This is a genomic window from Streptomyces angustmyceticus (genome assembly GCF_019933235.1).
GTDB lineage: Bacteria > Actinomycetota > Actinomycetes > Streptomycetales > Streptomycetaceae > Streptomyces > Streptomyces angustmyceticus.
In genome coordinates, this window is the sequence record NZ_CP082945.1 from 7,466,760 (window position 1) to 7,524,099 (window position 57,340).

Genomic DNA, 57,340 nt, shown 5'->3' on the forward strand with positions numbered 1-57,340 from the left:
GGTGTGTGGCCGGCCCTTCAGCTTGGAGACATGTGGGTAGGGATTGTGCGGCTCAGTCGACTGGGGAGACTCGGATGAGGTTGCCGTCGGGGTCTGTGATCACGAACGTGCGGCCGAAGACAGCAGCGTGCGGCTCCTGCACGACGTGGACTCCCTTCGAGGCCCAACTCGTGAAGATCTCGTCGATCGCCTCCGGTGGCCCCGGCACCATGAGTCCGATCTCGGTCGTACGAGGGGTGCTCGGGACCGCGTGCTCGCTGTAGCCCGTCCACAGCGCGAACAGGACACCGGGGGCAGCTTCGAAAGCTACGTAGTGGGGACTGGTGAAGGTCGGTTCGATCTCGAACAGGTCACTGTAGAAGGCGGTGGCGGCCTCGGTGTCGCGGACGCCGATCAGGAACAGGTTCGGTGTGGGCATGGAGCGCTCCTCAATTCGTTGATTACTCGGTACAGCACCCAGTGGATCGCCCCATCGCGACAGAACCTGTCATCTTTTCTGAGAACATGGGTCAGCATGAAGGCTTCAAGGCTCTTGCATCTCCTGTTGCTCCTGCAGACCCGCCAGCGGCTCACTACGACGGAGCTCGCCGCGCGTCTTGAGGTGTCCCGGCGTACTGTGCTGCGGGATGTCGAGGCGCTCTCGACAGCGGGTGTGCCCGTCTATGCCGAACGCGGGCGTAACGGCGGGATCGTCCTGCTCCCCAGCGCACGGCTCAACGCATCCCATCTGGAACCACCAGAGCTGGAGGCCCTCTCCGTAGCTGGCTTGGACAGCGCACAACGTGAGCGAATGGGCCTGTCTGCGGTGTGGGAGTCGGCGGAGCGCAAGATCGCCGCTCGCCAGGCTGCAGCACCTGAGTCGCCGAGCCCGCTGCGGCTGGCGGACCTGGTGCTTGTCGACAGCGCCGCGTGGTTTGCTGCCCCCGAGGCAGCGGTCGATGTATCGGATCTGGCCTCGGCCCTGCGACACTGTCGACGCCTTCGAATCCAGTACCGGCGCAGCGCCGAGAGCCATGCTTCGACACGGGTGGTTGACCCGTACGGGATCGTGGCGAAATCAGGTCGCTGGTATCTCGTCGCCGATGACCAGGGGGACAGCCGGCTGCTCGCTCTGGAACGACTTTCGGCCTTCGAACAACTCGACGCGCCAGCCGTACTCCAAGCAGACGAAAGCCTCCGCACCAGATGGGCCGCGTTGAAGAAACGCACCGAGGGGCAAGATCGTGTGAGCGTGACCATCCGCCTGCCGGAAAATGGCCTCGATCTGGCGCGACGCATCCTCGGCACCCGCATCCACCATGTCTCCGCCCCGGAAATCGGCTCGCGCGTCGTCATCGTGCGCTACCCCGAGATCGAGTCGGTGCGTCAGCTCCTCCAGTTCGGCGACCACATCGAGGTGCTCGCCCCAGAGGCGGCCCGCACACGCATCAGTCAGCTCGCCAGGGACCTGGCTGACAGACACTCAACCCCCGCAGCCTGATTGCCGATCAGAACTCCTGCTCTCAATCAACGTCTCCGGTCAGTACACCTAGGCGCGTGGGTGTACTTGGTCATCCGCAGCCGCGGGAGCGTAGCCGGAGGCGTCGCGCACTCCCGGGGAAATGGCGCGATCCGGCATGGGTGAAGCCCCACCGGCCGGCGCGGAGGGAAGATACGGCACACCACGTACGACTCCAGGACCATTTGCCCGGCGGTCCGTCCGCCCACGGTTGGACACACTGTGACCCATGGGAGGGATTCGTCCCAACTGCCTTGTGCGCAAGGGTGAGTGCGTCCCACACGTACTGACCCGAAGGGCATGACTTACGTGCGAAGCAGACGAATAGCCCCCGTTCTGGCGGTGAGTGCGCTCGCGGCACTGGTTCCGGCGGTCACGCCGGCGACCGCCTCCGCCGCGGCGCGCTCGTTACCGCGGTACGCCCAGCAGAAGCCCGCCTGGCACCGCTGCGGCAGCGCCACCCCGGCCGCCTTCCAATGCGCCACTCTCAAGGTTCCGCTGGACTACAGCCGCCCGGACGGCAAGAAGATCGACCTCGCGATATCGCGCATCAAGGCGAGCAGCACCGCCGAGCGCCGAGGCGTGCTGCTGCTCAACCCCGGCGGGCCGGGCGGGTCGGGACTCGACCTGCCGGTGTCGATGGGGGCCGAGATCCCCAAGTCCGTGACGAAGAAGTACGACCTCATCGGCTTTGACCCGCGGGGCGTCGGCGAGAGCTCGCCGGTCGGCTGCGGGCTGACCGCCGAGGAGGAGAACTGGCAGCGCCCCTACAAGGCCGCGACGTACGCCAAGGACGTCAAGTGGGCCCGGACCGTGGCCCGGAAGTGCGACGCCAAGCAGGGCGACACGCTGCGCCACATCACCACCCGCAACACCGCCCGCGACATGGACGCGATCCGCGCCGCGCTGGGCGAGAAGAAGATCTCCTACCTCGGGTACTCGTACGGCACCTACCTCGGCGCCGTCTACACCCAGATGTTTCCGCGGCGCACCGACCGCTTAGTCCTCGACAGCGCCATCGACCCCGCGCGTGTCTGGCGCGGCATGATGCAGGTCTGGTCGGAGGGCAGCGAGCCCGCGTTCACGAGGTGGAGCAAGTGGACCGCCCAGCGGAACGCCACCTACAAGCTGGGCAGCACCCCGGACAAGGTCCGCAAGACATTCTGGGATCTGGTCGCCCGGGCGAACCGGAAGCCGATCATTTTCCACGGCACCCCGTTGAGCGGCGACGACATCCGTGCGGGCCGCGCCATGTTCTTCAGCGTGCGCGAGGCGGCCGAGACGGTCGTCGACCTGAAGAAGGCCGCGGCGGCCAAGAACCAGACCGTCACCCCGGGCACCGGCAAGCGCGAGCGGCCCGCGCCGCCGGCGTTCGGCCGGGCCGTGCCCTCGGACAACACCACCGCCGCCTTCTGGTCGGTCGTCTGCGGCGACACCCGCGCCTGGCCGCGCGACCCCGAGCAGTACCGCCGCGACGCGATCCGGGACAAGGCCAAGTACCCCCTGTACGGCGACTTCGCGTCCACCATCAAGCCGTGCGCGTTCTGGAAGAAGAACGGCAGCGAACCCGCCACCACCATCGACAACAAGGTCGGCGTCCTCACCCTGCAGAACGAGTGGGACCCCCAGACGCCCCTGTCCAGCGGCCTCGGTATGCACCGGGCCCTGAAGGGTTCGAGGATGGTCATGGTCGCCGGGGGCGTCGGACACGGCATCTACGGTTCCAAGTCGTGCGCCGACAAGACGGCCACCGCGTACCTGACCACGGGCAGGCTCCCGGCGAAGGACGTGGTCTGCCAGGCACCGGCGCCCGCACGGGAGAGCAGCAGCGGCGTGGCACATCTGCCGCTTCCCGCGCCGCCGGGTCTGCCGGGGATGCCCGGCCGTTCTTGAGCCGGCGATGCGCCGATGCGCCGGTTCGCCGGTTCGGTGACTTGGTGAGCCGTCGCCCCACAGGAAGCATTGAGGCGAGTTGAGGTGACGTGGGGCTGCTGCCGAGCGGGGCGGGCCCCACGTCGCGTCGGCTCTGGTGGCCCGGCTATCCGGCACTGTCGTCGGTGCGGGCGTAGATGCCCTTGAGCATGCCGGTGGCCTGGCCGACCTCGATGAGGTGGCCGTCGGGGTCGCGCAGGTAGCAGCGGAGTTCGGCCCGCCGGTCGATGGGCGGCGTCAGGAACTCGGCGCCCTTTGCGCTCCATTGGGCGTAACAGGTCTCGATGTCGGCGACCCGCAGATTGATGAAGGCGGAGACGGTGCGCGGGTCGTCGGGCGGGACCAGTGTGATGTCCGGCTTGTCGGGGGTCGGGCCGCCGCCCGGGTTCATGATGATCCAGCTGTTGGCGAGCCGCACGATGCACGGATTCTCCGCCAGGACCACCTGCCCGCCGATCACCTCGCTGTAGAACCGGCGCGATCGCGCCACGTCGCGCACCGTCAGGAAGTGGGTCACCAGCAGCCCCTCGTCCGGGGCGGGCAGGCCGTCGTCGGGAAGACCGTCGTTGTCCATGCCATGCCTCTCTCGGCCGGTTGCGATCCCGCGGCTTTCCGCGGCATTTACGACGTCGGCGCCGCGATATCCACGGCATCGGCGCCGCGATATCCACGGGATCGGCGCCGCGATATCCAGGGCATCGGAGCCCCGACATCCCCGGCGTCGGCGTCGCGCGCCGCCATGAGCACCGTGATGTGCACAGCCCCGCGAGGAGAGAGGCCGAAGAAGACAACCGGCACCTCGGCGAGGGCGGTCGGCCCCATGGTGCCTCCGGCGCTCGGGGCCTCTGCTTTCCATGCAATCCCGTCACCGAGCGTGCTGCAACCCATCGGCGCACGGCCGGCGCGCGATGGGCCGTTCTGCCTGGTCGGGGCGCGGGTGGGCGGGTTGTGGCGATGGTGCGGGCCCGGGAGCGTCTGCCGGGCGGGACGGGGCCGGGCGGGTGACGATGGAACTGGAACGATCCACCGTGCTCTTCCGTGGAGGAGGCAGACGGCATGACACACCCCACCGATTCCTCAGGCACCGGTCCTCCGCGCGACACCGGGACGCGAGAGGTCTCTCCGGACGAGGGCCTGACCGCCCTGGCGAACATGGGCTGGCAATTCCTGCTCACCACGGGCCTGGCCGCGATCGCCCTGGGTGTCATCGCGCTGGCCTGGCCGAGTCAGACCCTGCGGGTCGTCGGCGTGCTCTTCGGCATCTATCTGTTGGCCATCGGTGTCTTTCAGCTGGCGGCCGCCTTCGGGACGCATGTCCCTCGGCATCTGCGGGTGCTGCATTTCGTCACGGGCGCGATCTCCGTCCTGCTGGGCCTGGTCTGCTTCCGGGGCACCCTGGAGTCGATCCTGCTGCTCGCGCTGTGGATCGGCTTCGGCTGGCTGATCCGCGGCATCATGATGACCGCCACGGCGGCCTCCGGCGAGGGCATCCCGGCGCGCGGCTGGCAGGTGTTCCTGGGCATCCTCACGACGCTGGCGGGCATCGTGCTGATCGTGTTGCCGTTCGGCTCGATCGCCGCGCTGACCTTCGTGGTCGGCATCATGGCCATCGTCCTGGGCGCGGTCGAGGTCTTCCACGCGCTCAAGTTGCGCGCCGAAATCGGCCGGCACCTCACCTCGGGTCCCGCTCCCAAGCGGCGGACCCTGTTCCACTCCGGCCCTCGTCCCCACCCTCAGCACTGATCCCAGGGGAGCCCCCACAACACCGTCGACGAGGCCCTCGTCAAGGAGCTCTACGCCCTGGACGCCGACATCCTCCGTGATCCCGGGGACTCCTCACCGGTCCTCGTCCCCCGTGCCCGCACTACGCCCTGAGGGGGCACGGTCCTGCGCGGGGACGGCCTGGCCTCCACCGGGACACGCTAGTAAGGTAAGGCTTGCCTAATTAGGAGGTCTCGATGGCGGCAAGTCGCCGCGCCCCCGCCCGGCCGCCCGCGGACGCCGCCGCCCCGCCCGGACACGTGGCCGCGATCATCGCCGCCGCTCCGGCCGCCGTGGCCCTCTACACGCCTCCGCCGCCTCCGTCGCCTGCCCCACCGCCACCGGCGTCTTCGTCACCGCCGCCACCTGCGTTCCTGCCGCCCCGTCCCGGCCCTCGCGGGGCGGCCGAGTGAATGCGCGGGGAACGGAGGACGATAAAAAGGGGGGATGGCCGAGCGTGAAGCCCCCGCGGGGGACGTGGATGATGTGGACGCGGTGACCCGTGCGGTGCTCACGGCGTCGAGATTGCTGGTGGCGGTGTCCGCCCGCTCGCTGGCGGAGGTCGAAGAGCGGGTGACGCTGCCGCAGTTCCGGATGCTGGTGGTCCTCTCCACGCGCGGCTCCGCCAAGCTGGTCGTCCTCGCCGAGCTGCTCCAGGTCGCCCCCTCGACCGCGATGCGGATGGTGGACCGGCTCATCGTGGCGGGCCTGGCGGACCGGCAGACCAACCCCGCCAACCGGCGCGAGACCGTCCTGCGGCTCACCGACGAGGGGCGCCGCGCCGTGGAGAACGTCACCCGCCGGCGCCGCGCCGAGATCAGCGCGATCGTCGAACGGCTCGCCCCCGACCAGCGCACGGCCCTCATCAAGGCCCTGGCCGCGCTCAACGAGGCGGGCGGTGAACCGCCCGCGGAGGAAGCGGAGTTGCACCCCCTGGGGTGGGTCGACGCCCCGGCGCGGCGCGGTGCGTGAGGCCGGTGCCGCCCGACTTCGGGGGAGGAGCGCCGCGCCATCGGCCGCCCGGCGCCGGCTGATTCCCGCGGTCGCCGCCACCCGCCGCTCACTTGGGAATCGTCGAGGCGACGTCGTCGAGCGTGGCGTCGGTGACCAGGCCGGTGTCCTCCAGCACGCTCATATGGTCCTGGACGGTGTTGTTGGTCTGGGTGGCCAGGCGCCGGATCAGCGAGTTCTTGGTCGCGGCGCGGACCTCGCCGATGGTGATGAAGATCTTGCCGTGGGAGGCGCGCAACAGGTCCACGAAGAGCTGGTCGAACTCCCGGCCCCGGGCGTTCTTCAACTGCTTCACCCAGCCCTGCTGTTCGGCGGTGGCCTGGTCGGGAATCGGCACGTTCAGCGCCTCGGAGTCCTCACGGGCCAGCTCGTCGAGCGTGCTGTGCCCTTCGAGCAGGTGCATCCCGGCGCGCTTGATGGATTCGCTGGACGCGTGCGTCTGGGCGAGTCGGCCCGCCGGCATCTCCCACAGCCCGGCCTGCCGGACCTTGGTGAGGAAGACCTTGTCCAGCGCGCTGACCGCACCCGCGTTGGCGGGCTGACCGGACGGGGGCCCGGCGTGGCCGGCGTGTGCCGCCGGGAGATTGGCCGAGACCGACTCACCGGCGGCACTGTCTCTCTGGTAGAGCCAGACGGAGGCGGTGGCGACGACCGCCAGTACGGCGGCCGTGATGGTGAGCAGCCGACCACGGCCGGCCGGCTGCTTGGCGTTCCGGGCGTGCGACTTCATCATGCCTCCTGAAGGGCGCGACAAGGCCCCTGGGGGCGCTGTGGCGCAGTGGGCTGCTGGGGCATGAGCCACGCTAATCTTTGCACCAGGCAAACGAATCGATTCAGCGATGATGCGCAAAAGCGGGTGGCGCTCGCACGCCGTCCGCTACGATCCTGCCTTCGTCTCCGGAGGCCCGCGACTCCCCGGCGGCTACGCCGGGTCGGCGGTCCCCGTGTGGTGGTCCAGCAGGCGGATGAGCAACTCCACCAACTGGTCGCGTTCGGCCGGACTCAGCGGTGCGAGCAGTTCGTCGTGGAGGCCGTCCAGGACCGTGTCGAGACGGCGCAGGTGGCGGCGGCCGCGGGCGGAGATCGTGATGATGTTGCGGCGCCGGTCGCCGGGGTCCGGCGCCCGCTCGACGAGGGCGCGTTCGGCCAGTTCGTTGAGTACGCCGACCATGTCGCTGCGGTAGATGCCGGTGCGCTCGCTCAGCTCCGCCTGGCTGCCGGGCCCGAGGTCCTGCAGTGAGGCGAGTACGGCGTAGTGCCACTTGCGGGCGTCGACCCGGGCCAGCCCCTCGTTGATCAGCCGGTCGGACCGCACGGTCAGCTGCGACAGCAGCCGGCTCGCCCGTCGGCGCAGTCTGTCGGGCGTCCTGGGCGCTCCGCCCTCGGGCAGGTCAGCGGCTTGGGCTCCGGTCATGGCGGCCATCCTACCCATTGCGTTAGTCCGACTAACGATGTACGTTCACCCGCACTCCGAAACGTTAGTGAAACCAACGTTGTTGGGGTGAACCTCATGGAAGGAAGAACGTGCCCATCACGACGCTGCAGATCCCCACCCCGGACGGCCGGGCCGACGCGTTCGCCGCCCACCCCGACGACGGCGAGCGGCACCCCGCGGTGCTGATGTACCCGGACGCCTTCGGCATCCGGCCCGTGCTGCGGGAGATGGCCCGCGAACTGGCCGATCACGGTTACTACGTGCTCGTCCCCCACATCTTCCACCGGCACGGCCCGGCACCGCTGGTCGAACTTCCCGAGCACATCGGAGAAGAGGCCCGGACCGCACTCGTCGCGCAGCTGATGCCCTTGATCGAGGCGCACACCACCGAACGCATCGTCAGTGACGCCGACGCCTACCTCAGGTTCCTCACCACCCGGCCCGAGGTCGCCGCCGGGCCGGTCGCGGTGACCGGCTACTGCATCGGCGGCCTCCTGGCGATGCGCACCGCCGCCGCCCACCCCGGCCGGGTGGCCGCCGTCGCCGGATTCCACGGCCCCGTGGTCGCCGGCGGACCCGACAGTCGGCGCAGCCTCCTCGCCACGCTCACCGCCCAGGTCCACCTCGGGCACGCCGAGAGCGACATGACGCCGGAGGCCCTCGGCGAGCTCAACCGGGCCCTGGACGCCGCGGGCGTGGCCCACACCTCCGAGATCTACCCCGGCACCCTCCACGGCTTCACCATGGCCGACACCGACGCCTTCCACCCCGAAGCCCTGCAGCGCCACTGGGACCGTCTGCTCCCCCTCCTCGCCCGCACCCTCGGCGACAGCTGAGGCCCCGGCCCGCATTCCGGGTCAGGGGTGAAGCGGACCGGCGGGCGGCCCGCCTTCGCGGGCCGCCCGCCGGTCAACGACTCCAGTCGACTCCAGTCGACTCCAGTCGCCTCCGGTCGACTTCAGTCGGCTTCAGCCGGCGACGAGGGCCCGGCCGGCCTCGACCAGGACCTGCCCTCCGTCCGGCCCGCTCATCACGACCCGTGGCAGCCACGGCCCTCCACGGTCGTACACATGGGTGACGGCCGGCTCGCTGGTCTCCTGCTGCGTACCGTCACCGAAGTACCAGTGGTAGCGGTACCCGGCCGGCGGCTTTCCGCCCACCGTCACCGACAGGGGCACCTCACCGCCGACGCGCGCGCTCCCGGGAACGTGCAACCGGGCCCGGGGCCCCTGCCGGGGAAGGCCGAACCATGCGCGCACACTCGGGTTGAGGAGAAAGGCGTCGGCGTACTGCCGGGCGCCCGCGATGTCGGGGTGCGCGACCGCCGCCGTCAGGCACTGCGCAGGAGTCGCGCTCAGCTCGGGGCAGGCGCGCGTGCGCAGCGGGAACGCCGGGTCGGTCACCGGCGTGTTCCAGACCTTGGAGTCCCGGGTGAGCAGGGCGTTGTCCACGGTGAACAGCCCGTCGGCGGCAACGGCGTACGCACCGTCGGTGGACGCCTCGTTGGCGGCATCCGCCGCCTGGTGGTAGGCGGCGTTGGCCAGTTGGGTGTACTGCTCGTAGCGCCCGGCCACGCCCCCGAGGGCGCCCCGGCAGGAGGCCAGCCGCGCCCCGGTGACGCCCGGGACCGAGCAGGTCTTCACCGGGACCGGAGAACTGCTGCGGCTCAGCGCGTAGTAGAAGTCGGCCACGAGCACCTTCGGGTGCCCCGGCAGGGAGTGCGCCTTCTCGATCGCCGCCCGCATCCCGCGCCCGCCGTATCCGACCTTCGCGCCGCTGAAGTACGGCACGTCCTTCGCGGGGTTCTCCGCCGCCGCGCCGACGCCGGAGCACTCGCGCCGCACCGCCTTGGGCAGGTCCTCCGAGCCCGGGGTGATACCGGCGCCGATGCCGAAGAAGGGATCGAGATCATTGATGCACCCGTTGATCACGACCAGATCGAGGCCGTAGCCGCCCGCCCGGGCCTGCGCCCCCGCCTTCTCCAATTGGCAGAACACATCGGGAGTCTGCTGGGTGACCTCACCGAACTCCATCTCCCCGTCGCCGTCCGGGTCCTGCTTCTCCGTCGTACGGAGACAGTCCGCGTCGTTGTTGCCCGCGGGCAGATCGGGCGCGTCGAGCACCGCGCCGGAGATCGCGTAATCCATGACCTGCCGGCCCCGGCCGGTCTCCCGGCCGAGCGACTGCCCCGTCAGATAGGGGAACTTCTGGTCGTGGTCCAGCCCTTGCCCCCAGACCACGGAGTCGCCGACGGACGCCACCCGCACCGGGTCGCACCCCCGGCGGATCGTGTCCCGCCAGACCTTGCCGTAGCGGCCGGACGCGTGACCGCCGCCGGACGAGGCGGCGATGCGAGCATCGATCTGCAGGGCGGTCTCGGCCGCGGGCACCCGGTCGTACGGAATGCTGAACTCCGCCGTGCCGACCGTGGCGCCCATGTCGAGCCTCCCGCCGGCCAGTTGCTCCTCACCGGCACGCACCCGCCACTCCACGGTGGCACCGGACTTCGCCGCGGCGGGGTCGTAGATCTCCACCCGGCCGCGTACGGGCCCGCTGCACACCGGATTCGGCGTCATGTCCACGTCCAGGACGAGGGGGAACGCCGCCCCCGGCAGGACGCCGCCCCGCGCCACGGCGGGACCCGCGCCGAGGAGCTGCCCCAGGAGCACGGCAACCGCGCCGATCACCGCGAACCGCCGCCCCGCCCCCGGGCGACCGGCTACGCCGACCCTCCCCGATAAGGCGCCCCCGCCGGCGCTCGCCCCCCTGCGCGTACCCCACCGCAACCAAGCTGATCTCACGCCAACACCCCTGTTCTCCCTGCCGTTTCGGCCCATGCGGAGACGGCTTTCTTCCGCACCGGTAGGGATCATGACAGTCAGGAGACCGGTACATGCCGCAGCGGGCATCCGCACCGAGTGAAACTGATCACTTACCTTCAGTTACGGACTGCCGCGACGTCGCAACCCAGGTTTGCGAGGCGGGATCTGCACGCGTAGCGGCACGGCCAAGACGACGGGCCGCGCGGACGCGACGGGTCCCGGGGGACCGGACAGCCGTATCCCACAACGGAGTTGACGCCCACCGCACCGGAAGCTTTAGTGATCGCGACCATCTACAACGATCACCGTGCAGTGATCCGTGATCTCTTGGGGGAATCGATGCGCGCTCTCACCTCGGCCGGGGCCGCCCTGGCCGCCGTCGGCCTCAGCCTCGGCCTGGCGTCCGCACCGGCATCCGCGACGCCCACCGCTCCCGCCGTCTCCGGCACCTCCCAGCCGTCCCTCTCGGCCGCACCGGCGGCAAAGGCCCCGCCGAAGTCGGGGAAGGACAGCATCAAGTGCAACGACACGAACGCGCGGGTCAACTTCTCGTGGAAGACCGGCTGGGAGAGCACCACGGTCTACTACAACAACCACTGCCTGGGCGGCACGCGCACCACCGCCGCCTTCGAGTTCTACAACGGCGGCTCGACGCCGTTCTACAAGTGCGTCACCTTCCAGGGCGACGCCCAGGGCAAGTACAAGTTCGCGCACATCAACGAGATCATGGACGTCAGCAAGGACACCAAGAAGTGCAAGAAGAACTGAACATGCCTCGCTGACGAGCGCCCCGGCTGACCGGACGGACCCCGTCCGGTCAGCGTCATCCCCCTCCCTGAGCGAGCGGTCGAGCGGCCGTCCCCCCGTCGGTCCGGGACCATACGGGGGACGCGCTAGGACGGGTCGTAGACGAAGGGCAGCGCGTTGCTGTTCCCGGCCGGGGTGTGGGCCACGACGTTCACCGTTCCGGGTGCGCCGCCCGGGGAGGTCGCGACGACCTGGGCGTCGGAGATCGCCGCGAACGAGGCCGGGACCCCGCCGAAGGTCACCGAGTCGGTGTAGGTGAGGTTGCTGCCGCTCAGCACAATCGCGTCGCCCCCGAGGTCAACGCCGTGGGAGGGTACAAGGCTGGTCAGGACGGGCGCCCCGAGATAGGTGTAGTAGGGGTTCCCGGTGGCCGCCGTGCTGGTCCCGCCCGGCGTGGTCACGGTGACGACGGCCGTGCCGGACCCGGCCGGAGCGGTCACGGTCAGCTGGTTGTCGGAGACCACGGTGATGGCTGTCGCCGGATTCGCCCCGAAGTTCACGGCGCTGGTGAGCGTGAGGTTGGCGCCGAAGACCGTGACGGTGTTGCCTCCGGTGGCCGGCCCCAGGTGCGGGGACAGATCACTGAGGGTGGGCGCGGCGAGATAGAAGTACGGCAGGGGGTTGCTGGTGCCGCCCGCCGTCGTGACCGTGACATTGACCGAGGACGGCGGCCCCGCGGGCGCGATGACCGTGATCTGGCCGGCGGTATTGGTGAGCACGGTAGCCGCGTTGCTCCCGAACTTCACCGAGGTCGCGCCCGTGAGGTTGCCGCCGTTGAGGGTGACCACATTGCCGCCCGAGGTGGGACCCGAAGCGGGGCTGAGGCTGCTGAGGGTGGGGACGGGGGCGGCGGCATAGGAATAGGGAAGTGCGTTGCTGGTGCCGCCTGCCGTTGTGACGGTGACGTTGACATTGCCGGTGCCTGGTGGGGCGGTGGCGGTGATCTGGGTGGCGGTGTTGGTGAGGATGGTGGCGGGGGTGGCTCCGAAGAGGACGGCGGTGGCGCCGGTGAGGTTGGTGCCGGTGAGGGTGACGGTGTTGCCGCCGGTGGTGGGGCCTGAGGTGGGGTTGAGTGTGGTGAGGGTGGGGGCGGGGGTGGCGACGTAGGTGTAGGGGAGGGCGTTGCTGGTGCCGCCTGCCGTCGTGACGGTGACGTTGACCGAGGAGGGCGGGCCGGCGGGTGCGATGACGGTGATCTGGGTCGCGGTGTTGGTGAGGACGACCCCCGAACTGCTCCCGAATTTCACCGAGGTGGCGCCGGCGAGGTTGGCGCCGGTGAGGGTGACCACGTTGCCGCCCGAGGCGGGGCCCGAGGTGGGGGTGAGCGTGGTGAGTACGGGAGCCGGGGCGTAGGTGAAGAACACGTTCTGGGTGCTGGTGCCCGTCGGTGCCGTGACCGTGACCTGGACCGTGCCGCTTCCTGCGGGCGTCTTGGCCGTGATCTGGGTATCGCTCACGATGACGAAGGTGGTGCCGTTGGGGCCGAACCTGACCATGGTGGCGCCGGTGAAGCCGGAGCCGGTGAGGGTGACATGGGTACCACCCGCCGGAACGCCTTGGGCCGGACTGATACTGGTCACTACGGGGGCCATGCTGCTCTTCTCCTTCTCGTACCGCCTGGGCAGTCGCGCCCTGGCCGACGGCTGCCGGCCAGGGCGCGGGGTGTCACCGGCCGAGCGCGCCAAGCGCTGCGGGCGGACGGCGACGTGGGTCGTGCCGGTTGGCCCCCGGCCGTCTGCGACGGTCAGGTGATGGTGAAGGCCTGGGCGTTGGAGTTGCCGCCGCAGGTGTGGACCGTGATGGTCCCGGCGCCGGTGGCGAGGCCGCCGGGCACGGTGGCGACGAGCTGGGTGTCGCTCACGGGTGTGAAGACCGCGGTGGCGGTGGCGGCGGCGCTGTCGGTGAAGGTGACGGTGTCGACGCCGACGAAGCCGGTTCCGTTGACGGTGATCTGGTCCCCTGCCGTGCCCGAGGTGGGCAGCACCGAGGTGACGGCCGGCGCGAGGTAGTAGTCGATCAGCGTGGTGCCCGAGGGGCTGGTCCCGCCGGCGGTGGTGATGGTCACCGCCTGGGTCGACACCGTGCCGACCTGACCCGGGTTGGCCGGTGCGGTGAAGGTGACCTGGCTCGACTGGGTCGGGGTGACCGCCACGTTGCCGACGCTGCCCACCCCGACCTGCGTTCCGGAGAGGAAGTTGGTGCCGAACAGCGTCACCGAGCCACCCGTGGCGGCCGATACGCAGGTGACGCTCAGCCCCGTGGTGGTCGGCGAGGCGATGATGAAGAACGGCAGCGCGTTGCTGGTGGCGCCGGCGCTGCTGGTGACGCTGACCGAGACCTGGCCGGAGCACGGAGCCGTGCTGGGCACCACGAAGGTGACCTGGGTGGCGGTGACGCTGGTCGGGGTGACCGTCGCGGAACCGAAGTTCACCCTCGTGGTGGTGGACAGAGCGGATCCGTTGATCTGGACGGTGTCGCCGGGCTTGCCCTGATTGGTGGTGGTCGTTGTGTCCACCAACGACGTGATGGTTGCCATGTTCTTTTCTCCTTCGAACGTGCCGCGCTGTTGGGGTGCGCAGGAGCGGGCGGCTGACTGAAGCCGCCCGCACCGCAGGGGGTGTCCCCCGTGGGGCGGAAAGGGGAAGGCGGAGACCGTTGCCTCAGGGCGCCTGGGCGGGTCGTCCTTGTGAAGCGACGCGGCGCAGCATCACGGGGCGCCGTCAATCTCGCTTGATTCGATTAAAGCCAAGGGGTGAAGGAGGCGATAGGTGGAACGGAGGCATCGAGAGGCCTGTAGGTAAATCGGTTAACGGATCGCCGTTCAACCCCGGCCGCCGTTGCGCGCCCTGCGGGTGCGATACGGCGGAGCGTCAACGGGCGGGGCACAGCCACGTCCTGGCGTTGCGCTGGGCGCTGAGGCGCGCGGAAGTGCGCCGGTCGGGAAAGAACGTCGGTCAAGGGAGAGTGCCGGTTGGCTCGGAAATTGCCCGTCTGCGGGAAATGGGGCGCCCCAACCGGCCTCAACTGGCCCTGGCGAGCGGTCGGAGGGAGCAGCCCGGCGTAGCCCGCGAGAAGTCGACTATGGCTCGTGTGGGGGAGGTCAACGGTCCAGGGAAAGCCGAAGATGGAGGGTGAGGTGAGGGGGGACGACAGCGATGACGGCAGCGATGACGGCAGCGATGCGGGGCTTCTCGCGCGGGTACGCCCGGAGATCAGGTGTAGACGAAGGCCCCTGGCGCGGTGGCGGTGCCGCCCGTCGTCGTGACGACGACATCCGCCGGCCCCGGGGCGGCCGCGGGAGGGGTGACGACGGCGATCCGGGTCGGGGAGATGATCCCGAAGGCGGCCGTGGCCCCGCCGAACGTCACCGACTGGGTGAAGGAGAGGTCGGCGCCTTCGATCAGGACCGGATCGTCGCCCGACACCGAGCCGGCGGAAGGGGCCACGGAGGTGAGGTGCGGCGGCCCCACGTAGGTATAGGTGGCCCGCCCGTACGAGTTGCTCCGCGTGACCATGGTGACCGGCACGGGGCCGGCCGTCTGCGCGGGCGGCACCGTCACGGTGACCTGGTCGTCCAGGACGGACGACGGGGTGACGGCCACACTGCCGAAGCGCACCGAGGTGGTGGTGATCAGACCCCGGCCGGTCACGGTCAGCGTGCCGCCGCCGCCCAATGGACCCGACTCCGGGCCGATCAGGGTCAGCACCGAGTCCGGGAGGTAGTAGAACCGGCCGACGGTCCGCGTGGTGCGCTGCCCGAGGGTGACGTCGATGCTGACATCGCTGACCAGGAGCGGCGAAACAGCCCGGATCTCACGGTCGTTGACAACGGTGAACGAGGCCGCCGGGCGGCACCCGAAGCGGACGGCGGTGGTGTTGCCCAGCCCCTCCCCGATGATGGTCACCGGTGTACCGCCCGACTTGGGCCCCACGTTCGGGTACCCGCCGCTCGGCGCACGCAGCACACCCACCGTCTCGTTGCCGTTGTTGACCACGTAGACGTCGAGGTCGTCCGGCGTGATCACCAGCCAGGCCGGCGCGTGGAAGCCAGGCACCGTATCGATGATCTCGCTTCGGACGAGGTCGATGACGGCGACGCTGTCGTCGCCGTCGCAGGTGACGTACGCGAGCAGCCCGTCACGGCTGACCGCCACACCCAAGGGGATGGGCAGACCGGGGAGTGCGGACGCCACGGAGTGTGTGGTCGTGTCGATGACGCCCAGTCTGTTGCCGCCGTACTCCGACACATAGGCGCGCTGCCCGTCGGGCGAGACCGCCACTCCCCGGGGGAAGAGGAAACCGGTGAGGGTCGCGAGGACGGTGTCGGTGGCGGTGTCGATGACCGTGACCGCGTTCGCTCCCTCTTCGGTGACGTAGACCTGTGTCCCGTCGGGAGTGACGGCCACACCGCGCGGTCCGCTGCTCAGCGGTACCGAGGCGATGAGGGTGTCGGTGGCCGTGCTGATCACATCCACCCGGTCCCCGCCCAGACTGGCGACGTAGAGCCGGGAGCCGTCGGGTGTCACGGTCAGCCCGAGGGGCTTGTTCAGGCCCGGGATGGTGCCGGTGACGGTGTGCGTGGCGGTGTCGATGACGGCAACGCTGTCGGTCCCGAAGCAGGCCGCGTAGGCCCGCAGCCCGTCCGGGGTGATCACGACCTCCCACGGGCCGCTGGTGACGCCGATCGTGGTGACCACGCTCCGGGTGCGGGTGTCGATGACGCTGATGCTGCTGGCCCCGAAGTTGGTCACATAGACGTGCCGGCCGTCCGGGGTGATCGCCGCCCAGATGGGGGCGTGCCCCACTGGGATCTCGTAGACCCCCAGCGGCTCACCGGTGTTTATGACTTCCCTGCGGTCCGGCACGTCGCCGTCGGCTTGGCCGGGCGACGGAAGCGCCCCCGTCGCCGCCCCTGTCGACGCCCCCATTGCCGCGCCCTCGCCGGGGCCCGCGCTGGTCCCTGCCGGAGCCATGTTGCCCTCCTTCTCCTGCCTTCGCGTTGCATCGGGCTTGCGCCTTCGGGCCCTCGAATCCTCTGGGGTCCCGCCTGGTGGGTCGTCAGTCCGTTCGCCTCGGCGCGGGGTTGCTTCGGAACGCTTCGGGTTGTCGTGGGCCGCTGGTGGTCGTGGGTGGTCGCTGACGGGTACGCGGCCGACGACGGGGGCGAGCCCATGCAAGGTGTACGGGTCGCTGTGCGCTCCGCCGTGAGGTCGCGGTGGCCGGCGCCGCAGCAGCCGGTGCGCCCGCCGTACCGGCTGCGGCGTCCGGCTACGTCCTCGTTCAGCAGGCGGGGGCAACGGGCGGCAGGGCGCCGCAATTGCTCGGGGTGTTGCCGACCACCACACTGCCGATCAGGGTCACCGCACCGGCGTTGGTGAAGATGCCGCCGCCGTTGACGCCGGCGGTGTTCGCGGTGACGCTGCTGCCGGTGAGCGTGAGTGCGCCATCGGTGTAGATACCGCCGCCGTATGACCCCTTGCTGTCGCGGACCGTGGTGCCGGTGAGGGCCACCGTGCCGCCGAGGTTGGCGATGCCCCCGCCCACGCCGAGGCCGGCGTCACCACCACTGATGGTCACCGACGCGATGGACAACTGGCCGTTCGCGGAAGGGACTTGTGATGGCCCGTCCACTTCGAAGATCCGGAAAGCCGGTGCGCTCGACGCCCGGGTGATCTGCGTGCCGAGGCCGGCCATGGAGATCGGGGTGGTGATGTTCGGCAGTCCCGCCGCCTGCCCGGCCCCGCCCGGACTGTGGGCGCTGGTGAGGGCGTACGTACACAGCGGAGCGAGGATCAGGCTGCCGCCCCCGGAGGCGTTGGCCGTGTTGATCGCGTCGACCAGCGCCGATTCACCGCACGCCACCAGTACCGGCGACGCCGCGCGGGCGTCGGGGCCGGCGCAGACCAATGCCAGCGGAACGACACCCGCCGCCACCAGTGTTCGCAGAACATGAAGGGCTCGCACTACGCCTCCTCGGACGTGGTTGAGCCAGCCCGCCTCACCGGCCACGCCGCGAGGGCGTCGGCCGATGGAACCCTCCGTCAGGCGACGCCATGCCTCTGGAAGCCGAGCCCACATACGAGCCCACACACCGTGAGCCGACCCGATCCACGCATCTCCCGCGGAGGGATGGGCGGCCCACCTGGTAGGTACAGCCAGTAACCCACCCGAGTGACCCCCGCACAAGCAAGGCTGAGGGAGATTCACCCGTACAGCCGGGCGCGCATCACGACCCGCATCACGACGCTCATCACTACGGACCGAGCCTGTCCGGACGGAACCCAGGGGGACGGAATCCAGCGGGACTGAGCCCAGTTGGACAGAATTCAGTTGGACGGACCAGCCCGGCAGCCTCCGAAGGCTCGCGTTGAGCGATCGTCAAAGACACGTTGATCGCCGTTCTCTAGCGTTGACGGCGCATCGATCACCGATCACCGATCAACGGCGAGGTGGAGTACGCATGTTGTTCCGCACGCGAGGCAAGGGAAGGGTTTCCTTCTTCATCGCCAGGGCGATCGCGCCCAGGCGGCGGGCCGCGGTTCTGGCCGGGGTGCTCGCGAGTGTGTCCGTGGTGGCCCTGGGGACGGCTTCCGCGGCGTCGCAGGGGGCGGGGGAGCCGGCGACGGCCGCTGTGCAGGCGGCGCCGGCGACCGAAGCGGCGCGGAAGCACTGGCAGCCCCCGACGGACCGGAGCGCGGGTCCCGGGGCCTCCGGGACAGAGCCCGGCAGGGCCGACACCGGCTTCCAGATCCGTGAGGTGTCGCCGGCGCAGTTCAGGGGCTGGTGGTCCCAGCCCCACGTCAAGGGCGTCAGCGTGACGTGGAGGACGCCTTCGGACCGGGACCCGTATGACGGCTGGGACTGGATCGAGATCCAGGACAGCAACGGCAAGCGCGTCACCTGGGACTGGGTCTGCGGCAACGCCCACTGCGGCGCGTACGGCTCGACCCTGATCGAGGCGAACCTCACGAAGGGCGCGGAGTACAAGGCCCTCTACTGGAGCGACGGGGGCCGGGACACCGAGGGCGACCTCCAGGCCGAGTACGAGTTCTCGGCCTGACGAGGGAAGCCGGGACACATGGGGTCCCCCGGCTGAGGCGAACCGGTAGGTGTTTCGGCGGCCGTGGGAACCAGGGGCCGTGCCCGTACGACTGACTGGACCGGGTCCCGAACGAGGGACGGTGTCGTCGGGAGGAGTGCTGTGCGGGTGGAGCGCGGCGGGGAGCCGGGGGTCGTCGGGGCGGAGCGTGGCGTTGCGGGGGCGGCGGGTGCGGGGTGGCCGGTGGTCGTGCTGCTGACCTCGGCGATGGCGTTTTCCATGATGCAGTTGTTTGTGATCGGCGCGTTCGGGCCGCGCCTGGTGGGGGAGTTGAAGATCTCCACGACGGTGCTGGGGCTCACCACGACGGCGGGCTTCGGGGCGGCGGCGGTCTTGTCGCCGCTGGCCGGGCGGCTGGTGGACCGGGTCGGCCCCCGGCGGTGTCTGGTGGCGTTGCTGTTGCTCACCGCGGTCTCGTTGGCGCTGATCGGGGCCGCTCCGGGGACGGTGGTGCTGCTGTTGGCGGTCGCGCTCGGCGGCGTACCGCAGGCGCTGGCCAACCCGGCGACGAACAAGGTGATCCTTGCGGCCCTCCCGGCCGAGCGGCGCCCCGGCGTGACCGGGATGAAGCAGTCGGGCGTGCAGGTCGGGGCCTTTGTGGCGGGGTTGCCGCTGTCGCTGCTGGCGGCCGGCGTGGGCTGGCGGGGCGCCGTGTGGGCGGCCGCGGGGACGGCGGCGCTGGCCGCGCTGTGGGCCTCGCGCGCGCTGCCGCCCGACGCCGCCGCCTCCGGGCCCGCCCCGCGCGCCGCGTCCGCCGCGCGGGGTGTGACGCGGCGGCTGGCCCTCTTCTCGCTGTTGCTCGGCTGCGGCATCGCCTCGGTCAACACCTATCTGGCGTTGTTCGGTGCGCAGCGGCTGGGGCTGTCGCCCACCGCCGCCGCGGCCTTGGTGGCCGTTTTGGGAGTGGCGGGCATCGCCGGGCGGGTGGGGTGGTCGCGCGCGGCGGGGAAGCCGGACCGGGCCGAGGCGCTGCCGGCCGTGCTGGCGGCCGGCGCGGTGGGCTCGGCGCTGCTGCTCGCCGCCGCGGTCCGGATGCCGTTGCTGGTGTGGGTGGCCGCGGTGGCGGTCGGGTCGTTCGCGGTGTCGGCGAACGCGGTCTCCATGGTGGTGGTGATGCGAGCGGCCGCGCCGGGCAGAGCGGGACTGGATTCGGCGCGGGTGTCGGCGGGCTTCTTCGCGGGGTTCGCCGTGGGGCCGCCGTTGTTCGGTGCGCTGTCCTCCGCCGCCGGCTACGGAACGGGCTGGCTCTTGGCCGCGGCCGAGTTCGCGACGGCGGCGGTGATCGCCCTGCCGTTGCGGTCACGTCGAGCGGGAACCGGGGATGGTCGAGCGGGAGCGGGAGCGGGAGCGGGAGCGGGCGCGGGAGCCGGGGACGGGGGAGCGGGCAGTGCGGGGGCGGACGGTGACTGAGGGGGCGATGGGGCAACGGTCGGTGACTGAGGGCGCGAGGAGGCAGCGGGCGATGACCGAGGAGGCCATGGGGCAGCGGACGATGCGTAGGGAGCCGGTGGCCGAGGAGCCCGACGGCCCGCGGTGGGCCGAAGACGCGCTGGCGGCCGTCTGGCGACGTACCCGCGAGACCGAGGCCCAGGTCGGGACGCGGTTCCCCCTGTACGCCGATCCCGGCACCGGCGTCTGGCGGTCCACGTCGAAAGGGTCGTGGACCGGCGGCTTCTGGGCCGGGCTGCTGTGGTTGCGTGCGCTGGACTCGGGGGCCGAGCGCGACCGGCAGGCGGCGGCCGTGTGCACGGGACGGCTGGCCCACTGGGTCGGTCAGGACACCGCCACCCGGGGGCTGATCTTCTGGTACGGCACGGCGCTCGCCGCCGGTCCGGGGGACGACGGTGCGGCGGCGCAGCTGAGGGACCGGGCGGCGCGGGCCTGTCTGGCGGCGTATGACGCGGAGCGCGGGTTGGTGCCCTGGGGCGACGCCTTCGGCGGGCCTCGGCTGGTGGCGCGGGCGGACGCGGTGCCCGGTCTGGTGCCGCTGCTCGCCGGGCGGGGGCCGGACGGCGCGGACGCGGCGTCGGCGCAGCTGACCCGGCAGCTGACGCTCAGTCTGTCCGAGCACCCGCCGCGCCCGGCGTGGCGGGCCGCACCGGACGGCACCTGGAACGCCTGCTCCGAGCCTGCGCCCGGCTGGAGCCGTACGGTGCCGTGGCTGCTGCTGGGCGTGGTGGACGGCCTGCACTGCCTGGGGCAGCAGGGGCTGTGGGAGGCGGCGGAGGGGCTGGTCGCGCCGCGGCTCGGTGCCGGTGTGCCGCTCGTCCCCCGGGCGTACGACGGGAGGCCCGACGGCCCGATGGACACCTCGGCGGCCGCCATCGAGGCGGTGGCCCTCCTGAAGCTGGCCGCCCTGCTGCGGGCCGTGGGCAGGGAGGAGGAGGCCGGACCGCCGGGCCGTCGCGCGCGGCGCATACTGCACCGGTTGTCCACCGCGCATCTGTCGGCCAACGGCGGCCTCACGGCGAGCTGTTACGACGCCGACCGGGGGCTCGCCCCGTGCCACGAGCTGATCTGGGGAGACTTCTTCCTGGCGGCGGGGCTGGCGATGCTCACCGGCCGGACGGATCCGTTCGCGACGTGACGCCGTGGCCGCGGAGCACCCGCCGGGCCACCGCCGCGATGTGCAGCTCGTCCGGGCCGTCCAGCAGCCGGGCCGCGCGGCCCGTGCGGAACAGGCCGGGCAGCGCGGTGTCGGGGCCGAGTCCGGCGGCGCCGTGCACCTGGACCGCGGCGTCGGCGACCTGCTGGAGCATCCGGGCCGCCGCCACCTTGGCCAGGCCGGACTCCAGGCGGGCGTCGTCACCCGCCGCCAGCCGGGCCACCGCCTCGTACACGAGCGGCCGGGTGGAGCGGATGGCCAGCAGCGAGTCGAAGACCATCTGCTGGACGAGCTGCCGGTCGGCCAGCGGACCGGACGACTGGCGCCGCTGCCCGGCCCGTTCACACATCAGGCCGAAGGCGCGCTCGGCCTGCCCGAGCCAGCGCAGGCACCGCAGCACCCGGCCGAGCCGGAGCCGTTCCCCGGCGATCCGCAGCGCCCGGCCCGGCTCGCCCACCAGGTGGTCCGGGCCGACGGTGACGCCGTCCAGGGCGATCTCCCACTGCCCGCCCGCACCGAGGACCGGCACCTCGCGCAGCACCGTGAAGCCCGCAGCGGACGCGGGCACCGCGAACAGCGACAGGCCGTCCGTCCCGCTCTCCGCGGGGCCCGTGCGCGCCAGCACCGTGACCAGGTCGGCGTCGCCCGCGCCCGTGATGAACCACTTGCGGCCCTCCAGGGTCCAGCTCCCGTCGGGCTGCGCGACGGCCCGGGTCGCGGTCTGCGCCGGGTCGGTACCGGGGGTGTCGGGCTCGGTCATCGCATAGCTGCTGCGCAGCTCGCCGGCCGCGATGCCCGGCAGCCAGCGCTGCTGTACCTGCTCCCCGGCGTGCCGGGAGAGCATCAGCACATCGAGGAGGGTGCTCGACCCGAGGGCGGCGGGGCCGTGGTCGCTGGCTCCCTCGGCCTCCGCGAGGTGGGCGTACTGCGCCAGGCCGATGCCCTGGCCGCCGAACTCCACGGGCAGGGGAAGGGCCCACAACCCGGCCTGCTTCGCCTCGTCCTGGAGCCCGCGCAGGGCCGTACGCGCGGGTGCGCCGCCCGCGTCGAGGACCGGCTCGCAGGGCATCACCCGCTCCCGTACGAACGCCCGCACCCGCGCCCGCAGTTCGGCGATCGCGGACGGGCAGTCGGGCTGCCCGGGGCCGGTGGCCTCCTGGGACGGGTCCGCTCCGGGTGCCGCGTCCGGCGCGCTCCGCACGGAGTTCTTGGCGTTCACGGCTTCCTCCACCTCGACCGGGAACTCGGTGAGCCGACGGTCCGACTCACTGACTGTGGAGTTGGTCGGCGCCCCGTGCCGCCTGGTTCCCGTGGATGTGTGCGAGCCATAGGGCGGTCCGCCCGGAGAGGAGTGCCGTGGGACACCCCGTCGTCATCCGCACGACCCGGCCGCTGGAGGGAGTGCACCTGGAGGCGTCGGGTCCGCCCGCGCTGACCGCCCCGGCGCTGGGCCATCTGCGCGCCCTCGGCGCGGCGGCCCCCGAGCCGCCCCGGACACCCGGCGGCCCCGCGCGCTTCGCCGCCGCGGGGAACGGGCCGGGCCGGGTCACCGCGCACACCGCGTGGGCCGACGTCCTCCCGAGGGCACACGCCGTCGACGAGGCCACCGTCCAGGCGGCCACCGGCATGATGCATGTGCACGGCCGCCGCGACGGTGCCCCGCGCGGCCTCGCCGTCGACTACGCGGCCACCTGCGCCTCCGTGCTGACCGTGCAGGGGCTGCTCGCCGCGATGCTGGGCCGGGCCCGCGGCGGCACCCGGAACCCCCATGTCACGGCCGGTGCCGACCGGGCCGCGCTGCTCACCCTCTCCCAGTACCTCGCCGCGGCCAACGCGCCGGAGGCGGAGGCCGTGGAACTGTCCCCGGGCGGGCCGCCGTTCACCGCCGCCTGCGGCACCCGCTTCGAACTGGAGGCGCTCGACCCCGCGCCCTGGGCCCGCTTCTGGCGGGAGCTCCGCGCGCCCGAAGAGGCAGTCCGCGCGGGCTGGCCGCCCTTCCAGTTCCGCTACGCCACCGCCTGCGCCCCGCTGCCCGAGGAACTGCACCGCACGACGCGCGGCGTCTCCTGGGCGAGGATCCGGCAGGCCGCGTCCGCCGCGGGCGCCGAGGTGTGCCCGCTGCATCCGCTCACCGACACGGCGGCGGAGCGCGGGTCCCGTGCCCCGTGGACCCTGACCCCGCGCGAGGAGACGTGGGACGGGCCGGCCCCCGGGACCGCCCCCGACGCAGCGCTGCCGCTCGCCGGCCTGACCGTCCTGGAAGCGGGCCGCCGCATCCAGGCCCCGCTCGCCGCGCACCTCCTGGGCCTGCTCGGCGCCGACGTCGTACGGATCGAGCCGCCCGGCGGGGACCCGTTGCGCGGAATGCCGCCCTGCTGCTCCGACGTCTCCGCGCGCTGGCTCGCGCTCAACAGGGGGAAGCGCGCGGTGCAGATCGACATCAAGTCCCGTGCGGGGCAGGCGGAGTTGCGCGAGCTGGCCGCGGGCGCCGACGTCTTCCTGCACAACTGGGCACCGGGGAAGGCCGAACAGTTCGGCCTGGGCCCCGACCACCTCGCGGCGGTCAACACCGGCCTGGTGTACGCCTACACCAGCGGCTGGGCGGGATGGCAGGCCGACGTCCCGATGGGCACCGACTTCATGGTGCAGGCCCGCACCGGCGTCGGCGAGGCGGCCCGCCCCGCCGACGAGGCCCCCGCGCCCTCCCTGATGACCCTGATCGATGTCCTCGGCGGACTGCTCGGCGCCGAGGCCGTCCTCGGCGGGCTGCTGCTGCGGGCGCGCACCGGCCGCGGTGTGCGGGTGGAGTCCTCGCTGCTGGGGGCCGCCGAGACGCTCACCGCACCGGCGCTGCACCGGGCGGCGGCCGGCGGCGGGGCGCGCCGCCCCGCGGCCTTCCGGAGTCCTTTCGCGACCGCGGACGGCTGGATCGCGCCGAGCGACGACTCCGCCGCCGCGGTGCGCGGCCGGTCCGCCGAGCTGCGGCAACTGACCTCGCAGCAGGCGCTCGACGCGCTGCGCGCCGACGGCCTCGCCGCGACCGCCGTCACCACCGACCTCGGCGCGCTCCCCCACGACCCGCGCCTCGCCGGAGTCCTCACCCGCGACCCCCTCGGGTCCCTCGTCGTCCCCTCGCCCTGGAGATTCGCATGACGAACCTGCTCCACGACCTGGTCCCCGCGCCGCTCCGGCGCGCCTGGGCCGCCGAAGGGCACTGCCCCGACATAGACCTCTACACCCTCTTCCGCTCGCACCGGATAGCCGACCCGCACCGCACCGCCGTGATCGACGCGCGCGGCGCGACCTCCTACGCGGAGCTGGACGACCGGGCCCGATGTCTGGCCACCGGCCTCACCGAGGCCGGCATCCGCCCCGGTGACGTGGTCGGCGTCCAACTGCCCAACAGCGCGGAGGCGGTGGCTGCCGACCTGGCGCTGGCCGCGCTGGGAGCCGTGGCCCTGCCCTTCCCCGTCGGACGCGGCGGACGGGAGGCGAGATCGCTGCTCGGCCGGGCCGGGGCCCGAGCGGTGATCGCCGCCACCGAACACCGGGGCATCGCGCACGCGAAGGAACTGGCGGAACTCGCCGGGGAACTACCCGAGTTGGACACCGTAATCGCCGCGGGCGCGGGCGCCGTACCCGTCGGCTGCCGTTCGCTGACCGCTCTGCCGGGCACCGCGAACGGCTTCACCCCGCGACGCCCCGACCCCGACACGGCCGCCCGGATCCTGGTGTCCTCCGGTTCCGAGGCCGAACCGAAGATGGTGGCGTACTCGCACAACGCGCTCGCCGGCGGCCGCGGCAACTTCCTCGGTGCCCTGCTCGCGGCGGGCGGCCCCCCGCGCTGCCTCTTCCTCACCCCGCTCGCCTCGGCGTTCGGCAGCAGCGGCACCGCGGTCACCCTCGCCCGGCACGGCGGAACCCTCGTCCTGCTCGACCGCTTCACGCCCGAGGCGGCGCTGCGGGCGATCCGCGCGCACCGGCCGACGCACGTGCTGGGCGTTCCCACGATGGTCCGCATGATGCTGGAGCGCTGCGGCCCCGAGCCGGTCGCCGCCGAGGGGCTGACGGCGCTGGTCCTGGGCGGCTCCGCGCTGGACGCGGCCACCCGGCGGGAGGCACGCCGGGCGTTCGGCTGCCCGGTGGTCAACCTCTACGGATCGGCCGACGGCGTCAACTGCCACACCGGGCTGGCGGAGGAGACCGCACCGGCCGGGGGACCGGGCGTCGTGGTCGGCAGGCCCGATCCCACGGTCTGCGAGATCCGCATCGCCCCGCTGCACGGCGGCACGGCGAACGAGGCCGAGACCGGGGAGATCCTCGCGCGGGGACCGATGACCCCGCTGTGCTACGTGGGGGCGCCGGAGCTGAACATGCGCTACCGCACCGCGGACGGCTGGGTGCGCACCGGCGACCTGGGAACGCTGGACGCCGAGGGCACCCTGCGCGTGGTCGGCCGGCTCAAGGACGTGGTGATCCGCGGCGGCGCCAACATCAGCCCCGCCGAGGTCGAGGGCGAGCTGTCCGCCCATCCCGGTGTGCGCGACGTGCTCTGCGTCGGCGTACCCGACCCGTTGATGGGGGAGCGGCTGGCGGCCTGCGTGGTGCCGCGGTCCGGGCACGAGATCACCCTGGAGAGCCTGGGCGCCCATCTCGACTCCCGTGGCCTGGAGCGCCGCAAGCACCCGGAGCGGCTGCTCGTGGTGACCGGCGAGCTGCCGCTCACCCCGGCCGGCAAACCCGACCGCACCGCGCTCAGGGACCAACTCGCCGCGGCCTCCCCGGCCACCCCGGCACAGACCGGGTGACGCGGGAGCGGTGGGGGGCCGGCCGGGACGGGAACCGCCCGGCACCCCCACCGCGTCCGGATGCGGGGTGCCCGCCGATCAGGACGCGGCGAACGCCTTCGTCATCTGCTCCGCGGCCTTGCGGTAGACGGCGAGCAGATCGAGGTCCTTCCCCGGGTAGTTGACGATGTTCAGCTGCTTCGCGCCCGAGCCCGGCAGCACGGTGCCCGTCGACATGTTCTCGTTCTCCAGGACGAACGCCGGCTTCTTCGCGGACAGCCGGGAGAGCTGCGCGGGAGACACCGCCTCCGGCCCGTACGTCCCCACCAGCCGCGCGCCCGCCAGCTTGGCCGCCCAGGTGGTGAAGACCTGGGAGGCCACGGCGGGCGCCTTGCCGTCGGGCCGGGAGGCCTTCAGCCGGCCGGCCAGCGACTTCCACTCGGCGGCGAGGTCCGCGTTCCACTTCGCCGCCGCCTGCTCGGTACCGAACGCCTTGCCCAGCCGGGTCACATTGGCGGTGGTCTTCGCGGGGGAGTTGTCCAGTTCGAGGTCGATCATCTTGGCCCGTGAGCCGGCCGCTTCCTTGATCCGCCCGGCGAACGGTTCGAACGGTGCGTACAGGACGTAGTCCGCGTCGGCCACCGCGGACAGGTCGGACGGTTTGAGGTCGTAGTCGGGCGCATGCCGGATCGAGGCGGGCACCAGGGACCTGACGTTCTCGGCACCGGCCGCCTTGGCCAGCGCCGCCTCCCAGGAGGTGGTGGCGACCACCACGGGACCGGAGCCCGACTTCCCGGACGTGCCGTGCGACGCGTCCTTCGAAGACGCGCCGGAGCCACCGCATCCGGAGACCAGCAACAGCCCCGCGCTCAGTGCGACGAGGGGACGGACGAGGACGCGGGCACGCGCCATGAGGGGGTTCTCCGTTCGGGTACGAGATGAGCTGCCAGGGCGACCGCCCCGGCAGCGAGGACGAGGACCGGGCCGGGCGGCAGGTCCCAGGCGAGCGAGACGAGGAAGCCGGCGACATTGACCACGAGGCCGATGCCGACGGCCCACAGCGTGATCGACACCAGCGAGCGGCCGAGCCGGCGGGCGGCGAGCGCCGGCAGCAGCGTCAGCGCGTCCACCAGCAGGGCCCCGGTCAGCCGGAGGGCGCCGGCCACCGCGACCGCCACCAGGACGAGCAGCAACACCGTGAGCCGCTGCACCGCCACCCCGGAACACAGGGCGAGTTCCCGGTCGTGCAGCAGCAGGGCCAGATCACGGCGGCGCCAGACGAACAGCGCCGGCAGGGCCACCGCCAAGGCGCCCAGGACGGCGAGGTCGGCGGGGCGCACCGCCAGGATGGACCCCCACAGCAGCGCGAAGGCCCCGTTGGCGTTGACCCCGGACAGCGCCAGCAGCAGCAGCGCGGCGGCGATGGCCAGGCTCATCAACAGCCCCATGGCCCCCGAGAGCCCGTCGGCGTTACGGGCCAGGGGCGCCACCCCCGCGCCCGCCAGGGCACAGGCCACCAGCGCGCACAGCACGGGGTCCAGCCCCAGCAACTGGCCCGCCGCGATGCCCAGCAGGGCGACATGCATCATCGCGAAGCGCACCGGCATGATGTCCAGCCCCACGATCACCACACCCACGATCGGCAGCCCGAGCGCCGACAGCAGCAGCCCGGCCCCGGCCCGCTGCACGGGCACCAGCTGCAACAGGTCCCCGACCTGCCCGAGCGCACTCACCGGACCTCCCGCAGCGCTCCGGCGGCCATCTCCAGCGTCCGGTCGCACCGGGCGGCCATCGCCCGGTCGTGGGTCACCACGACCACTGTCACCGGCAGCGTCGTGAGCACCTCGGCGGCCTCCTCCTGCCCCGCGAAGTCCAGTGCCGCCGTCGGCTCGTCGGCGAGCAGCACCCCCGCTCCGGCCGCCACACAGCCCACCGCCCTCGCCAGATGCATCCGCTGCAACTGGCCCCCCGACAGGCTGCTCAGCGGACGCCCGGACAGCGCGCCCACCCCCAGCCGCTCGGCGGCCAGCGCGGCCTGGGCCGGAGCGCCGCTGCTCGCCAGCAACTCCCCGGCCAGCAGGGGGAAGCGGCCGGCGGCCGGCCGCTGCGGGATCCAGGCGCAGGCCCGCCGCCGCCAGGACCGCTCGGCGGCGGTCCGGTGGCCGCGCCCGCCGACGAGGATCTCGCCGCCCGTCTGCCGGTGCAGCCCGAGCACCGCACGCAGCAGCGTGGTCTTGCCCGAGCCGTTGGTCCCCGTCAGGGCGACGCGTTCGCCCGCGGCGATGTCCAAGTCCACACCGGTCACCGCCTCCAGACGGCCGTGCCGGCACACCACCCCCCGAAGCCGTAGTGCGAGGGCGGCCGTATCGCTCACCGGCCGCGTCGCCGAGGATCCTGACTGCTGATTGCTGCACTCCACAGCCAGCTAGTCGGCCCACCGCCCGGTTGAGTTCCCGCCGGTTGCACCGTGGTTCCACGCCCTGCCACAACGGACCGCCCGCGGCCCCCGTACGACGCTGACCGACGGGCGGCCCGGACGACGGCGGGGCCCAGGAAGCGTCACCACGCCTCCTGGGCCCCTGGGTCCCGCTGCCGGCCGCGGATCAGGCCACGGACCGGGCCACGGCGGGCTCGGGCAGCGGGCCCCGCCCCGCGGCCTCCTCCCGGCGCGCCGGGGCGCCGTCCGCCGCGTCGAGCAGCGCGATCAGCGTCTCCCGCGCCCTGGCCACCCGCGAACGGACCGTCCCCACCGGACAGCCGACGACCGCGGCCGCCTCGGCATACGGCAGCCCGACCAGCTGGGTGAGCACGAACGCCTCCCGCCGGCACGGCGCGAGAGCGGAGAGGATGTCGGTCAGGGCGACCCCCTCGTCGAACCCCGGCACCGTCTCCCGCTGGGCCTGCTCCGCGAGAGCCTGCCAGTCGGCGAGACCGGCGACGCGCGGCCGGGCCTGGTTCGCACGGATCCGGTCGGCGACCGTACGCCGGGCGATGGTCAGCAGCCAGGTACGGGCCGACGACCGGCCCTCGAACCCGGGCAGGCCGCGCAGAGCCCGCAGATAGGTGTCCTGCACCAGGTCGTCCGCGGCCTGGGCATCGCGGCTCAGATGCGTCACATAGCGCAGCACATGCCGCCGGGTGCCCCGCACGAACAGCTCGACCGCCTCTTCATCACCCGTACGGGCCGCCAGGGCCCACCGGGTCACCTGGGCATCGTCGACGTCACGCATCGGCGGCCCCTCCCACGGGAGCCACCGGGCCGCACGGCTGCGCTCCCGTTTCCCGGACACGGCGTATCAGCAGGCCGATGCCGACCGGCTCGACGGACGAGTCATCGCTCCGCTGCGTCGCGGAGCGGGGGGCGGCCGGAGCGAGACCGGCCGTGGGCACCCGGGATGCCACCGTCCGGACAGGCGTCATCATCATCTGGAGTCCTTCGCATGGTTCGGTCACCGTGAATACGGACGACCGGAGACCGGGTGCGGGCGCGGCCACCGCCGCTCCCACACGCACCCGGATACCGGCTGTTGTCAGCGGACAGCCGGTTCCCGCGGAGGACCACGCAACGACACCACATGCGCCAGCAGCAGTTCGCGCAGCGCCCGGCGCGGGGGCTGCGCCGGAACCCGCAGCTCCTCCAGGGCCGCCGGAAGAGCGGAGCACAGCAGGGGGCACAGCCGCCGGAAGAGGAACAGGGACACCGTGCGCACCAGGCGGAAGGCCGCCTGCTCCCCGCCCCACAGCCACCAGGCGCTCAACGCGGCGACCGCCATGTGCACCGCGAGCATCGAGTGCCCGGCGCTCTGCATTCCCTCGTGCAGCGACGCCGGCATACCCGGCATCGGCCCATGGGCCGTCCCGCCGCCGGAGAGCGCCGAGGGGATCGGTGATCCTCCGTCACACGTCAGGACCTTCCGCCACAGCCGGCCCCAGGACCAGGGGCCGTCCGCGGGGCCCGGCGACACCTGACCGACCGTGAACACGGTATGGAGCGCGGCCTGGGTGCCGAGGGTCAGCAGGCCCACCACACCCGGCCCGCGCTCGCGCCGGGCGAAGCACCACGCGGCGGCGGACGCCCCGGCGGCGGCCGCGAGCACCACATGCCACGGCAGCGGGGAACGCGCTGCCAGGGCGTGCCCAAGAGCCGTCAGCAGCACACAGACCGTGGCGAACACCACGGCCCGTAGTCCCCTGAGAACGCATCCGGCTTCCATGTCGAGCCCAGCTTGCACCCTGGCCGCCTTTCCCGACCCCGGAGTCCAAAAAGGTGCTCAATCCTGGAGCGAATTCCACCGGACCCGCCGCCCGCACTGCACGGTGCGGCGCGCCCGGCCTCAGCCGCGCCGCCCCGTACGGTCGCTGTGGCGCCGCCGCAGCGCCCAACCGGCCAGGACGGGAAACGCGACCACCCCGACCAGGCTGGGCAGCAGGCTCGGTTCGCCGGATCCTGACTCCAGTACGGCTGCCAGGAGCTGGACACCGGCCAGTACCGCCAGTCCCAGGTAGATCCATCCTGCCCAGGCGGGCCCGGCCAGCGAGGGGACTGCACCGTGTCGTTCCATTGTTCGCGTATGCCCCGTGACGCCCGGCTCAAGGCTGCGGTCGTACCGGCCCGGCAGCCGCCCCCAACTCCTCACGACCGGCGGTTCAGCCGCCCACGGCCTTGGCCCACTGGGCACGGACCGTGCGCAGCGCCTTGTTCAGCTGGGCCTCGGTGGGGAACTGCGGTGTGCCCTCGACCGTCGGCAGCCGTGCGGCCAGGGCCTTGTCGAGGGTGCCGTTCTTCGCCATGGCGGCCATCAGCACCGGGCGGGCGTAGTCCACGAGGCGGAGGTTCTGCCCCTCCGGGCTGAAGAGGTACTCCTGCCACAGCCGTGCCGCGGCCGGGTGGGGGGCGTACTTGTTGATCGCCAGTGCGTAGTACTGCGAGAAGCTGCCGTCGAAGGGAATGGAGACCTTCCACTTCACGCCGGTGCCGCGGAGCCGGTCGATGTGCTGCAGGTTGAGGTAGTCCCACTCGATGATGACCGGTGTCCTTCCCGCGGCGATCGTGGCCGGGCCGGGTTCGGCCCGGTGGTAGTTGCCGGCCTTGTCGAGCCGGGCGAAGAAGTCGATGCCCGGCTGGATGTTGTCGAACGATCCCCCGTTGGCGAGCGCCGCCGCGTACACGGCGGCGAAGGCCGATCCCGCCATCGCGGGATCGCCGTGGATCGAGACCAGGCCCTTGTACTCCGGCCGGAGCAGATCGGCGAAGGATTCGGGGCAGTTCCGTACGCGGGAGGCGTCGCAGCCGATCGAGATGTAGCCGCCGTAGTTGTTGTACCAGCGGGCCCCGGCGTCCTTCTGGTCCGGCGGGATCTCGTCGAACTGTGCGACCCGGTAGGGGGCCAGCAGGTTCTGCCGCGCCGCGGACTGGGCGAAGGTGTCCGCGACGTCGATCACGTCGGGGGCGCGCTGCCGGCCCCGGTAGCGCTTGAGGGCCTCGATCTCCTGACTGCTGTGGCCGTTCGGATCGTCGACGACGACCTTGATGCCGTACTTCTTCTCGAAGCCGTTGATCAGCCCGCCGTAGTTGGCCCACTGGCGCGGCAGCGCGATCGCGTTGAGCCTGCCCTCCTTCTTCGCCGCCCTGATCAGTGCCGCCGTCCCGCCGGCCTCCGCCGCGGACCCGGCCCGGGAGGGCGCGACCGGCCGGGTGGGGCCCCCTTCCTGGCACGCCACGAGACCGAGCGTCACCAGGCCGAGGCAGCACAGGGCAGCGGTGGTGCGGACCCGGTGATGTGCGGCCACGACGCCTCCAACAGGGCCGGATGGGGGAGCGGTCCGCCGGGCGGTGGGCGGACGCGGAGCGTGCGGCAAGATCCACAGCAGCGTACTCCGCGCCTTCGCGTGCCTCTGCCAGGACGGGATCGGGCCAGGTCACGTCGGCGCGTAGGCGCCATACGGGCAGGGGACGCGACGCCGGTCCGGGCGCCGCGCCACCGCTCTCACCACCCCCCTTCCTGCTCCCAATGGCGCAACAGGTGCTCCGAGGGCTCCTCTTCCGCGGGCGGGGCGTCGGGGACGATGGCCTGGGCGGCCCAGATCGTCTTGCCCCGGGGGGAGTAGCGGGTGCCCCACTGTTCGGCGAACTGCGCGACGAGGAAGAGACCGCGGCCCTCCTCGTCGGTGGTCTTCGCCTGGCGGATGTGCGGGGAGGTGCTGCTGCCGTCGGAGACCTCGCAGATCAGGGTGGTGCGGGTGTGCAGGAGCCGGACGTGGATGGGCTCGGCGCCGTAGCGAATGGCGTTGGTGATCAGTTCGCTGAGGATCAGCTCGGTGCCGTAGGAGATGTGCGCCAGGCCCCAGTCCGCCAACTGGCGGGCACAGTCGTTGCGGACCGGGCCGACCGCCGCCGGGTCGCGGGACACGTCCCATTCGGCGACGTCCGACGGGTCCAGCCGCCGGGTGCGGGCCACCAGCAGCGCGACATCGTCGGTGGACCCGCCGGGCAGCAGCGCGTGCAGGACGGCGGCGCAGGTGTCCTCCGGCGCACGGTCCGCTCCGGCGAGGGCCGCTCGCAGGGCTTCCAGCCCGGCGTCCAGGTCGTGGCCGCGGTTCTCGACCAGCCCGTCGGTGTACAGCACCAGCCGGGAGCCTTCCGGCAGCGACAGTGCGGCGGTCTCGAAGGGCAGGCCGGCGCCCAGGCCCAGCGGTGGGGAGACCGGTGGGTGCAGGAACTCCACCGTCCCGTCGGGGTGGGCCACGGCGGGCGGCACATGACCGGCCGTGGCGGCGGTGACCTGCCCGGAGACCGCGTCATAGATGACGTACAGACAGGTGGCGCCGGTGATCGCCGGTCCCTCGTCGGTGTCCTCGTCCTGGATGTCGAGGCGGGCCACCAGCTCGTCCAGATGGCCCAGCAGTTCGTCGGGGGAGAGGTCCAGGGCCGAGAAGTTGTGCACGGCGATGCGCAGCCGGCCCATGGTCGCCGCCGCGTGCAGCCCGTGGCCCACCACATCGCCGACGACCAGCGCCACCCGCGCGCCGGGCAGCGGGATGACGTCGAACCAGTCCCCGCCCACGCCGGCCTTCGCGGGGAGATAGCGGTGCGCCACCTCCAGGGCGTCCTGGTCGGGCAGGCCGCGGGGCATCAGGCTGCGCTGGAGCGTCATCGCCATGGTGCGCTCGCGGGTGAAGCGGCGGGCGTTGTCGATCCCCACCGCGGCCCGCCCCGCCAGCTCCTCGGCGAACGACAGGTCCTCGTCGTCGAACGGCGGGGAGTCCCCGGACCGCCAGAAGTCCACCAGGCCCAGCACCACGCCCCGGGCGCGCAGCGGAACGACGGCCAGCGAATGCACCCCGTGCTCCAGGATCCGCCGGGTGCGTTCCGGGTCCCGCGACCGCCAGGCGGACGAGCCGGCCAGGTCGGGCACCACCATGGCGCGGACCTGGTCCACCTCCGCCGCCCCCGCGGTGTCCGGGACGGCGCGGATCAGCTCGCCGACGGGGTGGAGCGGGTGGTCCGGCGCCAGCCCGGCGATGGCGGTCCGGCGCAGACCGCCGCCCGCCACGGCCGGTTCCTCGCCCCGCAGCACCGGGTCCAGCAGCTCGACGGTGACGATGTCGGCGAACCGGGGGACCGCCACCTGCGACAGCTCCTCGGCCGTCCGCACGACGTTCAGCGTGGAGCCGATCCGCAGCCCGGCGTCGTAGAGGAGCCGCAACCGCTCCCGCGCCACCTCGGCGCGCCCCGCCAGCCACCGCAGTTCGGTGGTGTCGCGCAGGGTCACCACGCTCCCCTGATGGGATCCGTAGGGGGAGGTGGACCGCTTGTTGACGGCCAGCAGCCGGTCCTGGGCCAGGTGCACCTCGTCGGTGGCGCTCCGGTCCGACGCCAGGAGTTCCGCGGTGCGGTGGTTCAGCGCCAGGTCGCCCACCCGGCGTCCCTCCGCGTCCGGGGGGAGGTCCAGCAGCCGCCGGGCCTCGTCGTTGGCCAGCAGCAGCCGGCCGTCGCGGCCGACGATGAGGACGCCTTCCCGCACCGCGTGCAGCACCGCGTCGTGATGCTCGTACATCCGGGTCATCTCGGCCGGTCCCAGACCGTGGGTCTGCCGCCGCAGCCGACGGCTCACCAGCCCCGCGCCGCCGCCGGCGAGAGCCAGCGCCACGACCGCGGTGCCCAGGAACATGGGCAGCTGCTGGTTGACCGACTTCTGCACCTTCTCCACCGTGACCGGCGCGGCGACGAGGGCGACGACCCGGCCCGAGGCGTCCTTCACGGGGGCCACGGAGACCACGGACAGGCCCAGGGCGCCCTGGAAGGTCCGGGTGAAGGGCTTGCCCCGGGCGGCCTCGGCATACGGGCCGATGACGTGCTTGCCGATCTGCCGTGGGTCACTGTGGGTGAGGGTGATCCCGTCCAGGTTGTACACGATGAGGGCGTCGACTCCGGAGGCCTTCCGGGCCGCCTCGGCGAGCGGCTGGAGCTTCGCGGACGGATTGCCGCTGTTCAGCGCCTGCTGGAGCCCCCAGGCGTGCGCGAAGGACTCGGCTGCGGCGAGCGTCCGGTGCCGGGCGTCGGTCATGGTGTCCCGCCGGGCCTGGACGACGAGCGCCACCACTGCCGCCGCGACCAGCAGCACCACGACCACCAGCTGCAGCAGGAAGACCTCCTGGGCGACGCTGCGGGTGGTCAACGAGGACCGGATGCCCTGCGGCCCGCCGTCCCCCGCGGGGCCTTCGTCCCCCGCCTCACCGGTGCCGTCCCCGGCAGGGGCCGCACCCGGAACGGCGGAACGACCGGACGCGCGGCTCAGCCACCGCCACAAGCGCCCCGGGTTTCCGCTCATGATTCACATTTATCCCGCTTTGCCCGGGGGCGGGCAAGGCGCGCTACGGCAGTTGCCCCACGGGACGACACGCGGCCACCGTGCCGCGCCGCGCCGGATCCCGCCCCGCGCCGCGCCCGGCGCCCGGCCGGGACCTGCCCCCGAGGCTGCGGACCCAGCCGGCGCGGCAGGGCGCGGAACGGCCTCAGTCCTCCGTTCCGCGCCCCGTACCGCACACCCGCCGGGCTCCTCAGCCCGGCGGCGACCCAGGGACCCTCAGTCCTGGTCACAGGTGCAAAACCCCCGGCCGGTCGTGTGGCCGGGAGCTGGGCTGCGCCCACCCGAGGGATCCGCTCGGGCTCCGCGCCCGCGTCCACACCACCCGAGGTGGCGCGGCCGGACTCGACCGCGTCCTGCACCTGTCGAGCAGACTGCGCCCCGGCCAGCAGGCGTTCCGGATGGCCACGCAGCTGGCGTTCCTCGAATACGACGACGAACTCGCGCGCCTCGCGTCACAGGACTTCACCCCGGACTCCGCCGCCTGGTCACTGGCCCGCATCGGCATCGCCAACTACTTCGCCGCCGCCCTGGTCCTCCCCTACCGCCGCTTCCACACGGCGGCCGAAGAGGTCCGCTACGACATCGAGCGGCTCACCGACCGGTTCGGCCTCGGCTACGAGACGGTCTGCCACCGCCTGAGCACCCTCCAGCGCCCACGCCTGCGGGGCGTCCCGTTCTCCTTCGTACGGGTGGACCGCGCGGGCAACATGTCCGAACGGCAGTCCGCGACCGACTTCCACTTCTCCCGGGCGGGCGGCACCTGCCCGCTGTGGAACGTCTACGAGGCGTTCGCCGCGCCCGGCCGGATCCACGCCCAGGCCGCGGCCATGCCGGACGGGCAGCGCTACCTGTGGACCGCACGAGCGGTCACCCGGCACCGCGGGGGCTGGGGCGAGCCCGGCAAAACCTTCGCCCTCGGCCTCGGCTGCGAGGTCCGCCACGCCTCCCGCGTCGTCTACTCCGACGGCCTGGACCTCGGCAACGCCGCCGCGGCCACCCCGATCGGCATGGGCTGCCGCGTCTGCGAACGCACCGACTGCCCGCAGCGGGCGGTCCCGCCGCTGGACCGCCGGCTCGCGGTCGACGAGAACAGCAGCACGTTCGTGCCGTACCCCGTCGCCGATCCGGAGGTGTGAGCGAGGGAGACCGGATCGGTGCGCAGCGGCTTCAGGCGCCGGGGCGGGCGTGGCCGCTGATCCAGATGATTCAGAGAAGCGGCTTGCCGCCTCCGGAGGAACTGGGCGTGTAGTGCTTGTACAGGCCGTCGTACTGGTCGGTCCCGTAGGCCCGGTGGGCGTCAGGGTGGTCGTACCTGCGTCGCCGACGGCGCGGCAGGAAGGACGCGATGCGCGAGGCCAGACGGCTGAGTGCGGTTTTCATCGGCTCCTCCGTTCGTACTGTTCGGTAGTTCGAGGGTACGCACCACGAGGCCCACATGCGGTGATCTGAGCCAGAGTTGAGGATCCGTCGGCGGCGGTTTCGGCCTTGCACCATGGCGAAGACCTCCGATGCGGTGGAGGTCTTGGCGCTCCACCACACCGGAGGTCTTCGCATCCCACGGTAAGGGACGAGGAGGCAGCGTCACGATGGGGTGTTCCCGATGAAGTCGAGCAGGTCCCGGTTGAGTTCCTCGGCGTGGGTGAGGAAGAGGCCGTGGCCTGCGCCGGAGTACTCCTTGTAGACGTTGTCCGGTATCAGGGCGGCCAGCCGACGACCGCAGAGATCGATGGGCGCGGAGGCGTCGGCGTCGCCGTGGAGGATCAGGGCCGGCACCCGGAGCGCGCCGGCCTCCTTGCGCAGGTCGGTGCAGAACCCCGTTCTGATCACCTCGACGGCGGCCTTGGCCGAGCAGTCAAGGGTCTTCTGCACCGTCCACGCCATGAGTTCGGCGGAAATCCGGTTGCCCAGATGCGTGGCGAAGAACGCCTGGGCGTTCTGGGCCATCCACCTCGGGCGGTCGCTGGTCCGGTCCGCCATCACCGCGTCGAAGAGGCTCCGGTCGATCCCCTCCGGGTTGTCCGGCGTCCGGATCATCAACGGCGCGGTGACCGCGACCAGCACCACCCGGCTCACCCGGTCATCGCCGTGCCGGGACAGGTAACGGATCACCTCCCCGCCACCCATCGAATGCGCCACCAGGGTCACCTCGCGCAGGTCGAGGTGGTCGAGCAGCGCCGCGAGGTCGTCGGCGAGGGTGTCGTAGTCGAAGCCGTGGCCGACCCAGTCCGAGCGGCCGTGCCCCCGCTTGTCGAACGCGACGCAGCGCAGGCCCTGTTCGGACAGCGGGAGCATCTGGAACTCCCAGGAACTGCTGCCCAGCCAGGCCCCGGTCACGAACACCACCGGCTTGCCCCGCCCCCAGTCGGTGTAGAACAAGCTCGTCCCGTCGGAACCTTCGAAGTACGGCATGCGCGAGTCCTTCCGAGGTGATGAGGTGTCGCTGCGTCGTCATCACTGTCGCCCGGCGGGGAACGCACCGTCGATTACTCCGGAGGTAAGGACGGTCGGGGTACCCCGGATGCGGCGGTGTTGCCGGGTGCCGCCGTGCCGCCCCTCGTGCGGCGGCCGCATCGCTCAGGAGGTGAGCCCGAGCGTCTTCGTGGCCAGCTCGAACGCCGGGAGCATCGCCTTGTGCTCGCCCGCGTTGAGCCCTCCGAGGTGGAGGACCACACCACCGCGCTCGGTCATCACGGCCAGCGCGCGTTCGGGCCTGATCTCACCGGCGGCCAGGTCGGTGACCGTGTAGTCGGCCTCGGCGGCGGGCAGGCCACCGGCCTTGACCTCGCGGATCCTGACGTTGCTCTCGAAGTGCTCGGCGGCGACGAACGTCTTCACCAGGGCCCGGGGGGGAACCGCCGGGTGCGGCAGCGCCCTTGGTGCCGGACCACACGGTGAGGAAGCCGATGTGCCCGGCGGCCTTGGCGTCGAGCTCGCAAGCGGGCGTGAGCGGCCCCTGATGACCCGGCGGACCCATCCGGTCCACCGTCGCCCGCGTGAGGGCCGTCGCCTCCCAGGACGTCTCGGGGGTGAAGTGCACCGGCAGTTCGCACGCCGTGCCCTTGTCGCCGAGCTTCTTCTCGGCGACCTTCTTCTCGTCCTCGCCCCAGCCGAACGTACAGCCGCCGAGCACACCCCCCGCGACCACCGCCCCCAGCACGGCCTGCGACACCTTGCGCATCCCGGAAACCACCACTGGCCTGCCCTAGCGGTGAGTTGGCCGATTCCGGTCGAGGCTCTGCACGGCAGCTACCGGAGCCGAGAGTGGGGCTACCGGTGTCAAGAGGCGCACTTCGTGCACGTCGTATCGTTTCCGGCCGCTCCGTCTGACAACTACTCATGCATGCGCCGAGAATGCGGATTTGCGCTCGGCAATTGCCTTCCGGATGCGGAACTCTGGAGCGCGGCTGGTGCGATGAGTTCGCGACATCGGGAACGCCTTCCCCAGGGCAAGGAAAAGGATTCCGGAGAGCGACGAGCGGCCACGTTGTGTGCGCGAAAAAAATCCTGATTTACCTTAACTTTCAGCCTTTTTCCGTTTGATTTCGGCTCGTGTCGCGGCGTAGCGTGAGAGGTGGTTCAGCTGGACAGCTGGATATCCACCAGAGATTCAAGGAGGCACGATGAGCTTCCGAAGCGTACTCCCCCTGAGGCATGGCGGCGACGGCTGGGACGACTGGGGCCGTGGCCGGGGCTACGGACGCGGTTACGGACGTGGTCGTGGCTATGGACGTGGTCGTGGATTCGGCTATGGCCGTGGACGCGGCTTTGGCCGAGGACGTGGATTCGGCCGCGGAGGCCGTTTCTAGCGACCCCACAGGTCAACTTCGAGGCTGGTCCCCAGCGATGGGGGCCGGCCTTGAGGATGCCGCGACACGGCGGCCGCAGGCCGCGTCAATTCCCGCCGCTCGGGCCTTCGGCTGCAGCGGCGCACATCATTACCTTCGTGCACCATGAACTCGTGTGCGCCAACGGCGCATTGGGTTCCATGGTGCTTTTTGCGTCCCGGCTGTCTGACTGAGTGTCCGGGCTGACTGAGTGTCCGGGCAAGGGAAACGCTGCGTGAGGCGCATCAAGGTCACACGCAGCGCGCTTCCGGGCCTTCCCTGCCCGAGATATTCAGTATTCCCGCCGACGACTTGCCCCGCAATCCCAGATGTGCACTGCACCGTTTGTTTCATCAATCCTTTGCGAAATCCTCGGGGCCGCATAACGATGCGCTGCGCTCCGGCAGGGAGTTTGACGGTGTGTGGCACCAACGCTTGCCCGCTGACCGCGCGTTCCCTGGCTGTCACAAGCGGTAGGGCGCCGACAATGGGGCTCGGGCGCGGTTCTCGGCTCAGTGTGACCGGTTGTGGGTGCGGGCTTCGGCAGTGGACTTCAGGTCGCGCAGCCACGCTTCGAGGCCCTCACGGAGAATTCTGGTCGCGGTGGGTACGTCCGCCTCGACCTGGGCGCCGGTGTGGGTCTCCTCGGTGCTCACCCGGACACCGCCTTTCACCTTGGCGAAGGTCCATACATGGACGCCCTCGATGCGCAGACCTTCGCCGATCGCCGGGCCGGTCCAGCGGAGGCACGCACCGTCCTTGACCTGCCGGACGGTCGAGGTGATCTCCAGGCTCGTGGCGGGAGTGGAGGGGTTGGGGGGTACCGGGGTCGTCCACCGGAACGCCGAACCCTTGCGGAACGGTCCGTGATCGAGGCGCTGCACGGCCTCGACCGGGCTCTGCCAGGCCGGCCAGCGCTCCACGTCGGTCTGCAGCTTCCATATGGTGCGCAGCGGGGCGTTGATCACGGTCTCGGTGCGGTGGCGGACGCGGGCATCGGGGTCGACGCCCTTGCCGCGGCAGGTGAGGGGCTTGCGGGGGTGGGAGGCGTGGGAGCCGGTGGCTCCGGCTGGTGCGGCCGTGGGGACGAGGAGCCCTAAGGCGAGCGGGACGGCGAACAGGGCGGCGCGGGCACCGGTGCCGCGGATGTCGAAGCTGTGGATGCCGGACATGGGACCCTCCTGAGCTACGAGGTGACGCGTATGTGAGAAGTTATAACGATCCGCAAGGCGGCAGGTCAATAGATGCGTGATACCTTCTCACCAACACGTGATGATGTAGCCCGATGGGTGATGAGGACGGTGGCAGGCCATGGCGGAGACGGGTGCGAAGACCCCGCGGGAGCGCTATCGGGCCCAGGTGCGGGCGGAGATCACGGAACGCGCCTGGGAGCAGATCGCCACGGCGGGGGCCTCCGCGCTCTCCCTCAACGCGATCGCCAAGCAGATGGGCATGAGCGGACCGGCGCTCTACCGCTACTTCGCCAGCCGTGACGACCTGATCACCGAACTCGTCCGGGAGGCGTACCGAAGCCTCGCCGAGACCCTCCGCGCGGCCGCGGAATCGGGTGCCGACCTGGCCGGGCTGGCCCACGCCCTGCGCGGCTGGGCACTGGCGGACCCGCAGCGGTACTTCCTGGTCTACGGCACGCCCATTCCCGGCTACCACGCGCCCGCGGACACCACCGCCATCTCCTCCGAGATCATGACGACCGTGCTCGACGCGTGCGCGGCACTCGCCCCGGACGACGCCGCCACCCCCTTCGACGCCTACCTTGCGGACCACCGGGACTGGGCCGCCGACCACCCGGCTCCGCCCGAGGCCCTCCACCGCGTCCTGACCTTCTGGACCCGCCTGCACGGCGTCCTGTCCCTGGAGCTCGCCGGCCACTTCACCGGCATGGGCCTCGACCCCGCCCAGCTCTTCGCGGCCGAACTGAACGGCCTGCTCGCACCCCGCCCCTGAGGCTGCGCCCCCGCGCCTCGCCCGTGAGGCCGCGGACCGCGCTCCTGGGCCCTGAGGGCGCGGACCCCGCACCCCGCCCCCGAGGTCGCGGGCCTGGCTCCCCGCCTCCGAGGTCGCAAGACAGCGCCCCGCCCCCGATCCGCCTCGGTGTGCGGCGGGTCGGGGGCGGGGCTGAGGCGTGCCGGCCGGCCGGTCAGGCGCCGCCGTTGTCGGGGGAGAGGCGGGTGAAGGAGACCGGGAGGCTCTCCGGGCCGCGCAGGATCGCGTTCTCCCGGTAGGGCGGGGGATCGGCGACCAGGCCGGGAGACGCCAGGCGGCGGGCCAGGGCCGTCAGGGCGATCTGTGCTTCGGCGCGGGCCAGGGTGGCGCCGATGCAGTAGTGGATGCCGCCGCCGAACCCGAGGTGGGCGTTGTCGGCGCGGTCGGGCACGAACCGGTCCGGGTCCGCGAAGCGCTGCGGGTCGCGGTTGCCGGCGGCGAGGAGCAGGCGGATGCGTGAGCCCTTGGGGATGGTGGTGCCGGCGATGTCGATGTCGGCCAGGGTGCTGCGACCGGACATCTGTACCGGCGGGTCGTAGCGCAGCACCTCCTCCACGAGCGGAGTGGCGAGATCGGGGTCGGTGCGCAGCCGGGCGAGGGCGTCGGGGTGGCGCAACAGGGCGAGGGTGCCGTTGGCGATGAGATTGACGGTGGTCTCGTGCCCGGCGATGAGCAGCAGGCCCAGCGTGACGCGGAGGTCGATGGGGTCCATGGGGCCCTCGGGGTGCTGACTGTGCATCAGGCCGGAGAGCAGGTCCCCGCCGGGGGCGGCGTCGTGCCGGGCGATGAGCCCTTCGAGGTACTGCTGCAACTCGGCCCGCGTCTCCTGGAGTTCGCGGATCTCGTCCTCGGTCTGGGTGTCGATGGGGTCCAGTCCGCGGGTGAGCCGGCGGGCCAGGCTGCCGAAGAGGGACTCGTCCTCGCGCGGTACGCCGAGCAGTTCACAGATGACGGTGACGGGCAGGGGGTACGCCAGGTCGGCGACGACGTCCAGGTGTCCCGGCTGCTCGCTGATGTGCGCGTCGAGCAGATCGGTGACGAGCTTGTCGATGTGGTCGCGCATGCCCATGACGCGCGGGACGAACTGCCGGCTGACCAGCTGGCGCAGCTGGTCGTGCTTGGGCGGGTCCTCGACCAGCAGGCTCTTGCGGATCGGCCGCTGCTGCGGCGGGGGGAGCCGGTCGGCGCTGATGCGCGGGTCGCGCAGCAGGAGGCTGATCTCGCGGTGTCCGGTGGCCAGCCAGTTGCCGTCGTCCATGCGCGCGATCGGCTCGCGGAGCAACTGCTCGTAGTGGGGGTAGGGGTTGGGGCGGTGCTCATGGCGGAGGGCCTGGGCGAACAGCTCCGCGGCCGTGTGCTGGGGGGTGGCCGAGGTCGTGGTCATGGTGGATCTCCCTCACTCGTGTCCGGCCAGGACGGCCTGGGCGGACGGCACGGACGGGGTGGCGGCGACGGACGGAAGGCCCGGTGCGGGGTCGGCGGGCCGGGGGAACGCGGGGTCGAGCGGCTCGGGGCGGTCCGGTCCGTCGGTGGCGTTCAGCACCGGCGGGAAGGGGGCGCCGGCCTCGATGAGGGCGGCGTATCCGTCCAGCACGCGGGGGGAGTCGACCGCGACGGCCGCGACCAGACGGTCCTGCCGGCCGTAGGCGGCGACGAACTGCCGCTGGTCGAGGGAGCCCTGGGTGAGGACGACCTGGTCGGCCAGGGCGGGCAGCCCCACGCACTTGAGGTTGACCCCGAACTGGTTGGACCAGAACGCCGGGAGGGGGCGGTGGACGAGGGGTGCCCGGGAGGCGTGCACCATGTTGTGCGCGGCGGTCCGGGCCTGTGCGACGGCGTTGTCCCAGTGGTCCAGCCGCAGGAGCTGCCCGGGGTAGAGCGGGTGCGGCCAGCGGGCGACATCACCGGCGGCGAAGACGTCGCCCAGCGGCGTCCCGTCGTCGGCCAGGGCCCGGCAGGACTCGTCGCACACCACGCCGCGGCCGTCCGCGGCCAGCCCGGAGCCGGTCAGCCACTCGGTGTTGGCGAGGGCGCCGGCGGCGACCACGGCCACCTCGGCCTCCACCACGCTGCCGTCGGACAGGACCGCTCGCCGCAACGCGCCATGGGCGTCGCCCTCCAGCGTCCGCACCGTGGTGCCGAGCCGCAGGTCCACCCCGGCGTCGCGGTACCAGCGGGCCGCGGCGCCGCCGATCACGCCGCCCAGGGCGCTCCCCAGCGGGGTGTCGCCGCGCTGGGTCACGGTCACGTCGAGGCCCAGGTCGCGGCAGACGGAGGCGACCTCACCGCCGGTGAAGCCGGCGCCGATCACCAGGACCCGGCCCGGCGCCGCCGCCAGTGCCGCGCGCAGCCGGTCGGCGTCGTCGCGGGTCCGCAGCACATGCACCCCGTGGAGGGCGCCGCCCTGCCGCTCGGGCCAGGGGCGGGACCGGGTGCCGGTGGCGATCAGCAGCCGGTCGTACGGCACCGCCCGCCCGTCCGCCAGCGACACCTGCCGCGTGCGCGGGTCGACGCCGGTCGCGGGGGTGCCGAGCAGCCAGCGGGCGCCGATGTCGCGCACCCGGGGCAGCACGGTGTGGTCGGTGGACAGCCAGCCGGACAGGACCGCCTTCGACAGCGGCGGACGGTCGTAGGGCGCGTGCGGTTCGTCGCCGATGAGCGTGAGCTCACCGTCGAACCCCTGGTCGCGCAGTGCCTCGGCGGCCCGGAGGCCGGCCAGGGAGGCGCCGGCCACGACGATGCGCTCGGGGCCCCTCACTGTGCCCCTTCCGAGGTCAGGGGCGCGGGCTCGGTCGCCCCGCCGAGTAGGATGGCCTGCACCGGACAGGCCGCGGCGGCCCGCTCGACCTCGCGGCGGGTCCGCGGATCGGGCGCGTAGTCGTACTCCAGCGCTTCTTCGCCGTGGAACCGGAAGACGGTCGGCGCGGCGTACACGCACTGTCCGTAGCTCTGGCATCGGTTCAGATCCACGACGAGCCGGAACTCCTCGGGGGGCGGATCGGTGGGCATGTCTTTGCTCTCCTCCCAGGTCGGCGGGGGTTCGGCGGGGTCATTGGCGGTGGTCGGGCGTCGCCGTGCGACGTCTTCCGGACTCGATTGCACCCGCCATTCAGATAGCAACCACTATTCAGACTGTACACGCTATCCGCGCATTGACATAGTGATCGCTATCCGAATAGCATCGACGATATGAGTACCGATCGAGAGGAACCCGCACGGCAGCGGCTCACCCGTGCGGAGGCCAAGGCCCGCACCCGGCGCCTGCTGCTGGACGCGGCGGCCAGGGTTTTCGCCCGCAAGGGCTTCGCCGGCGCCTCGGTGGAGGAGATCGCCGAGTCGGCCGGCTTCTCCATCGGCGCGCTCTACTCCAACTTCGGCGGCAAGGAGGCGCTCTTCCTGGAGCTGATGGCCGAACGCGGTCTGGGCCGCGTCTCCGAGGCCGCCCAGACCCTCGACCGCCACGAGGCGGGCACCGGGGAGGCGGCGGCCGAGCTGGGGCGCCTGTTGGTGCAGGTCGCCGACAAGGACACCGATTTCGCGCCGCTCCAGGCCGAGTTCTGGCTCTATGCCGTACGCAACCCGCACGTCCTCGACACCATGGCCGCCGCGCTGCGCGAACCGCGTCAGGCGCTGGAGGGCCTGATCGACACCTGGCTCGCCGAGCGGGGCGCGCCCGCCGACGTCCCCGCCGACGCCGTGGCCACGGTCGTGGCGGCGCTGTTCCAGGGGCTGGTGCGCCTGCGGCGCGTCGATCCCGACAGCGTTCCCGAGGAGCTCTTCGGTCAGGCCCTGCAATGGCTGTTCAGCGGCATCGGCGCGCCCCCCGCCCAGGCCCGCCCCACCGACCAGGACTGACCGGCGCCGCGCCCGGACCGCCCCGCGGCCGCCGCGCGCCGCCACCGCGGCGGGGTCCCGGCTCGCTCCGCACACCACTCCGTCCGCAAGGAGTCGCCTTCATGAACCCGCCACCGCAACCGGCCGCCCGGGCTGTCCGCAGGGGCTACGCCGTGGCCGGCGCGGTCCTTGCCTTCATGTGGCTGGGGGAGACCAACGAGCCCGCCTGGGCCCACGCCGTGCGTGCGACCTTCCTCCTGCTGCTCCTCCCGCCCCTGCTGCTGCGGACCAACCGGGCGCTCACCGCCGCGTTCCACGAGTCCGCGCACCCCCGCCGGGCGCTGGCCCGGCTGATCGCCGCCCGGATCGTCATCGTCGCGGCGGCCCTCGCGGCCGGTGCCTTCCTCGGGCACCTCATGAACCCACAGGCCGCCGACGACACCAGGGCGTTCGTCGTCCGGGTGCTGTGCGTCCTGCTGACCATCCCGCTGCAGATCCGCTTCGCGTACCGCGCACGGGCCAAGGGCGCGCACCCCGCGGACCGTCCCACCTTGTCGGCGCCCCGGGTGATGGGCGCCAAGCTCGGTCTGATCGCCGCCGCACTGCTGCTGCAGATGCTGATCGATCCCTATGTGGCCGAAGCCCAGGTGATCACCGCCGTCGTCATCGCCGCCACCGTGACCGCCCTGGGCCCCCGGCTCCACGCCAAGCTGCTGATCACTCCTGCTCCCCAGGCCACCGGCCGGCGGAGTCCCGCGCGCGCGACCACATAGCGGGGGCGGCCAGATGGCGGTGCGCGGCCGTGTGTGCGCGATCGCGTGACGATGCGGTTCGCCGGAACCCGAACGGCGGCTCACCGCCCGGCAGTTCGGGTGCGCCGTGATCGCGCCGTGTTTCCTCGTGTTCAGTCACGAACCCTTGTGCTCGTTTCTGTTCTACAGAACACTTCTCACTGCACAGAAACGCCCATGACTGAACACGTTCGCGACATGGGTGACGGTCTGTCGAGTCGAGGAGTGCAGATATGGCGCCATTCAGTCGACGTGGATTCCTGAGCGCGGCCATGGTGGGGGCCGCTTCCCTGGGCGTCGCCGTGGGGAGCGGCCGGACCGCCCTCGCCCAGGCGGAGGACCCGAGGGGCCTGACCCTCCGCGGAGACGCATTCCTGCTGGACGGCAAGCCGTTCCGGATCCTCTCGGGCGCCTTCCACTACTTCAGGACGCACCCCAGGGACTGGCGCGACCGGCTGACGCGGATGCGGGCCATGGGCCTGAACACGGTGGAAACCTACGTCGCCTGGAACTTCCACCAACCGTACGAGAAGAAGGCCGACTTCACCGGATGGCGCGACGTCGCCGCCTTCATACGGACCGCCGACGAGGCCGGGCTCAAGGTGATCGTGCGGCCGGGCCCGTACATCTGCGCGGAATGGGACTTCGGCGGGCTGCCGGCCTGGCTCCTCAAGGACAAGGACGCGCCGCTGCGCCGCTCCGACCCCGCGTTCGAGCGGGCCGTCGACGCCTGGTTCGCCGAACTCCTGCCCCGGCTCGTCGATCTGCAGGCCACCCGCGGCGGGCCCGTCATCGCCCTGCAGGTCGAGAACGAGTACGGCAGCTACGGCGACGACCACGCCTACCTGGAGCATCTGCGGGACACCATGCGCGCGCAGGGCATCGACAGCCTGCTGTTCTGCTCCAACGGAGCCACCCAGGAAGCGCTGAAGGCCGGCAGCCTCCCCGACCTCCTGTCCACCGTCAACTTCGCCGGGGACCCCACCGGACCCTTCGCGGAGCTGCGCGCCTTCCAGCCGGACAAGCCCCTGTTCTGCACGGAGTTCTGGGACGGCTGGTTCGACCACTGGGGCGAGCCCCACCACACCTCCGACCCGGCGCGGACCGCCGCCGACGTGGAGAAGATGCTCGCAGCGGGAGCGTCGGTCAACCTCTACATGGCAGTGGGCGGTACGAACTTCGGCTGGTACGCGGGCGCCAACCTGACCGGCAGCGCCTATCAGCCCACCGTCACCAGCTACGACTACGACTCCCCGATCAGCGAATCCGGCGAACTCACCGAGAAGTTCCACGCGGTGCGCGAGGTGCTCGCCAAGTACGCCACCGTGCCGGACACGCCCCTGCCGGCCACGCCGCCCCGCATGCCCGCCCAGCGGATCGCCGTCCGCGAGTCGGTGCCGTTGATGGCGTCCCTCGACACGCTGAGCACTCCGCTACGGCGTACCGCGCCCGTCCACATGGAGGCGCTCGGCCAGTCGTACGGACTGATCCACTACCGCACCCGGGTACGCGGGCCGCAGGGGACCAGGCGGCTGCGGGTCACGGGCCTGGGCGACCGGGCGCTGGTCTTCGGCGACGGCAAGCGCATCGGCACCTTCGACCGCAACCAGCCGGAACACGCCGTCGACGTCACCGTGACCGGCGGGTCCACCACCCTCGATCTCCTGGTGGACCCCACCGGGCGGATCAACTTCGGCCAGGGCCTCAACGACCCCAAGGGAATCAGCGGCAAGGTCCTCCTCGACGAGGAGGAACCGCACGACTGGGAGATCCGCCGGCTGACGCTGGACGACCTCTCGCCCCTGAAGTTCACCGGCGACCACACGCCCACCGGCCCCGCGTTCCACCGGGCCCGGGTCCATGTCGACACCCCCGCGGACGGCTTCCTCGCCTTTCCCGGCTGGGACAAGGGCATGGTCTGGCTGAACGGATTCGCCCTCGGCCGGTACTGGTCCCTCGGCCCGCAGACCACCCTCTACGCACCGAGCCATCTGTGGCGGCGGGGGAGCAACGAGCTCGTCGTGCTGGAGATGGAGCGGACCGGGGACGCGATCGAGGTACGGTCCGCGCCCGACCTCGGCTAGGGCGCGGCGCGACGGCGGATCCTGACGTGCACTCGTCAGTCGTGACGTCGTGAAGCCGTCGCCCGTCCCCCTCGGCCGCGAGCCGTCAACGGAACTGCGGATGCCACACGTCGCGGACGTCCCCCTCGTCGTCGACGACCGCGATGTCGGGCCACCGGTCGAAGGCCGAGCACGGGTGGGAGATGCCGAGTTCGACCTCGTCGCCCACCTGGAGGTCTTGTACGTCGGTGAGGACCAGATGGTGGTCGTAGATCTGGGCCGCGGTGGCCCGCACCGCGGCGCGTGGGGTGCCGGCGGCCGAGCGCGCCCCGAGGACGACGGGCAGGCCGGCGTCGTAGGGGAGTTCGCGCTTGCCGGCACCCACGATCGCGGTTCCGGTCTCGGGGGTGGAGAGCACGGCCGCGCCCACCGTCAGGGCCGGGCGCAGGCCGGGCAGCGGTGAGATCTGCGCGTAGGTGCCGTGGTCGTGGGTGACGTAGCAGCCGGACCGGAGCACGGACACCAGGGGGAGGCCGGCGTGCCGGTTCCGGAGGTCCGCCACGGCGCGGACGACGCGGTCGGGGAAGGCCGAGCCGCCCATGCTGAAGACCGGTTCCGCGGTCGTGTACAGGGGCGTCAGGGCGGTGAATGCCTCGGCCACCGTGCGGCAGTGCTCGTCGACGGCGGCGAGCGTCGCCGTGTCACGGACGTTGGGGCGCACCCCCTCGTATCCGGCGACACCGGCCATGAGGACTCCGGGCGGCGCCTTGGCGGCGGCCGCGCCGAGCTCGTACGCCTCGGCGACGTCGCGCACCCCGGCCCGGCCGCCCGGCACGCCGACCTCCACGAGCAGCCGCAGCGGATTGCCGCTGTCGCGCAGGGCCGCCGAGGCGAGGTCCAGGCCCGCCGGGGAGTCGATGAGGCAGAAGAGCTCCAGGTCCGGGGCCTCGTCCAGCAGGCGGCGGAGGAGTGTGAGGTCGGAGGAGTGGATCACCTGGTTGGCGATGAGGATGCGGGTCACGCCCCAGCTCCGCGCCACCGCGGCCTGCCGCGCCGTGGCCACCGTGACGCCCCAGGCCCCGGCCGTCAGCTGCCGCTCGACGACGGGGCTGGTCATGGTGGTCTTGATGTGGGGGCAGAGTTCGACTTCGTGCTCGCGGCACCAGTCGGCCATGAGGCGCACGTTGTGCTCCAACGCGCTGCTCCGGAGCCGGAGTTCGGGCAGCGCGCGGGCCTCGCGCCGGTCGGACGGCAGGTCGTCGGGGTGCATGGGCCCTCCAGGGTGCGCCGGGCGCGGACGGGGAGACGGGGACGCGGGCGTCGTGTATTGAGGATGGAACGTACACAATATGCGACGCGCGGGCAACGTCTATAGTGGACGCGGTGTGTTCTTTAGTGGACGTGCTCTGTGCTGGACGCGAGGAGGGGGTGGGTGGCGTGACAGCCGACGAGAACCCGGCCGGGGCGCAGGGGGCCGCTGACGACGGAATCGGCCGCCACCTGCGCCGGGAACGCCTGGAGCGGGGGCTCACGCTGGAGCAGCTCGCGGACCGGACGGGGCTGTCCCGCAGCTATCTCAGCAACGTCGAGCGCGATGTGAACAGCCCGACGATCAACACCCTGCGGACGATCGTCGAAGCCCTCGGTACCACCCTCAGCAGGCTCTTCCACGCCGTCGACCGCGGGCACCGCGTGCTGACCCGCCCCGATCAGCGGGTCGAGCTCACCCGGGCCGGCGTGGAGGGCGTCACCTATACGCTCCTCAATCCCGAGCACGGCGGCAGGCTGGAGATGATGCTCCTGGAGGTGGCCCCGGGCGCGACCTCCGGCGACCGGCCGCACTCCCACACGGGTGAGGAGGTCGGCGTCATGCTGAGCGGGGAGCTGGACTACTGGGTCGACGGCGTCCACCACCGCCTGCAGCCGGGCGACTGCGTCAGCTTCCCGTCCTCCACGCCGCACCGCTATCACAACCCCGGCGAGGTGCCCGCCGTCTGCGTCTGGGCCGAGACCCCGCCGAGCTTCTGAGCGCACGGCTCCCCGGGGGCACGGTGGCCGGTGCGGGCATTACCGTAGAAAAGCCCTGAAAGGGGACCAAGTGGCCTTTCCTGGTGTCTTGGAGGGGGAAGGCAGTCGTCGTGACCGCAGAGACGTCGTCATGACCGTAGGAACGAGGAGAGTACGACCTTGGAGACCACGGGATCCCGCCGCTCCCGCCGCGCGGTGCTGGCCCTCGGAGCGGGGACGGCGCTCGCGGCAGCCCTGCCGGCCACGGCCCACGCCGCAACTCCCGGCCGGAGAGCGCTTGTCGGACAACTGAGGGATCTGGAGCAGGAGTACTCCGCGCGCCTCGGCGTGTTCGCCTACGACACGGCCACGGGCCGGACCGTGGACTACCGCGCGGACGAACGCTTCGCGATGTGCTCGGTGTTCAAGGGGCTCGCCGCCGCGGCCGTCCTGCGCGACCTGGACCACCACGGCGAGTTCCTCGCCCGGCGGATCCGGTACACCGAGAAGTACGTCACCGACGCCGGCTACGCCCCGGTCACGGGCAAGCCGGAGAACGTCGCCCAGGGGATGACGGTCGAGGACCTGTGTGCCGCCGCCGTCTCCCAGAGCGACAACGGGGCGGGCAACCTCCTGCTGCGCGAACTGGGCGGGCCGACCGCGATCACCCGCTTCTGCCGCTCGATCGGCGACGGCACCACGCGTCTCGACCGGTGGGAGCCCGAGCTGAACACCGCGGAGCCGTGGCGGACGACCGACCTCACCACCCCTCGGGCCATCGGGCGGACCTACGCCCGTCTCGTCGTGGGCGACGCGCTGCCCGCCGAGGACCGGAGCCGGCTGACCGGCTGGCTGGTCGCCAACACCACCAACGGCGAGCGCTTCCGCGCCGGTCTGCCCGCCGACTGGAGGCTGGCGGACAAGACCGGTGGCGGTTCGCAGTACGGGGTCGCCAACGACGTGGGAGTCGTCTGGCCGCCCGGACGCCCGCCGCTCGTCCTCGCCGTCCTGTCGACCAAGTACGACCCCAAGGGCCCGACGGACAACCCCCTCGTCGCCAGGACCGCCGCCCTGGTGGGCGCGGCACTCACCTGACGCTCCGGCGCGGCGGCCGGCTCCTCGCCGGCGCGGCGCGGGCCCGGTCGGCGCGAGGCGCCGGCCGGGAGCCCCGCCGCACCGCCCGCCGGGATGCGCCGCCCCACTCCGCGTGCGCCGGGCATCGCCCCAGCGTGATGCCGGCGCCGCCGCGACCGCTTCGCGGTGTGTTCTCCCGTCGACACCGCGTATAACTCGCGGCCCACTGTGACGGGGCCAATAGCCATGTGGCGACGCTTGTGAGCATGCTCCCCCGGGGGTTACCGAGAGAGCGAGAAGGCGATGCCCATAGCCCGCAAGTCCATGGCCCTCACGGCCGGTGTCCTGGCTGCCACCACCGTGGTGACGGCCGGCGCCGTCGGTGGTGCCGCGGCCGCCCAGCCCGACCAGGCCAAGGGCCGGAACACGTCCGCCCCGGTCCTGCCCGCGCGCTTCACCCAGCAGAAGATCCAGTGGACGGCCTGCGGCACGGATGTCGCCGCCAAGACCGTGCCCGGCGCGGAGTGCGGCTGGGTGAAGGTGCCCGTCGACTACGCCGCCCCGGACGGGAAGACCCTCGAACTACGGGTGTCGCGGGTGCGGGCCAAGGACCGCGGCCACCGGATGGGGTCGCTGCTCTTCAACCCCGGCGGGCCCGGCGCCGGCGGCGCGGCCGACGTGGCCGACGGAAACTGGCAGGCCGGCAAGGAGGCCAGGGCCCGCTACGACCTGGTCGGCTTCGACCCCCGCGGCATCGGCGCGTCCGGGCAGATCAAGTGCCCCGACGGCGCGCCCCAGGAACCCGAGAGCCTGCCGCGCACCGAAGCGGAGGCCGAGCGGGCCTTCGCCGACGCGACCGAGCAGGCCCGGTCCTGCAAGAAGGCGAGCGGCCCGGTGCTCGCGCACATGGACAGCGTGAGCGTCGCGCGCGACCTCGACGTGCTCCGCACGGTCCTGGGCGACGCCAAGCTGAACTACACCGGGTACTCCTACGGCAGCTTCCTCGGCCAGCAGTACATGAAGCTGTTCCCCGACAAGGTCGGCCGGATGGTGCTCGACAGCGTCGTCAACCCCGCCGCCGACATGCAGAAGGTCGCCCGGCTCGACATCAAGACGTCCGACGACGCGATGCGCCGCTACGCCCGCAACCTCGTCGCACGCGGCGACGACCGGCTGGGAGCCACGACCGGGGAGATCCGGAGCCGGCTCACCGAGTTCGCCGGGAAGCTGGCGCGCAAGCCGCTGCGCGGGGCCGACGGCGCGGAGTTCACCGACGGAGCCCTGTCCACGTATCTCGGGACGGCCGTGACGGACGAAAAGAGCTGGGAGCCGCTGACCAAGGCGCTGGTGGCCGCCCTGCGCGGGGACGCGACCGCCTTCGACCGCTTCGACGCCGCGGCGGGCGGCGAGAGCGGCGGCGGGAAGCCGACGCCGCAGGAGCAGCGGGCCGAGCAGAACGAGTCCGTGAGCATGCCCGCGGTGCTCTGCCTGGACTCGCCGTCCGCACCGAGGTCCCCGAAGGAGATGCTGGCCACCGCCGACTCGTTCGCGAAGCAGTCGCCGCTCTTCGGGCGTCACTTCGCCTGGCAGATGATCGACTGCGCGACCTGGCCGGTCGCCCCCACGGGCGCGGCCGCACCGGTCACGGCATCCGGCGCCCCGCCGGTGCTGCTGGTGTCCTACACCCACGATGTGCAGACCCCGCTGGAGAACGCGCGGGCGGTGCACCGGCAGTTGGCCCACAGCTCGCTGCTCCTGCGCAACGGCCAGGGACACGCGGCGTACGCCTCGGCGGACCCGTCCACCTGCACCGACCGCGTCGTCGACCGGTACCTGGTCGGGGGGAAGCTGCCGGACAAGACCGCCCGCTGCCCGCGTTGACACCGGGCGGCCGGCGCGGGTGGGCGGCCTCGCCGGGCGGTGGGCCGCCCGGTCGGCGAGTTGCTCGGCAGCGAGTCCTTGATCTGCCGGTGGTACAGCGCTCATAGTGGTGCTGACCTGCTGAAACGGCGGCTGTGACGGCTGTCGGCGGAGTGTGGGTCCGGGTAGGGTCCGGATCTTGATGTCAGCTACCTGATTGACGAGGCCCGGTCCGGTAACAAGTCACTGCGGGTCCGGCGACGATCTGCCCGAGGCGGACACCGTGGTGTCCGTCGACGGCAGGCTGAAGGGATCGAGAATGTTCCGCAAGGTACTGGTCGCCAATCGTGGTGAGATCGCGATTCGCGCCTTCCGAGCCAGCTACGAGCTGGGCGCGAAGACCGTTGCCGTCTTCCCGCACGAGGACCGCAACTCCCTGCACCGCCTGAAGGCCGACGAGGCCCACGAGATCGGCGAGCCGGGGCACCCGGTACGCGCCTATCTCTCCGTGGAGGAGATCGTCCGCGCCGCGCGCCGGGCCGGAGCGGACGCGGTCTACCCGGGCTACGGGTTCCTGTCCGAGAACCCCGACCTCGCGCGCGCCTGCGAGGAGGCGGGCATCACCTTCGTCGGGCCGAGCACGGACATCCTCGAACTGACCGGGAACAAGGCGCGCGCGGTGGCCGCCGCGCGCGCCGCCGGCGTACCGGTGCTCGGTTCCTCGGAGCCCTCCACCGACGTCGACGAACTGGTCCGGGCCGCCGAGGACATCGGCTTTCCGGTGTTCGTCAAGGCGGTCGCCGGCGGCGGAGGGCGCGGTATGCGCCGGGTCGAGGACCGCGACACGCTGCGCGAATCCATCGAGGCGGCGGCCCGCGAGGCCGCGTCCGCGTTCGGCGACCCCACCGTCTTCCTGGAGAAGGCCGTCGTCGACCCCCGCCACATCGAGGTGCAGATCCTCGCCGACGGGCACGGCAACGTCATCCACCTCTTCGAGCGCGACTGCTCGCTCCAGCGCCGGCACCAGAAGGTGATCGAACTCGCGCCCGCGCCGAACCTCGATCCCGAGCTGCGCGAGCGGATCTGCGCCGACGCCGTGCGGTTCGCCCAGCAGATCGGCTACCGCAACGCCGGCACCGTCGAGTTCCTGCTCGACCGCGACGGGAACCACGTCTTCATCGAGATGAACCCGCGCATCCAGGTAGAGCACACGGTGACCGAGGAGGTCACCGACGTCGACCTGGTGCAGTCGCAGCTGCGTATCGCCGCGGGCGAGAAGCTGGCCGACCTCGGCCTCACCCAGGACGCCATCGCCCTGCACGGCGCCGCGCTGCAGTGCCGCATCACCACCGAGGACCCCGCCAACGGCTTCCGCCCGGACACCGGCAGGATCAGCGCCTACCGGTCGCCGGGCGGCTCGGGCATCCGTCTCGACGGCGGCACCACGCACGCCGGCACGGAGATCAGCGCGCACTTCGACTCGATGCTGGTCAAGCTCAGCTGCCGGGGCCGCGACTTCCACACCGCGATCGGCCGGGCCCGCCGCGCCGTGGCCGAGTTCCGCATCCGCGGCGTGGCCACGAACATCCCGTTCCTGCAGGCCGTGCTCGACGACCCGGACTTCCGGGCCGGGCGGGTCACCACCTCGTTCATCGAGGAGCGCCCGCACCTGCTCACCGCGCGCCACTCCGCCGACCGCGGCACCAAGCTGCTCACCTACCTCGCGGACGTGACGGTCAACAAGCCGCACGGCCCACGGCCCGAGCTGATCGACCCGGCCACCAAGCTGCCGCCCCTGCCCGCCACCGAACCGCCCGCCGGCTCCCGGCAGCGCCTGGCCGAGCTCGGCCCGGACGGGTTCGCCCGGTGGCTGCGCGAGTCACCGGTCATCGGCGTCACCGACACCACCTTCCGCGACGCCCACCAGTCACTGCTGGCCACCCGGGTCCGCACCAAGGACATGCTCGCCGTCGCCCCGGTGGTGGCGCGGACCATGCCGGAGCTGCTGTCCCTGGAGTGCTGGGGCGGCGCCACCTACGACGTCGCACTCCGCTTCCTCGCCGAGGACCCCTGGGAGCGCCTGGCCGCACTCCGCGAAGCCGTACCGAACATCTGCCTGCAGATGCTGCTCCGCGGCCGCAACACGGTCGGCTACACGCCCTACCCGACCGAGGTCACCGACCACTTCGTACGGGAGGCCGCGGCCACCGGCATCGACATCTTCCGGATCTTCGACGCGCTCAACGACGTCGGTCAGATGCGGCCCGCCATCGACGCCGTACGGGAGACCGGGACGGCCGTCGCCGAGGTCGCCCTGTGCTACACCTCCGACCTGTCCGACCCGTCCGAGCGGCTGTACACCCTCGACTACTACCTCCGCCTGGCCGAGCAGATCGTGGACGCCGGCGCCCAGGTCCTGGCCATCAAGGACATGGCGGGCCTGCTCAGGGCCCCGGCCGCCGAGACCCTCGTATCGGCCCTGCGCCGCGAGTTCGACCTGCCCGTGCACCTGCACACCCACGACACCGCGGGCGGCCAGCTCGCCACGTACCTCGCGGCGATCCGGGCCGGCGCGGACGCGGTGGACGGCGCGGTCGCCTCCATGGCCGGCACGACCTCGCAGCCCTCGCTGTCGGCGATCGTGGCCGCCACCGACCATTCCCGGCGGCCCACCGGACTGGACCTCAAGGCGGTCGGCGACCTGGAGCCGTACTGGGAGAGCGTCCGCAGGATCTACGCGCCGTTCGAGGCGGGCCTGGCCTCGCCGACCGGCCGCGTCTACCACCACGAGATCCCCGGCGGCCAGCTGTCCAACCTGCGCACCCAGGCGGTCGCGCTCGGCCTGGGCGACCGCTTCGAGGACATCGAGGCGATGTACGCCGCCGCCGACCGGATCCTCGGACACCTGGTGAAGGTGACCCCGTCGTCCAAGGTGGTCGGCGACCTGGCCCTGCACCTGGTGGGCGCCGGGGTGAAGCCGGAGGACTTCGAGGCGACGCCGAACGAGTTCGACATCCCCGACTCCGTCATCGGCTTCCTCCGCGGCGAGTTGGGCAACCCGCCCGGCGGATGGCCGGAGCCGTTCCGCGCCAAGGCGCTGGAGGGCCGCGCCGAGCCCAGGCCCGTACAGGAGCTGACCGCGGACGACCGCACCGGACTGGAGAAGGACCGCCGCACCACCCTCAACCGGCTGCTGTTCCCCGGACCGGCGGGCGACTTCGAGACCCACCGCCAGGCGTACGGCGACACCAGCGTGCTGGACAGCCAGGACTTCTTCTACGGGCTCAGCTCCGGCACGGAGTACGCCATCGACCTGGAGCCGGGCGTACGGCTCCTGGTCGAACTGGAGGCCGTCGGCGAGGCCGACGAACGCGGTATGCGCACCGTGGTGTCCACCCTGAACGGCCAGCTGCGCCCGATCCAGGTCCGGGACACCGCGGCGGCCACCGACGTACCGGTGACGGAGAAGGCCGACCGGTCCAACCCCGGCCATGTCGCCGCGCCGTTCGCCGGAGTGGTGACGCTCGCGGTGGCCGAGGGCGACGAGGTGGCGGCCGGCACCACGGTGGCCACCATCGAGGCCATGAAGATGGAAGCCGCCATCACCGCCCCGAAGTCCGGCCGGGTGGCCCGCCTCGCCATCAACCAGATCCAGCAGGTGGAGGGCGGCGACCTCCTCGTCGACCTCGCCTGAACCACCTTCCGCCCGACCACGCACGCGGGGGCGTTCCCGGCCCGGACCGGGAACGCCCCCGCGCGGTGTGTTCACCGGCCGGCTTCGCGCCCACCGCACGGTGCCCGCCGCGGTGAGGAAGCGGCGGGCACCGTGTCGGGCCGGGTGTGTGGCGGGGTCAGGAAGCGCCGCCCTTGCCCCAGCTCTGGGCGATGATGCCCTTGGCGTTGCCCTGCTGGGTCTCGGTCGGGAAGTCCGGCGTGCCGGAGACCTTCGGCAGCTTCGCCGCCGCGGACTTGTCGAGCGTGCCGGCCTTCTTCATGGCGGTCATCAGAGCAGGGCGGGCGAAGCCCTTGAGTCTGAGGTTCTGGCCCTCGGTGCTGTAGAGGTACTCCAGCCACAGGCGGGCGGCCGCGGGGTGCGGCGCGTCCTTGTTGATGGCCTGCGAGTAGTACTGGGAGAACTTGCCCTCCGAGGGGACCACGACCTTCCAGTCCAGGCCCCTGGACTTGAACGCGGTGGTGTGCGCGGCGTTGAGGTAGTCCCAGTCGATGCTGATCGGCGTCTTGCCGCTCGCGATGGTGGCCGGGGTGGACTGGACGGGCGTGTAGTTGCCGCTCCGCCGCAGCTTGTTGAAGAAGTCGATGCCGGGCTGGATGTCGTCGAAGGAGCCGCCGTTGGCGAGTGCGGCCGCGTACACGGCGCCGAAGGCCGAACCCGACTGGGTGGGGTTGCCGTTCAGCGCGACCTTCCCCTTGTACTGCGGCTCCAGCAGGTCCTTGAAGCTGGTCGGGCAGGTCTGCACCCGCTTGGCGTCGCAGCCGAAGGAGATGTAGCCGCCGTAGTCGTTCGCCCAGCGGCCGATCGAGTCCCGCTGGACATCGGGGATGTCGGCGAAACCGGCGACCATGTAGGGCGCGAGCAGCCCGTCCTGGGCGGCGGACTGCGCGAAGGAGCTGCCGAGGTCGAGGACGTCGGGCGCGTTGCCCTTGTCCTTGCGCGAGGTGACCGCGCTGATCTCGTCCTGGCTGGCACCGTTCGGGTTCTCGACCTGGACCTTGATGCCGTACTTCTTCGTGAAGCCGTCGATCAGGTCGCCGTAGTTGGCCCAGTCCCGGGGGAGTGCTATCGCGTGCAGCGTGCCCTCCTTCTTGGCCGCCTCGGCCAGCGCGTCGATACCGCCGAGGGCCTCGGCCGTGGTCGCGGTGGCCGCGCTCTTTCCGCCGTCGGAGCCCGACGCGTCGGAGTCAGCGCCACAGGCGCTGAGGGCGAGTGAGGCGACGGCGAGGACGCCGGTGAGGACGGCGGTCTTCGGCTGGAACACGGTCACGGTCTCTCCAGGGGTACGCACAGAGGGTTGAGGGGTTCATGCGGGGCCGCTCAGGGGATGCACGTGGGGGGTGAGCTTGTCCGACACTTGTCTGAACAAGCTGGGCCACAGTAGGCCCAACTATGGTGGCCGTCAGGTAAACATTGGTAAAACTCACGACTCCGATTCCCTCACAATCGCAGCTCGCAGGGGTCACTGCGCCATGGGGGACGGGCCGTCAGCGCTGCACACTTTGCACACAATTCCGTGCGAG

48 protein-coding genes and 1 pseudogene are annotated in these 57,340 nt (G+C 72.0%); 21 read left to right on the forward strand and 28 right to left on the reverse strand.

The features are described from left to right. Positions 1 to 52 precede the first annotated feature (52 nt). Entirely contained in the window at positions 53 to 418 is a 366-nt protein-coding gene (locus K7396_RS33200) for a VOC family protein (RefSeq protein WP_086715019.1), read from the reverse strand. A gap of 96 nt (positions 419 to 514) precedes the next feature. Here K7396_RS33200 and K7396_RS33205 point away from each other — a divergent pair, with 96 nt between their 5' ends. Both K7396_RS33205 and K7396_RS33210 read left to right on the forward strand, forming a co-directional pair. Then, positions 515 to 1,480 (forward strand): helix-turn-helix transcriptional regulator, encoded by a 966-nt coding sequence (locus K7396_RS33205; protein WP_086715018.1) that lies wholly within the window; start codon positions 515 to 517, stop codon positions 1,478 to 1,480. 318 nt (positions 1,481 to 1,798) lie between these two features. Then, positions 1,799 to 3,391: an alpha/beta hydrolase gene (locus K7396_RS33210; protein WP_223660284.1), complete on the forward strand. Its 1,593-nt coding sequence runs from the start codon at positions 1,799 to 1,801 to the stop codon at positions 3,389 to 3,391. 145 nt (positions 3,392 to 3,536) lie between these two features. Here the strand turns inward: K7396_RS33210 and K7396_RS33215 are convergent, their stop codons facing one another. Then, positions 3,537 to 4,004 carry a VOC family protein gene (locus tag K7396_RS33215; protein ID WP_086715014.1) on the reverse strand — a complete coding sequence of 156 codons (468 nt, stop codon included), beginning with the start codon at positions 4,002 to 4,004 and terminating at the stop codon, positions 3,537 to 3,539. Between the two features lie 482 nt (positions 4,005 to 4,486). On the opposite strand from K7396_RS33215, the gene K7396_RS33220 reads away from it, so the two are divergent. Both K7396_RS33220 and K7396_RS33230 read left to right on the forward strand, forming a co-directional pair. Continuing rightward, a complete protein-coding gene (locus tag K7396_RS33220) occupies positions 4,487 to 5,173 on the forward strand; it encodes an HdeD family acid-resistance protein (RefSeq protein ID WP_086721649.1) in 687 nt (228 codons plus the stop codon). A 465-nt stretch (positions 5,174 to 5,638) separates the two neighbouring features. Further along, positions 5,639 to 6,163, forward strand: a complete 525-nt coding sequence (locus K7396_RS33230) for a MarR family winged helix-turn-helix transcriptional regulator (RefSeq protein ID WP_152104480.1) — start codon at positions 5,639 to 5,641, stop codon at positions 6,161 to 6,163. Positions 6,164 to 6,251: 88 nt separating this feature from the next. Here the strand turns inward: K7396_RS33230 and K7396_RS33235 are convergent, their stop codons facing one another. Then, positions 6,252 to 6,935 carry a DUF4142 domain-containing protein gene (locus tag K7396_RS33235; protein WP_208629235.1) on the reverse strand — a complete coding sequence of 228 codons (684 nt, stop codon included), beginning with the start codon at positions 6,933 to 6,935 and terminating at the stop codon, positions 6,252 to 6,254. 189 nt (positions 6,936 to 7,124) lie between these two features. Beyond that, positions 7,125 to 7,616, reverse strand: coding sequence for a MarR family winged helix-turn-helix transcriptional regulator (locus K7396_RS33240; RefSeq protein WP_086721866.1), 492 nt, complete (start codon positions 7,614 to 7,616; stop codon positions 7,125 to 7,127). Between the two features lie 110 nt (positions 7,617 to 7,726). Between K7396_RS33240 and K7396_RS33245 the strand changes: the two genes are divergently transcribed. Continuing rightward, a complete protein-coding gene (locus K7396_RS33245; RefSeq protein WP_152104479.1) occupies positions 7,727 to 8,473 on the forward strand; it encodes a dienelactone hydrolase family protein in 747 nt (248 codons plus the stop codon). 132 nt (positions 8,474 to 8,605) lie between these two features. Here the strand turns inward: K7396_RS33245 and K7396_RS33250 are convergent, their stop codons facing one another. Continuing rightward, entirely contained in the window at positions 8,606 to 10,324 is a 1,719-nt protein-coding gene (locus K7396_RS33250) for a PKD domain-containing protein (RefSeq protein ID WP_223660285.1), read from the reverse strand. Positions 10,325 to 10,798: 474 nt separating this feature from the next. On the opposite strand from K7396_RS33250, the gene K7396_RS33255 reads away from it, so the two are divergent. After that, positions 10,799 to 11,227 (forward strand): hypothetical protein, encoded by a 429-nt coding sequence (locus K7396_RS33255; RefSeq protein ID WP_086719212.1) that lies wholly within the window; start codon positions 10,799 to 10,801, stop codon positions 11,225 to 11,227. A 125-nt stretch (positions 11,228 to 11,352) separates the two neighbouring features. Here K7396_RS33255 and K7396_RS33260 read toward each other — a convergent pair whose 3' ends face one another. The 4 genes from K7396_RS33260 to K7396_RS33275 form a co-directional block, all read right to left on the reverse strand. Beyond that, positions 11,353 to 12,858: an IPT/TIG domain-containing protein gene (locus K7396_RS33260; protein WP_152104478.1), complete on the reverse strand. Its 1,506-nt coding sequence runs from the start codon at positions 12,856 to 12,858 to the stop codon at positions 11,353 to 11,355. Positions 12,859 to 13,010: 152 nt separating this feature from the next. After that, positions 13,011 to 13,802, reverse strand: a complete 792-nt coding sequence (locus K7396_RS33265) for an IPT/TIG domain-containing protein (RefSeq protein WP_086721363.1) — start codon at positions 13,800 to 13,802, stop codon at positions 13,011 to 13,013. A gap of 676 nt (positions 13,803 to 14,478) precedes the next feature. After that, positions 14,479 to 16,239, reverse strand: coding sequence for an IPT/TIG domain-containing protein (locus K7396_RS33270; protein WP_086721362.1), 1,761 nt, complete (start codon positions 16,237 to 16,239; stop codon positions 14,479 to 14,481). 307 nt (positions 16,240 to 16,546) lie between these two features. Next, complete coding sequence (locus K7396_RS33275) at positions 16,547 to 17,230, reverse strand: hypothetical protein (RefSeq protein WP_223660286.1); 684 nt, start codon at positions 17,228 to 17,230, stop codon at positions 16,547 to 16,549. A gap of 496 nt (positions 17,231 to 17,726) precedes the next feature. On the opposite strand from K7396_RS33275, the gene K7396_RS33280 reads away from it, so the two are divergent. The 3 genes from K7396_RS33280 (at position 17,727) to K7396_RS33290 (ending at position 20,952) form a co-directional block, all read left to right on the forward strand. Further along, positions 17,727 to 18,326 carry a hypothetical protein gene (locus K7396_RS33280; protein ID WP_223660287.1) on the forward strand — a complete coding sequence of 200 codons (600 nt, stop codon included), beginning with the start codon at positions 17,727 to 17,729 and terminating at the stop codon, positions 18,324 to 18,326. Positions 18,327 to 18,467: 141 nt separating this feature from the next. After that, on the forward strand, positions 18,468 to 19,775 hold the full coding sequence (locus K7396_RS33285; RefSeq protein ID WP_308686897.1) for an MFS transporter: 1,308 nt from the start codon (positions 18,468 to 18,470) through the stop codon (positions 19,773 to 19,775). A gap of 52 nt (positions 19,776 to 19,827) precedes the next feature. Then, positions 19,828 to 20,952 carry a sugar ABC transporter permease gene (locus K7396_RS33290; RefSeq protein WP_223660288.1) on the forward strand — a complete coding sequence of 375 codons (1,125 nt, stop codon included), beginning with the start codon at positions 19,828 to 19,830 and terminating at the stop codon, positions 20,950 to 20,952. Here the strand turns inward: K7396_RS33290 and K7396_RS33295 are convergent. After that, entirely contained in the window at positions 20,921 to 22,087 is a 1,167-nt protein-coding gene (locus K7396_RS33295) for an acyl-CoA dehydrogenase family protein (RefSeq protein WP_223660446.1), read from the reverse strand. The genes K7396_RS33290 and K7396_RS33295 overlap by 32 nt on opposite strands. A 239-nt stretch (positions 22,088 to 22,326) precedes the next feature. On the opposite strand from K7396_RS33295, the gene K7396_RS33300 reads away from it, so the two are divergent. Together K7396_RS33300 and K7396_RS33305 are read left to right on the forward strand one after the other, a co-directional pair. Continuing rightward, positions 22,327 to 24,123, forward strand: a complete 1,797-nt coding sequence (locus K7396_RS33300; RefSeq protein WP_223660289.1) for a CoA transferase — start codon at positions 22,327 to 22,329, stop codon at positions 24,121 to 24,123. After that, positions 24,120 to 25,778 (forward strand): class I adenylate-forming enzyme family protein, encoded by a 1,659-nt coding sequence (locus K7396_RS33305; RefSeq protein WP_086719690.1) that lies wholly within the window; start codon positions 24,120 to 24,122, stop codon positions 25,776 to 25,778. Before K7396_RS33300 ends, K7396_RS33305 begins: the two co-directional genes overlap by 4 nt. A 78-nt stretch (positions 25,779 to 25,856) precedes the next feature. On the opposite strand, the gene K7396_RS33310 is transcribed toward K7396_RS33305, so the two are convergent. From K7396_RS33310 to K7396_RS33345, 8 genes are all read right to left on the reverse strand, one after another. Next, positions 25,857 to 26,669 (reverse strand): TroA family protein, encoded by an 813-nt coding sequence (locus tag K7396_RS33310; RefSeq protein ID WP_086719691.1) that lies wholly within the window; start codon positions 26,667 to 26,669, stop codon positions 25,857 to 25,859. Beyond that, the gene (locus K7396_RS33315; RefSeq protein ID WP_086719692.1) at positions 26,627 to 27,490 is read right to left on the reverse strand and encodes a metal ABC transporter permease; all 864 of its coding nucleotides are present in this window, start codon (positions 27,488 to 27,490) and stop codon (positions 26,627 to 26,629) included. Before K7396_RS33315 ends, K7396_RS33310 begins: the two co-directional genes overlap by 43 nt. Beyond that, on the reverse strand, positions 27,487 to 28,062 hold the full coding sequence (locus K7396_RS33320) for an ABC transporter ATP-binding protein (protein WP_233476789.1): 576 nt from the start codon (positions 28,060 to 28,062) through the stop codon (positions 27,487 to 27,489). Before K7396_RS33320 ends, K7396_RS33315 begins: the two co-directional genes overlap by 4 nt. A 298-nt stretch (positions 28,063 to 28,360) precedes the next feature. Then, positions 28,361 to 28,987 (reverse strand): sigma-70 family RNA polymerase sigma factor, encoded by a 627-nt coding sequence (locus tag K7396_RS33325; protein ID WP_086719694.1) that lies wholly within the window; start codon positions 28,985 to 28,987, stop codon positions 28,361 to 28,363. A gap of 300 nt (positions 28,988 to 29,287) precedes the next feature. Continuing rightward, complete coding sequence (locus tag K7396_RS33330; protein ID WP_158101166.1) at positions 29,288 to 29,935, reverse strand: PE-PGRS family protein; 648 nt, start codon at positions 29,933 to 29,935, stop codon at positions 29,288 to 29,290. Between the two features lie 156 nt (positions 29,936 to 30,091). Further along, the gene (locus tag K7396_RS33335) at positions 30,092 to 30,319 is read right to left on the reverse strand and encodes a hypothetical protein (RefSeq protein WP_086719696.1); all 228 of its coding nucleotides are present in this window, start codon (positions 30,317 to 30,319) and stop codon (positions 30,092 to 30,094) included. 85 nt (positions 30,320 to 30,404) lie between these two features. Further along, a complete protein-coding gene (locus K7396_RS33340; RefSeq protein ID WP_086719697.1) occupies positions 30,405 to 31,547 on the reverse strand; it encodes an ABC transporter substrate-binding protein in 1,143 nt (380 codons plus the stop codon). Between the two features lie 197 nt (positions 31,548 to 31,744). Further along, positions 31,745 to 34,588, reverse strand: coding sequence for a SpoIIE family protein phosphatase/ATP-binding protein (locus K7396_RS33345; protein WP_107421217.1), 2,844 nt, complete (start codon positions 34,586 to 34,588; stop codon positions 31,745 to 31,747). Between the two features lie 386 nt (positions 34,589 to 34,974). Here K7396_RS33345 and K7396_RS33350 point away from each other — a divergent pair. Further along, positions 34,975 to 35,763 (forward strand): annotated as a pseudogene (locus K7396_RS33350) (short-chain fatty acyl-CoA regulator family protein); the annotation flags it as partial. Between the two features lie 70 nt (positions 35,764 to 35,833). Here K7396_RS33350 and K7396_RS33355 read toward each other — a convergent pair. From K7396_RS33355 to K7396_RS36035, 4 genes are all read right to left on the reverse strand, one after another. Then, positions 35,834 to 36,007 carry a hypothetical protein gene (locus K7396_RS33355; RefSeq protein WP_158101167.1) on the reverse strand — a complete coding sequence of 58 codons (174 nt, stop codon included), beginning with the start codon at positions 36,005 to 36,007 and terminating at the stop codon, positions 35,834 to 35,836. A gap of 201 nt (positions 36,008 to 36,208) precedes the next feature. Continuing rightward, a complete protein-coding gene (locus tag K7396_RS33360; protein ID WP_086719698.1) occupies positions 36,209 to 37,036 on the reverse strand; it encodes an alpha/beta fold hydrolase in 828 nt (275 codons plus the stop codon). Between the two features lie 165 nt (positions 37,037 to 37,201). Then, on the reverse strand, positions 37,202 to 37,462 hold the full coding sequence (locus K7396_RS35740; protein ID WP_244212028.1) for a lipoprotein: 261 nt from the start codon (positions 37,460 to 37,462) through the stop codon (positions 37,202 to 37,204). Beyond that, positions 37,344 to 37,664 (reverse strand): lipoprotein, encoded by a 321-nt coding sequence (locus K7396_RS36035; RefSeq protein WP_359488890.1) that lies wholly within the window; start codon positions 37,662 to 37,664, stop codon positions 37,344 to 37,346. Before K7396_RS36035 ends, K7396_RS35740 begins: the two co-directional genes overlap by 119 nt. Here K7396_RS36035 and K7396_RS33370 point away from each other — a divergent pair. Continuing rightward, a complete protein-coding gene (locus K7396_RS33370; RefSeq protein WP_223660466.1) occupies positions 37,621 to 37,833 on the forward strand; it encodes a hypothetical protein in 213 nt (70 codons plus the stop codon). The two genes, K7396_RS36035 and K7396_RS33370, sit on opposite strands and share 44 nt — an antisense overlap. A gap of 1,130 nt (positions 37,834 to 38,963) precedes the next feature. Here K7396_RS33370 and K7396_RS33375 read toward each other — a convergent pair. Next, positions 38,964 to 39,623: an SRPBCC family protein gene (locus tag K7396_RS33375; protein WP_086719700.1), complete on the reverse strand. Its 660-nt coding sequence runs from the start codon at positions 39,621 to 39,623 to the stop codon at positions 38,964 to 38,966. Between the two features lie 139 nt (positions 39,624 to 39,762). On the opposite strand from K7396_RS33375, the gene K7396_RS33380 reads away from it, so the two are divergent. Then, entirely contained in the window at positions 39,763 to 40,416 is a 654-nt protein-coding gene (locus tag K7396_RS33380; protein WP_086719701.1) for a TetR/AcrR family transcriptional regulator, read from the forward strand. A gap of 193 nt (positions 40,417 to 40,609) precedes the next feature. Here K7396_RS33380 and K7396_RS33385 read toward each other — a convergent pair whose 3' ends face one another. Genes K7396_RS33385 through K7396_RS33395 form a run of 3 tightly spaced genes read right to left on the reverse strand, consistent with a single transcriptional unit; the run spans position 40,610 to position 43,464 of the window. Next, entirely contained in the window at positions 40,610 to 41,839 is a 1,230-nt protein-coding gene (locus tag K7396_RS33385; protein ID WP_086719702.1) for a cytochrome P450, read from the reverse strand. Positions 41,840 to 41,851: 12 nt separating this feature from the next. Beyond that, positions 41,852 to 43,213: an NAD(P)/FAD-dependent oxidoreductase gene (locus K7396_RS33390; RefSeq protein WP_086719703.1), complete on the reverse strand. Its 1,362-nt coding sequence runs from the start codon at positions 43,211 to 43,213 to the stop codon at positions 41,852 to 41,854. Next, entirely contained in the window at positions 43,210 to 43,464 is a 255-nt protein-coding gene (locus tag K7396_RS33395; protein ID WP_086719704.1) for a ferredoxin, read from the reverse strand. Before K7396_RS33395 ends, K7396_RS33390 begins: the two co-directional genes overlap by 4 nt. Before the next feature lie 180 nt (positions 43,465 to 43,644). Between K7396_RS33395 and K7396_RS33400 the strand changes: the two genes are divergently transcribed. The 3 genes from K7396_RS33400 to K7396_RS33410 all read left to right on the forward strand — a co-directional run bounded on the left by K7396_RS33400 (position 43,645) and on the right by K7396_RS33410 (position 47,164). Then, positions 43,645 to 44,310, forward strand: coding sequence for a TetR/AcrR family transcriptional regulator (locus tag K7396_RS33400; protein WP_086719705.1), 666 nt, complete (start codon positions 43,645 to 43,647; stop codon positions 44,308 to 44,310). A gap of 101 nt (positions 44,311 to 44,411) precedes the next feature. Next, positions 44,412 to 45,062, forward strand: coding sequence for a hypothetical protein (locus K7396_RS33405; protein ID WP_086719706.1), 651 nt, complete (start codon positions 44,412 to 44,414; stop codon positions 45,060 to 45,062). A gap of 251 nt (positions 45,063 to 45,313) precedes the next feature. Next, on the forward strand, positions 45,314 to 47,164 hold the full coding sequence (locus K7396_RS33410; RefSeq protein ID WP_174886886.1) for a glycoside hydrolase family 35 protein: 1,851 nt from the start codon (positions 45,314 to 45,316) through the stop codon (positions 47,162 to 47,164). An 85-nt stretch (positions 47,165 to 47,249) separates the two neighbouring features. Here K7396_RS33410 and K7396_RS33415 read toward each other — a convergent pair whose 3' ends face one another. Beyond that, the gene (locus K7396_RS33415) at positions 47,250 to 48,413 is read right to left on the reverse strand and encodes an alanine racemase (RefSeq protein WP_086719708.1); all 1,164 of its coding nucleotides are present in this window, start codon (positions 48,411 to 48,413) and stop codon (positions 47,250 to 47,252) included. Between the two features lie 167 nt (positions 48,414 to 48,580). On the opposite strand from K7396_RS33415, the gene K7396_RS33420 reads away from it, so the two are divergent. From K7396_RS33420 to K7396_RS33435, 4 genes are all read left to right on the forward strand, one after another. Then, positions 48,581 to 49,171 carry a helix-turn-helix domain-containing protein gene (locus K7396_RS33420; protein ID WP_143589179.1) on the forward strand — a complete coding sequence of 197 codons (591 nt, stop codon included), beginning with the start codon at positions 48,581 to 48,583 and terminating at the stop codon, positions 49,169 to 49,171. 159 nt (positions 49,172 to 49,330) lie between these two features. Continuing rightward, the gene (gene bla / locus K7396_RS33425; RefSeq protein WP_174886885.1) at positions 49,331 to 50,245 is read left to right on the forward strand and encodes a class A beta-lactamase; all 915 of its coding nucleotides are present in this window, start codon (positions 49,331 to 49,333) and stop codon (positions 50,243 to 50,245) included. 282 nt (positions 50,246 to 50,527) lie between these two features. Then, positions 50,528 to 52,105, forward strand: coding sequence for an alpha/beta hydrolase (locus K7396_RS33430; protein ID WP_086719710.1), 1,578 nt, complete (start codon positions 50,528 to 50,530; stop codon positions 52,103 to 52,105). A gap of 298 nt (positions 52,106 to 52,403) precedes the next feature. Next, entirely contained in the window at positions 52,404 to 55,778 is a 3,375-nt protein-coding gene (locus tag K7396_RS33435; protein WP_086719711.1) for a pyruvate carboxylase, read from the forward strand. Between the two features lie 157 nt (positions 55,779 to 55,935). Here the strand turns inward: K7396_RS33435 and K7396_RS33440 are convergent, their stop codons facing one another. Then, positions 55,936 to 57,087 carry an ABC transporter substrate-binding protein gene (locus K7396_RS33440; protein WP_086719712.1) on the reverse strand — a complete coding sequence of 384 codons (1,152 nt, stop codon included), beginning with the start codon at positions 57,085 to 57,087 and terminating at the stop codon, positions 55,936 to 55,938. Positions 57,088 to 57,340 lie beyond the last annotated feature (253 nt).

What these genes read in the sequence shown, in the direction of transcription:
- K7396_RS33200 (WP_086715019.1), bottom strand. Translation starts at nt 418, where the DNA reads ATGCCCACACCGAACCTGTTCCTGATCGGCGTCCGCGACACCGAGGCC.
- K7396_RS33205 (WP_086715018.1), top strand. Translation starts at nt 515, where the DNA reads ATGAAGGCTTCAAGGCTCTTGCATCTCCTGTTGCTCCTGCAGACCCGC.
- K7396_RS33210 (WP_223660284.1), top strand. Translation starts at nt 1,799, where the DNA reads ATGACTTACGTGCGAAGCAGACGAATAGCCCCCGTTCTGGCGGTGAGT.
- K7396_RS33215 (WP_086715014.1), bottom strand. Translation starts at nt 4,004, where the DNA reads ATGGACAACGACGGTCTTCCCGACGACGGCCTGCCCGCCCCGGACGAG.
- K7396_RS33220 (WP_086721649.1), top strand. Translation starts at nt 4,487, where the DNA reads ATGACACACCCCACCGATTCCTCAGGCACCGGTCCTCCGCGCGACACC.
- K7396_RS33230 (WP_152104480.1), top strand. Translation starts at nt 5,639, where the DNA reads ATGGCCGAGCGTGAAGCCCCCGCGGGGGACGTGGATGATGTGGACGCG.
- K7396_RS33235 (WP_208629235.1), bottom strand. Translation starts at nt 6,935, where the DNA reads ATGATGAAGTCGCACGCCCGGAACGCCAAGCAGCCGGCCGGCCGTGGT.
- K7396_RS33240 (WP_086721866.1), bottom strand. Translation starts at nt 7,616, where the DNA reads ATGACCGGAGCCCAAGCCGCTGACCTGCCCGAGGGCGGAGCGCCCAGG.
- K7396_RS33255 (WP_086719212.1), top strand. Translation starts at nt 10,799, where the DNA reads ATGCGCGCTCTCACCTCGGCCGGGGCCGCCCTGGCCGCCGTCGGCCTC.
- K7396_RS33260 (WP_152104478.1), bottom strand. Translation starts at nt 12,858, where the DNA reads ATGGCCCCCGTAGTGACCAGTATCAGTCCGGCCCAAGGCGTTCCGGCG.
- K7396_RS33265 (WP_086721363.1), bottom strand. Translation starts at nt 13,802, where the DNA reads ATGGCAACCATCACGTCGTTGGTGGACACAACGACCACCACCAATCAG.
- K7396_RS33270 (WP_086721362.1), bottom strand. Translation starts at nt 16,239, where the DNA reads ATGGCTCCGGCAGGGACCAGCGCGGGCCCCGGCGAGGGCGCGGCAATG.
- K7396_RS33280 (WP_223660287.1), top strand. Translation starts at nt 17,727, where the DNA reads ATGTTGTTCCGCACGCGAGGCAAGGGAAGGGTTTCCTTCTTCATCGCC.
- K7396_RS33290 (WP_223660288.1), top strand. Translation starts at nt 19,828, where the DNA reads ATGACCGAGGAGGCCATGGGGCAGCGGACGATGCGTAGGGAGCCGGTG.
- K7396_RS33305 (WP_086719690.1), top strand. Translation starts at nt 24,120, where the DNA reads ATGACGAACCTGCTCCACGACCTGGTCCCCGCGCCGCTCCGGCGCGCC.
- K7396_RS33310 (WP_086719691.1), bottom strand. Translation starts at nt 26,669, where the DNA reads ATGGCGCGTGCCCGCGTCCTCGTCCGTCCCCTCGTCGCACTGAGCGCG.
- K7396_RS33325 (WP_086719694.1), bottom strand. Translation starts at nt 28,987, where the DNA reads ATGCGTGACGTCGACGATGCCCAGGTGACCCGGTGGGCCCTGGCGGCC.
- K7396_RS33335 (WP_086719696.1), bottom strand. Translation starts at nt 30,319, where the DNA reads ATGGAACGACACGGTGCAGTCCCCTCGCTGGCCGGGCCCGCCTGGGCA.
- K7396_RS33345 (WP_107421217.1), bottom strand. Translation starts at nt 34,588, where the DNA reads ATGAGCGGAAACCCGGGGCGCTTGTGGCGGTGGCTGAGCCGCGCGTCC.
- K7396_RS33355 (WP_158101167.1), bottom strand. Translation starts at nt 36,007, where the DNA reads ATGAAAACCGCACTCAGCCGTCTGGCCTCGCGCATCGCGTCCTTCCTG.
- K7396_RS33360 (WP_086719698.1), bottom strand. Translation starts at nt 37,036, where the DNA reads ATGCCGTACTTCGAAGGTTCCGACGGGACGAGCTTGTTCTACACCGAC.
- K7396_RS33375 (WP_086719700.1), bottom strand. Translation starts at nt 39,623, where the DNA reads ATGTCCGGCATCCACAGCTTCGACATCCGCGGCACCGGTGCCCGCGCC.
- K7396_RS33380 (WP_086719701.1), top strand. Translation starts at nt 39,763, where the DNA reads ATGGCGGAGACGGGTGCGAAGACCCCGCGGGAGCGCTATCGGGCCCAG.
- K7396_RS33385 (WP_086719702.1), bottom strand. Translation starts at nt 41,839, where the DNA reads ATGACCACGACCTCGGCCACCCCCCAGCACACGGCCGCGGAGCTGTTC.
- K7396_RS33395 (WP_086719704.1), bottom strand. Translation starts at nt 43,464, where the DNA reads ATGCCCACCGATCCGCCCCCCGAGGAGTTCCGGCTCGTCGTGGATCTG.
- K7396_RS33400 (WP_086719705.1), top strand. Translation starts at nt 43,645, where the DNA reads ATGAGTACCGATCGAGAGGAACCCGCACGGCAGCGGCTCACCCGTGCG.
- K7396_RS33405 (WP_086719706.1), top strand. Translation starts at nt 44,412, where the DNA reads ATGAACCCGCCACCGCAACCGGCCGCCCGGGCTGTCCGCAGGGGCTAC.
- K7396_RS33410 (WP_174886886.1), top strand. Translation starts at nt 45,314, where the DNA reads ATGGCGCCATTCAGTCGACGTGGATTCCTGAGCGCGGCCATGGTGGGG.
- K7396_RS33415 (WP_086719708.1), bottom strand. Translation starts at nt 48,413, where the DNA reads ATGCACCCCGACGACCTGCCGTCCGACCGGCGCGAGGCCCGCGCGCTG.
- K7396_RS33430 (WP_086719710.1), top strand. Translation starts at nt 50,528, where the DNA reads ATGCCCATAGCCCGCAAGTCCATGGCCCTCACGGCCGGTGTCCTGGCT.
- K7396_RS33435 (WP_086719711.1), top strand. Translation starts at nt 52,404, where the DNA reads ATGTTCCGCAAGGTACTGGTCGCCAATCGTGGTGAGATCGCGATTCGC.